This is a genomic window from Micromonospora sp. NPDC004704, assembly GCF_053601675.1.
Genome location: NZ_JBSGCD010000051.1, coordinates 1 through 40,929, shown reverse-complemented (window position 1 = coordinate 40,929; position 40,929 = coordinate 1). Strand labels below are relative to the sequence as shown.

The following is a 40,929-nucleotide window of genomic DNA, read 5'->3' as shown; positions in this document are numbered from 1 at the left end:
AGCCGCGTCATCACCTGCTCCGGATACATGCGCGACCAGGTCAACAACCTCTTCAACCTCCCCACCACCCAGATCGACGTCGTACCCAACGGGGTCGACGACCGGGCCTGGCACGCCAAGCCGAGGGCGGTCGCCTCGGCCAGGGCCAAGTTCGCCGGGGACGGTCCGCTGATCGCCTTCGCCGGCCGCCTGGTCTACGAGAAGGGCGTCCAGCACCTGGTCCACGCCATCCCCCGGCTGCGCGACCGGCACCCCGGACTGCGCCTGGTCATCGCCGGCGACGGCCCGTACCGCAACGAGTTGCAGCACGAGGCGGACCGGCTCCGGCTGGACCAGACCGTCAACTTCCTCGGCTTCATGAACGAGAGCCAGTTGCCGGCGGTCCTCGGCGCCACCGACGCGACCGTGGTGCCCAGCCTCTACGAGCCGTTCGGCATGGTCGCGCTGGAGGCCGCCGCGGCCGGCGCCCCGCTCGCCGTCGCCGCCACCGGCGGGCTCGCCGAGATCGTCGAACAGGGCGTGACCGGGGTGACCTTCCCGCACAGCGACCCGGAGGCGCTCGCCGGTGCCGTAGACACCCTGCTCGCCGACGGGGTCTTCGCCCGCCGGGTGGCCCGCCGGGCCAGGACCATGGTCACCGAACGGTACGGCTGGTCCGCGATCGCGGCCCGCACCGCGGCCACCTACACCAGCGCCGTACGCGAGGCCGGTGCCATCGGCAACCGGCTGACGGCCGGGCGCCCGCAGCGGATGGTGGTGCCGGAGGGGAACCTGCTCGCCCTCGACTCCGCCGCCTGCTGACCCCCGACCGCACCCCGTTCCACCAGCGACAATCCCCCGACGGACGACCGGTTCACTGATCCGGAGGATGTCCAACCACCCCGAGGCTGGCTATCGTTTACGGCGGGTGGCGGATGGGGGATCAGACGTGCAGCAGGTGCTTCTCGCTGGGCGCTACCGCCTGCTGCACACCGTCGGCCGGGGCGGGATGGGCCGGGTCTGGCTCGCCCGCGACGAGATGCTGCACCGGGACGTGGCGGTCAAGGAGGTCGTGCCTCCCGAGTGGATGACCGAATCCGAACGCGACGACCTGCGGAGACGCACGCTGCGGGAGGCGCGCACGGCCGCCCGGCTGAACCACCCCAACGTCGTACGCGTCTACGACGTGATCCACACCGGCGACACCCCCTGGATCGTGATGGAGTACGTCCCGTCCCGGTCGGTACAGGAGGTGCTGCAGACCGACGGCCCGTTCTCTCCGCTGCGTACCGCCCAGATCGGCCGGGACGTGCTGGCCGCGTTGCGCGCCGCACACCAGGCCGGGGTCCTGCATCGCGACGTCAAGCCGCACAACGTGCTCATCTCCGACGAGGGCCGGGTGGTGCTCACCGACTTCGGACTGGCCACCGTCGACGGTGGTGACGGCGCGATGACCCGGGCCGGCATCGTGCTCGGCTCCCCCCAGTACGTCGCACCGGAGCGCGCCGCCGAGGGCACCTCCAGCGTCGAGGCCGACCTCTGGTCCCTGGGCGCCACCCTCTACGCCGCGGTGGAGGGACGCTCGCCCTACGCCCGGTCGACCGCGATGGCGACCCTGACCGCGCTGGCGGTGGCGCCACCGGACCGGACCCGGCTGGCCGGTCCACTGCGCCCGGTGCTCAACGGACTGCTCCGCCGCGACCCCCGGCAGCGGCTCAGCGCACCGGAGGTCGACCGGCTGCTGCGACGGATCACCGAGGCCGGCCCGAAGTCGCCGCGGCACACCTTCACCCGCCCCCGCCGACCCGAACCCGCGCCCGCGCCCGTGCCGGCACCCGTACCGCCGGTGGACGCACCCGCCGGGACCGCCACCAGCATCGCCTTCACCACCCCGTCCGACGCCCGCCGCCGGATCGGCTGGCGGGCGGGTACCTCGGTCGCGGTCGGCCTGGTCCTGCTCGCCGCGCTGGGTACCGCGCTGACCGTGCACGCCCAGCGGGACACGGACCGGGCCGGTGCCGCCGCGCCGGGTACGGACCCGACGCCCCGACCGTCGGCACCGCCACCGTCACCGGCGTTCCCCTGTTCCGCCCGCTCCGACACCACCACCCGGGTCGTCGAGGCCCCGCCACCGGCCGGTGAACGGTACGCACTGGTGCCGGGCTGGACCTGGTACAGCGACCCGACCGGGTTCCGGATCGCCGCCCCGATCGGCTGGCGGGTGTTCACCGACGGGGCGGTGGTCTGCTTCCAGGATCCGGACAGCCCACGGGTGCTCAGTGTGGATCCGTCCACGGCTCCGACGCCGGACGCGCAGGCGTACTGGCGGGCGGAGGAGGCGCGGCTCACCGACCGGGGCGCACTGCCCGGTTACAGCCTGGTCACCATCGGGCCGCTCGACCTGCACCAGGGCGGTGCCGAGTGGGAGTGCCGCTGGACCAACGCGGCCGGCAGGCAGGTGCACACCAACCGGATGCTGTTCCACACCTCCGCGACACGGGCGTACACCGTCGCCTGGCTGACGTCCGAGTTCGACTGGCAGGTCAACCGGGTCTACCTGCCGATGCTGCGGTTCAGTTTCCGCCCGGCCCGATAGCCGGTTGCGGCCCCGCCGGTCAAGTCGGACCCGGTCCGGGTCCGCATCCCGACGCATCTCCGGAATGGAGGGTCCCGGTGATTGCCTGGAGGCGTCGCGTTTGGCAAAGTGATCGCGCTACGTGGGGTGATCCTGGGGAGGACGCACAACATGATGGGACCGTCCCATGCACTGTCCGGCGCTGCCGTCTGGCTCGCCGGTTCCTGGGGGTTGTACCAGTTCGCCGGCTACGAGCAGTCGCCGCTGGCGATCGCGGTCGGTACCGCTGTCTGTGCCGGCGGGGCGCTCTTCCCGGACCTCGACATGTCCGGCAAGGTCACCCGCAACCAGGGTGGCGCGACCGTGGCCCGTACCTTCGGGGTGGTCTCGCTCTTCTTCGCCGAGGTGATGGAGAAGATCTCACTCGGCGTCTACCACGCGACGAAGCTGAGCAAGGACCCCGATCGCAAGAACGGGCACCGCACGCTGACCCACACCCTGCCCTTCACCTTCCTCATCGGCTGGGGCACCACCGCGCTGTGCACCGCGTACGGCAAGTGGGCGGTCATCGGGATCCTGTTCTTCATGATCGGGCTGGCGCTGCGCGGACTGTTCGACGAGTGGGCCAAGAAGGCCGGCTGGGTGATCGTGACCCTGGTGTCGGCGGGGGCGGCGTACTTCACCTTCCTGCACCTGCCCGGTGACCGTGGTTATCCCATGCTCGGGCTGGCGGTCGGGGTCGGCTGTTTCGTCCACATCATGGGCGACTTCATCACCAGCGCGGGCGTGCCGATTCTCTGGCCGATCCCGATCAAGCGTCGGATGTGGTGGATGATCGGCCTCCCGAACAAGATCGCGGTCGAGGTCGGCGGCAAGGTCGAGACGAAGGTGCTGCGGATCGCGTTCACCGTGGTCTCGCTGCTGGCCGCGGCGGGTCTGGTGGCACCGGGGGTGCTGTCCCGGTTCAACATCGAGATCTGACCCGACCGGCTCGGGAACGGCTACACCAACGGGCGGTCCTGATCGGACCGCCCGTTGACGTTCACGCTCAGACCGCGACCCGCTGGGCCGGCACCGGTACGGTCAGCCCCCAGTGCGCCATCAGCTCGGGTGAGTCCACCCTGCTCCCGTCGGCGATCGCGTCGCAGGCGATGTCGACGATCTGGTGCTTGTGCGCGAGCAGGTACGGCCGGGCGCCGACGTCGGCGTTGGCCAGCGTCGCGATCCCGGCCCAGTGTCGCCGGCCGAACAGCATCGGATAGCCGCGCAGCCCGCTGTAGGTGGCGCAGACCAGCACGTCCGGGTACGGCAACGCGGTCACCCGGCGGATCGCCGCGCTGGTCAGGCCGGGCATGTCCACCGGCACCACCACCACGGCCTCGATGTCCGGGTCGCTGAGGGCGTCCAGCCCCATCCGCATGGAGGAGCCGATTCCGGTCCCCCACGACCGGTTCACCACGACCGTCGCCTCGGACAGGTCGGCGGTTGCCCGTACCTGCTCGGCTGCGGCCCCGAGTACGACCACGACCGGGTCGCAACCGGCGTCCCGCACGCTGTCGAACACCTGATTCACCAGTGGCCGCTCACCCTGGTGCAGCAACGCCTCCGGGCCACCGATCCGGCGTCCCCCGCCCGCGGCAATGATCATTCCTGCGATCCGACTCAGCTGCGTCACCTTCCACGCCGGCATACGACGGCGTCGTACGCACACCGGGCCCAACGACCCGGTCAGGCTGAGGTATCGGCACCAAAAGGGCAAATTCGGAACTACGCCGCGTCAGCGTAGCAATCAACCACGGATACGTCGACCGGGAACCGGACCGGGGTGGCTCCGAAGAGCAACTGTCCGGCCCGGTCCGACGCTGTCCGGACCAACTCGGCCACCTCGCGCGCCTGCTCCTCGGGACAGTGCACCAGCACCTCGTCGTGCTGAAAGAACACCAGTTGGGCGGCGGTCCCGGCGAGCGTCCCACGCAGAACGGCGAGCAGGGTCAGCGCCCACTCGGCGGCGGTCGCCTGGATGACGAAGTTGCGGGTGAACCGGCCCCTGGAACGGGCGAGGGCACGGGCCCGGGGGCCGAACGGGTCGACCTCGGCCCGCACCTCGAAGTCCGCGCCCTCACCGTCCTCGCGTACCCCGATCGACGATGGCGGGCAGGTCCGGCCGAGCCACGACCGCACCAGTCCACCCGCCTCCCCGGTACGGGCCGCGCTCTCCACGTATTCGAAGGCGGTCGGGTAGCTTCGCCGCAGTACGGCCAGCGCCGGGATCGCGGAGCCGCCGGTCTGGCCGTACATGGCGCCGAGCAGGGCCAGCTTCGCCCTGGCCCGGTCACCGTCGAACGAGTCCCGGGCCAGGGCGGCGTAGAGGTCCCCCGCGCCACCGGCGGCGGCCAGCCGGGCGTCACCGGAGACCGCGGCCAGCACCCGGGGCTCCAACTGGCCGGCGTCGGCGACCACGAACCGCCAGCCCGGATCGGACCGTACCGCCCGCCGGACCACCTTGGGGATCTGCAACGCTCCCCCACCACGGGTGGCCCACCGGCCGGAGACCACGCCGCCCGGCACGTACTCCGGGCGGAACCGCCCGTCGTGCACCCAGGTGTCCCGCCAGGCCCAGCCGTGCGCGGTCCAGATCCGGTACAGCTCCTTGTACTCCAGCAGCAGCGGCACCGCAGGGTGGTCGACCCCGCGGAGCACCCAGGCCCGGGTGCTGGGCAGTTCTATCCCGGCGCGGGCGAAGGCGCGCAGCACCTCGGCCGGCGACTCGGGGTGCAGTTGCCGGACCCCGAACGCCGCCGCGATCCCGGCGGACAGCTCAACCAGCCGGCGCGGGGGCCCGACCGGGGACGGCTCGCCGAGCAGGTCGTGCAGCAGGTCGTCGTGTACGTCGCCGCGCCACGGCAGCCCGTCGGCGGCCATCTCGACCGCGATCAGCGCCCCGGCGGACTCGGCCGCGACCAGCAGGCGGAACCGCCCCGGTTCACCGGTCGCCTCGATCCGGGCGTGCTGGTCGGCGTAGACCGCGACCAGTGCGGCCAGACCCATCGCCGGGGACTCGGAGACCGGCTCGAAGAGGGCGGCCTGCGTGTTGCCCGGCGGGATGGCGGCACGCGGGGCCGGGTCGGCAGGCACCGGTGTCCCGGACAACCGGGCCCAGGCGGCGGCGAGTGAGCGGGGCTCGCCCCACCGGCCGGTGTGGCCGAGCAGCAGCGCCTCGGTCAGCTCCACGTCGTGGCAGCGGTCGACGCGTACGCCGGCCCGGCGCAGGGCCGGATAGGTCGACGCGGTGGCCGGCCAGATCCAGCGCGGCCGGTCCCGCGACTCACGCTCGGCGATCGCGGCGACCAGGTCGGTCACCGGTTCGGCCGGCCCGGCCGGGCGCCCGTCCGGATGCAGGGGCTGCCACTCGCCCCCGCCGCCCTCGTCGGGCATCACCGCCACCAGCACGGTGGCGATTCTGCCCGGCCCCTCCGACATGTTCGCCTCGGGTGGGCCGGGCAGTGCGACGCGGATTACCGGTGCGGTGGGTGGTCCGGTGGGACTACTTGCCCGCGCCGGCGGTCAGGCCGGACTGGATCTGACGCTGGAAGATCGCGTACACGATGATCATCGGGAGGATCGCGATGGTGAGCGCGGCGAACAGCCCGGACCAGTCCGCCTCGTACCCGGCGTTCACCGAGATGTCGGCGATGCCCTGGGTGAGCACCCACTTGTCCTTGGCGTTGGAGAGCAGCACCAGCGGCAGCAGGTACTGCGCCCACTGACCGATGATGTTGAAGATGGTCACGCTGATCATGCCGGGTTTCGCCATCGGCAGCATGACCTGGAAAAACAGCCGGGTGTGCGACGCCCCGTCGATCATCGCCGCCTCGGCCACCGAGTTCGGCAGCGTACGGAAGAAGGCGACCAGGAAGAAGACGGTGAACGGCAGCGAGTACGCGGTGTAGACCAGCACCACACCGGTGTACGTGTTCAGCAGTCCCAGGTTGCGCACCACGAAGAAGAGCGGCACCAGGGCCAGGAAGACCGGGAAGGCCAGCCCGGAGACGAACAGGTAGTAGATGAACCGGTTGCCCCAGAACTTGTACCTGGCCAGCACGTACGCGGCCATCGAACCGAGCAGCATGGTCAGGAAGGTGCCGCAGCCGACCACGATGACGCTGTTGAGGAAGTAGCGGCCGACCCGCGCCGTGGTCCAGGCCCGGCTCCAGTTCTCCCAGCGCAGTTCCGCCGGCAGGGTCCACGGGCTGCTGAAGATCTCGGTGGTGTTCTTGAACGAGGCGAGGAAGACCCAGAGGATCGGCACCACGATGATCACTGCCCAGAAGAACAGCACCAGGTGGCCCGCGCCGTTGAGCAGACTCACTTCGCGACGGCCGGCACGCTTGCCGCGTCGGGGCTGCTCCGCGGGCGGGAGGGGTCGGGGGCCGGGACCGTCCGGCTGGTCGATCCTGGTCGTGGTCAGCTGTGTACCCATCAGTACTCGACGCTTTCCCGCTTGGTTACCCGCAGCGTGAACACTGCGAAGGTGATGGTCAGGAAGAACAGCGCCACACCCATCGCCGAGGCGTACCCGAACTTCTGGTAGGTGAAGGCGTTGCGGTAGATCTCCAGCGCCAGGACCGTGGTCGCCCCGTCCGGGCCGCCGTTGTCGACCGAGAGCACCGCCACCACCGCGAACGCGTCGAACGCGGCGATGCCCAGGTAGACCCAGGCCACCTGGAGGGTGTCCCAGAGCAACGGCAGGGTCACCCGGAAGAAGAGCGTGACCCGGTTGGCCCCGTCCATCTCGGCGGCCTCGTAGATCTCTCCGGGGATCGAGGCGATGCCGGCCGAGAACAGCACCACGTAGAAGCCGACCGACTGCCAGACCAGCACCCCGAGGATCGACCAGAGCGCGATGTTCGGATTGACCAGGAACAGGATCGGATCCAGGCCGATCTTCATCAGCAGGCCGTTGATCAGCCCGGACTCGTTGGGCCGGTAGACCGTCTGGAACAGCACCGCGATGATCGCCACGGCGAGGACCTGGGGTAGGAAGAACACCACGCGGTAGAACTTCGAACCCCAGACCCCCGTCCGCTGGCCCCCGCTGCTCTTGCCCGCCACGTTGAGCATGAACGAGAAGAACAGGGCGATGGCGATGGTGATCAGCGGCAGGGCGATCAGCAGTACCAGGTGATGCTGGATCGCCTGCCAGAAGCGGTGGTCGTCAACCAACTGTCGATAGTTGTCGAAGCCCACCCACTTCGGGGCAGAGAATCCCCTCCAGCTGGTCATCGAGATCTGGAACGCCTGGGCGTACGGGGCGATCACGAAGACCGAGTACAACAACACCGGAGCGGCCAGGAAGCCGATCACGAATGGATACTTGCCGTGCCGCATGACCTACGCTCCGATCAGCGCTTGAACTTGGTGACGGATGCGTCCTTCTTGATCGCGTCCGCCTTCTTCTGGATCCGCTCGCAGTACGCGTCGGCCTTGATCCGACCGAACATCAGCTCGTTGGTCGCGGTCCGGGCCTCGGTGTCGAGCTCCTTGTACCAGCCGTCGAAGAACAGGTTCACCACGTTCTGACCGGCGGCGGCGAGCGCGGCCTGCGAGCTGGCCACACCGGGCGGGAACGCGTAGCCGGTCGAACCGGAGGTCACGACCGTAGCGGACTTGACGACCTCGGTGAAGCCCTTGGCACCGGCGGTGGAGAGCATCTGGCGCATGTACTCCATCGCGCCGCGCGGGTTCGCGCTCTTGGCCGAGACGAAGTAGCCCTCGGCCGCGGTGGCCCGTACGGTGCCGGCCGGCAGCTTGTCCGACGCGGTCAGGCTCGGCAGCGTCATCATCTGGTACTCGAAGCCGGGCGGGGTGTCCTTGGCCTGCTCGTTCTCCAGCCAGTCACCGCTGGGGTAGAAGCCGACCTTGTACTGGTTCTGCAGGAGCTGCACGTCGGTGTGCTTGAGCCCCTCGAAGCTCTTGTCCAGGTACTTCGCGCCGATCTCGGCCCACGCGGCGGCGGCCTGCTTGACCGGCTCGGCGGTCCAGGCCCCGTCCTCGAGGTTGTCGATGTTCTTCAGTACGTCCGGTCCGCCGATCTTCGCGGCGTGGGTGAGGATCACGTTCCAGACGTAGTACGGCGCGTTCGCACCGGCGTAACCGAACGGGGTGATGCCCTTGGCCTTGATCTTGTCGAGCAGGGCGGTGAACTCCTCCCAGGTCTTGGCGGGAGCCCAACCGTTTTCCTTGAACAGCTTGCCGGAGTACCAGAGGCCGAACACGGTGGAGACGTAGTTGAGCACGTACGGCTTGCCGTTGAACGTACCGACGTCGACGGTGCCGGGGACGACGGTGTCCCGGACCTTCTTCGACGGGTCGTCCACCGAGGGGGCGTCCCACAGCTCGGTCAGGTCCTGGAGCTGACCGTCGGCGACCAGGGCGCCGAAGTCCAGCGACTTCTCACCGGAGTTGTTGACGAACTCCGGCGGGTTGCCGGCGGCGAACCGGGGCTGGAGCACGGTGGAGATGGCCTGGCTGGCCTCGTGCTTGATGGTCGCCTTCGGGAACTTCGCCTTGTACAGCGGCTCGTGCACGTCGGTGGCGTACTTGTCGCCGTAGCCACCGTTGAAGATGACCACCTCGAGCTGGGCGTCCTCCTTGACACCGAACGGGTTCTCGGCGCTCTTGGTGCCCTCGCTCTGCTCCTGCGTCTCGTCGTCACCGCCGGTGGCGCAGGCGCTGAGCAGACCGGCCGCCGGAACGGCGAGCAGGCCGGCAGCGGCGGCCCGCTGCAGAACGATGCGGCGGCTGAGATCCGACGGCTTGTCGGGGGTTACGGACATCTTCGTCTCCTCGGTTAGGTTTCGTCGTCGCCACAAAATGTCAGGGTCAGGCGGTACGCCGGATACGCCCGGCATACCGCGACTCCAGGGCGGTGTTGTGCTCGTCCCCGCCGGGGACGTTCGCGGATCGGTAAATTGGGGGTACCTCTCCCACGACGTGGAACCGTCGTACGACCTCCGCGGTCAGCAACTGCGCCAGCAGCGCGGTGGTGACCGAGGAGACCGCACAGACCGCGCCGCCGCCGTCCAGCGGCAGCAGTGCGTCACCGTACGGCGCGCCATTGTCCAGCACGACGTCGGCAATGTCGGCGAGCCGTTGACCGGACGGGTGCCGAGGGGCGACCCGTGCCGTGTGCTCGACCGAGGTGACCGCGATCAGGTCGTGACCGCGTTCTTTCACCAGCCTCGCCAGCTCGACAACCGAGCCGTTGATGCCGGACTGGGACGCCACCACGAACACGTCGCGCGGCTGGGGAGCCGCGAGCGCGTAGATCCGGTGGGCGATGGTGGGGTCGCGTTCGAGTTTGGGATCGCCGAGTACGTCCGGCGACGCGTCGCCGTACAGCACCAGGTCCCAGAGGGAGAGCTGGTTGGTCGGTACCAGTCCGCCGGCACGGGCGACCAGCTCGGCCGCGAACGCCTCGGAGTGGCCCGCACCGAACGCCTGGAGCACGCCGTCGCCGCGCAGGCTGTCGGCGATCAGGTCGGCCGCCCGGCCCACCCCGTCGACCTGGGTGTCCAGCAGCCGGTCGAGCACCGGGCGGACCGCGTCGGCGTACCCCTGCATGCTGATCATTTGTTCGCCCCGATCCGTACGGTGGGGTGGCCCTGGTCGCTCATCCCCGTACCTCCTTCGCCGCCTTGTGCCCGCCGACGGCCCGCGCGGTCCGCTGGAACGCCGAGTGGGCACGGTCGTGGGTCCGCTGGGCGACCGCGATGTAGAGCAGGTCGAGGACGACCAGTTGCGGGTGCCGGGCGGAGAGCGCGTCCGGGCGGAAGGTGGTGGCCTGGCTGGCGGTGAGCAGCACGATGTCGGCCAGTTCCGCCAGGGGCGAGCGGGGAAAGCTGGTCAGGGCGACGGTGGTGGCGCCGTGGCTGCCCGCCTCGGCCAGCATCTCGATCGTCTCGCGGGTCTCGCCGGTGTGCGAGATGCCGAGCGCCACGTCTCCGTCGCGCAGCAGGGCGGCGCTGGCCAGCCCCTCGTGGACGTCGTGCCAGGACCAGGCGGGTACGCCGATCCGGTGCAGGCTGAACTGCATCTCGGCGCCGACCAGGGCACTGCCGCTGGCACCGAAGATGTTGACCCGGCTGGCGGCGGCGATCGCCTCCGCGGCCCGTTCGACCTCCCGCAGGTCGAGCAGGGTCGCGGTGTCGTGCATCGCCTGGGTGTCCGCGGCCATGATCTGGCCGAGCACCCGCTCCAGCGGATCGCCGGGCTGGATCTCCCGGCCGATGTCGACCGTCCAGCCGGCCGAGCGCGCCCGTCCGGTCTCGGCGGCGATGCCCAGCCGCAGGTCGGCGTAGCCCTCGAAGCCCATCGCCCGGCAGAACCGGGTGACCGTGGCCGGTGAGGTGCCGCTGCGTTCGGCCAGTTCGACGATGGTGGCGCGGGCGGCGGCCTCCGGGTCGGCGAGCACCTGTTCGGCGACGCGTTGCAGGGCGCCGGTGAACTCCGGGAGCCGGGAACGTACCCGGACCAGGACGCTGTCGCTCGGGGAGAGTCCGGCGGCTAGTCGCCGGTCGAACGCCTCGGCGTCGACCACCGCGGTTCGCGCGGCGGTGTCCACCTCGTGATCGACCATGTGAACGCCTTCCGGAAAGAGTGTTAACTGTTAGTGGTAAAAGTTCTTACTAACACCCCCTCCGTGTCAAGACTGTGGGCGAAGTTTTCAAACCGTTACCTGCCCCGACGGGTCGACGGGCGACCCGCCCACCATCCCCGTCAAGCACCCTGAGCAGCCGGAACACGATCGCACCCGGCCTCGTCGACGAGCAACGGGGCGACGGCGGCGCCGTCCGGGCCGGGGACCCGGCGTCGCGGGTTTGCCGGTTTCCCCCGGACGATCAGCCCTAGCCTGTTCACATGCGGCGTCGGCTGGGGCAGCTCGCCCGGGAGACGCCCGCCGAGCGGGAGCGTTACCTCGACCTGCTCCGCGCCCTGGCGATCGCGGCCGTGGTGATCGGCCACTGGCTGATCATCGTGATCGACTACGACCGGTCCGGGCGGCTCACCGGGCGCTCCGCCCTGGTCGAACTCTCCGCCGCCCGACCCGGCACCTGGCTGTTCCAGGTCATGCCGATCTTCTTCCTGGTGGGCGGGTACGCCAACGCCGCCTCGCTGAGCAGTCACCGGCGCCGGGGCGGTCGGGCCGGCGACTGGCTGCTGGACCGGTGCGCCCGGCTGCTGCGGCCGACCACGGCACTGATCGTCGTCCTGGCCGGCGCGGCGCTGGGCGCCCAACTCGTCGGGGCCGACGCCGAACAGGTACGCCCGGTGGTCTGGTTCGCCACCATCCCGCTCTGGTTCCTGGCCGCGTACCTGGCGGTGGTGGCCCTGACCCCGGTGACGTACGCGCTGCACCGGCGCTTCGGGCTCGCCGTACCGGTGGCGCTGCTGGCGCTGGTGGTGGGGGGCGACCTGGCCCGGCTGGTCGGGCCCGAGTCGTACGCCAGCGGGAACTTCCTGTTCGGGTGGCTCGCCGTGCACCAGTTCGGTTATGCCTGGCGGGACAGCCGGACCGGCACCGGCCGCAGCGGCGGCGGGCTGTTGCGCACCCAGTTGCCGATGGGGCCGACGGTCGGCGTCGGGCTGCTGTTCGGCGGGTTCGCCGCGCTGCTGGCGCTGACGCTGGCCGGACCGTACCCGGTCAGCATGGTCAACATCCCGGGCGAGCGGCTGCACAACATGTCACCGCCGAGCCTCGCCCTGCTCGCCAACGCGACGTGGCAGCTCGGGGTGATCCTGCTCCTGCGCGGCCCGGCGGAACGTTGGCTGCACCGGCCCCGCCCCTGGCTGGTGGTGATCGCGGCGAACGCGGTCGTGCTGACGATCTTCCTCTGGCACATCACCGCCGCGGTGCTGCTGGTCGGCGCGCTGGACGCGCTGGACGCGCTGCCCACCCCGGCCGTGGGCAGCGGCGCCTGGTGGTTGTGGCGGCTGCCCTGGCTGGTCACCCTGACGGTGGTGCTGGCGGTGCTGGTGGCCGTGTTCAGCCCGATCGAGACCGGGGCCGGACGCCGGTCACGTTTCCTGCCCCTCGGGCCGATCCGGTCGCTGCGGCCCACCGGGCGCCCGCTTCACCGCCTCCGCCGGGGCCGATCCGGGGCGGGGCCGCCGGCCCGCCTCGTGGGAAGGCCGGAGCGGACGGTGCCGAGGGCGGTGCTGACCGGGGTCGGGATCGCGGCCGTGGTGGCCGCGCTGCTCGACAACAGCCTGACCTCGAAAGACTCGCCGGAACCGGTCGGACTGCCCACGGCGGCCCTGGTCAGCTACCTGACCGGGGCCGCCGTACTCCGCTGGCTCAGATCACCCTCGGACCGGCGTGAAGCACCACCAGCGCCGACGGACACCTGATCGATATCGGTCAGCGCGCGGCGACCGTGGCGATCGCGGTACGGATGATGTCCAGCCCCTCCCGGGCCTCCGCCTCGGTGAGGGTCAGCGGTGGACCCATCCGCAGTACGTTGCCGTACAGGCCGCCCTTGCCGACCAGCAACCCGCCCCGGCGGCACTCCTCGAAGACCCGTACGGCGTTCGCCGGGTCCGGCTCCCGGCTGCCCGGACGGACGAACTCGACCGCCAGCATCAGCCCCTTGCCGCGTACCTCGCCGACGATGTCGTGCTCCCGGACCGCCTCGTCCAGGCCCTGGCGCAGGATCGCGCCGACCCGGTGGGCGTTGCCCTGCAGGTCGTGGTCGAGCAGGTAGTCCAGTACGGCGTTACCGGCGGCGGTGGAGATCGGGTTGCCGCCGAAGGTGGAGAAGCTGATCGCCTTGACCTCCTCCAGCACCGGCGCCCGCCCGACCACCCCGGCCAGGGCGAAACCGTTGCCGATCCCCTTGGCGAAGGTGAGCAGGTCGGGCACCACGTCGTGCGCCTGGTAACCCCAGAAGTGCTCCCCGGTCCGCCCCCAGCCGGTCTGGACCTCGTCGGAGATGAGCAGGATCCCCGACTCGTCGAGCACCTTCTTGTACGCCCCCAGCAGCCCGTCCGGCGGGTGGACGAAACCCCCCACGCCCTGGATCGGCTCGGCGATCAGGCAGGCCACGTCCCCGCTGGTCTGGGTCGCCAGCACCTCGCGCAGGTCGTCCACGGCCGCGTCGACCTGCACCTGCGGGTCGAGCCGGGAGAGCAGTCCCCGCATCCGGTCGCTCGAGTGCAGCCAGCTCACCTGCAACGGGTTCAGCGAACTCGCCGACCAGCTCCGGTGTCCGGTGATGCCCATCGTCGCGTACGACCGGCCGTGGTAGCTGTTGCGTACGGCGAGGATCTGGTGCGACCGGCGGTAGTTGGTGGCGACCAGCAGCGCCGCCTCGTTCGCCTCGGTGCCGGAGTTGGTGAAGAAAACCCGCGCGTCCGGGATGCCGGAGAGCCGGGCGACCTTCTCGGCCAGCTCGACCTGCTGCCGGATCAGGTAGAGGGTGGAGCTGTGCACCACGCCGGTGGCGAGCTGGCGGGCGACCGCGTCACGAATCTCGGCGATGTCGTAACCGATCATGTTGGTCAGGACGCCGCCGAAGAAGTCCAGGTAGCTGCGTCCGGTCGAGTCGGTGACCCGGCGTCCCGAGCCGGAGACCAGCTCGATCGGCTCCTCGTAGTAGAGCGGCATCCAGGACGGCAGCACGGCTCGGTGCCGCGCCAGCAGGTCGTCGGTGGCCATCGTCATCACACCCTTCACCCCGGGTACGCGGATGACTGCACGCTTTCATCGATCCGCCGTCCCCGGCAACTGCCACCCTGTAGCCGGTGCGGGCCCCGGCACTGACACTCCGTCAGCCCCGCCTGGTTCCCGTTCGGATCCGTCGGCTCCGCCGCGTCCTCGTCCGGTGTGGAACCGGCGCGGCAGCCGGAGCATTCGCGGCAGCCGGAGCAGGAGCGCGGTGACCACCCACCCGGCCCATCCCCCGGCCAGGGCCACCGGCTGCGGGCCCGCCTCCAGCCAGTGGTATCCGGCCAGGAACCCGACCAGGGCGAGGCTGTTGCCGACGAAGTGGCGGCTGAACTCGGCCAGGTCGCGCCGGCTCTCGATGGCCACCAGCACCCCGGAGTACGGGAACGTCACCACCATTGCGCGCAGTTGCTGACCGAGCAGCACGGCCACGGTCGACCCGGCGAGGATGACCGGTAACCGGAGCAGCGCCGGCAGGGGGTGCCGCTGCGGGGCCGGTGGCAGCGGCCCGGCCCACCGGGGCAGGAGCAGCATCACCACCGACCACAGCCCGAGTACGCCGACCAGGACCGGCACGAACGGCAGCGGCGCGACCCGCAGGAGTGCCGCGCTCAGCCCCAGGTAGACCGCCAGCCCGAGCAGGTCGGCGAGGAGGATCGGCACCCCGAACCGGTGGTACGCCACGGTGACGGTGAGGAAGAAGAGGTTCAGCGCGACCACGCCGAGCACCTGGGTGCCGTCCACCGGGAACCCGGTGCCGGCGAGCGCGACGGTCATCGGCAGCGGCAGGCTGTAGACGAACGCGCGCCACCGTACCGACCTGATCAGGCTGACCGACCACACCACGGCGGCGACGAGCAGCACCGTGGTCCAGCTCATGACCGGGCCACCGGCGAGGGCAGGTCGGGCATCAGTCGGTGAAGGTCGCGACCCGTGCACAGGTCTGGTAGGCGGTACGCAGCCGGTCCAGGTCGTCGGGGTTGACCGAGAAGACGTTCTCGCCGATCTCCCCGTGCGGGGTCATCCGCCCCTCCCAGGCACTCGTACCGTCCCAGACGGCCAGGTTCAGATCGAGGCTCCGGTCCACCGAGCGCCAGGGCAACAGACCGACCCGTACGCCGGCCCGGCGCTGGTCGTCGACCAGCTCGCGCAGTTGGTCGGTGAGCTGGTGGTAGCCGAAGATCCGGTTGATCGTGACCCCCCGGGCGAGCGCCTCCAGGTTGAGGGTCCAGTAGTACCGGCCGATGTCGCTGCCCCACCAGTTCGGCTCGCCGCCGGTCCACGGCAGGACGTTCGTTATCGCGTCGAGCCGGCCGACGCAGTCCCTGGTCGCCTCGATCAGGTCCCGGTGGTCCGTACCCGGACGGATGATCCGGCCGGCGCGCAGGTGCCCGGTCTCGACCCGGAGCCGGTCGAAGCGCCGCCGTGCCTCGGCCGCGACCCGGGTGTCCGGATAGTGCTCGACCGCCTCCCTGGTCCCGGTCATGATCGGTACGAGGGCCTCGGTCAGCCAGGGTTCCCCGGCCATCAGCGTCCGCAGCTCGAACCGGCGCTCGGCGCGGGCGATCGAGTCGACCAGCAGCGAGATCGTGGTGCCGAGCAGGCCGGCGAACAACGACTCGACGCCGGAGGCCGCACTGGTCAGGTCGAGGGCGACGGACAGGGCCACCGACAGCCCGATCCCGGCCAGGGCGACCGGGTCGGTGTGCGCGACCAGCCGGGTCAGCCGCCGCCGCGCCCGTCCCGGCCGCCCCGGAGAACGTGCCCGGACACTTCGCTCCGCCCGGTCCGGTATCCGGTATCCCGTCATCGGCCACCACCCTCCGGGTCGCCGGCCCCGATGCTGCCCCGCCGCACGTCGTGGCCGTTGGCGGGGAGGACCGGTCCGTGGCAGAAAGCGCCCTTCGTCACATCACGGCCGAGGGTAGGAGGCGTCGACAACACCCGCCGGTCCGGCCGGGGGACGGATCGCCCGGCTACGATCCGCGGCCGTACCGGGCGGGACTACTATGGCCTGTGCGCAACGGACAACTCAGGCAGATGACCGACTTCTCGTTCCCGTCGTACTCGGTCGACCTCGCCACCGGTACCGCATCGTTCGACTACCTCCTGTCCGGCCCGGACGGCGAGCAGCGGTTCACCGAGGTGATCACCTTCCCGGTGCCGGCGATCCCGCCCACCGCGTCGACCGAGGCGACCTTCCGCCGGGTGCTGGACCTGCTGCACCTGGTCGCCGGGGTGAGCTACTACAAGGCCGCCGCGCCGCCCCGGCTGCTGGTGCCGGCGCCGCTGGGCGAGGCCGCCGTCGCGCTGGTCACCGCCATCTACACCAAGGGCCTGGCGGAGTACGCGTACCGCAACGACCTCCCGTACGTGCTGGACCTGGAGCCGACGGTCCCGGCCGGGCAGGTGCCGGAGCCGGCTCTGCTGGACAACTCCGACGGCCGTCCGCTCTGCGCGGTCGGTGGGGGCAAGGACTCGATCGTGAGCCTGGAGGCGCTGCGCCGGGCCGGCCTCGATCCGGTGCCGTTCTCGGTCAACCCCAACCCGGTGATCGTCTCGGTGAACCAGGCGTCCGGGCTCACCGCCCTGGCCGCCCGCCGCCGGATCGACCCGGTCCTGTTCGAGCTCAACGCCGAGGGTGCCCGCAACGGGCACATCCCGGTGACCGCGATCAACTCGCTGATCGCGGTGGCGACCGCGGTCCTGCACGGGCTCGGTCCGGTGGTGATGTCCAACGAGCGTTCCGCGTCCGACCCGAACCTGATCTGGAACGGTCACGAGATCAACCACCAGTGGTCCAAGGGCGTCGAGGCCGAGGGGCTGCTCCGGGGTGCCCTGGCCGGTCACGCCGGCCTGACCGAGCCGTACTTCTCGCTGCTGCGCCCGCTGTCGGAGCTGCACATCGCCAGGCTGTTCGCCCAGTTCGACCGGTACGACGACGTCGTGACGAGCTGCAACAAGGCGTTCAAGCTGCACGACCCGACCGTACGGTGGTGCGGCGACTGCCCCAAGTGCCGGTTCGTGTTCCTGGCGATGTCCCCGTTCATGCCCCGCGAACGGCTGGTCCACATCTTCGGGGTGGACCTGCTCGCCGACACGTTGCAGGTGCCGGGTTACCTGGAACTGCTCGGGATCGACGCGCACAAGCCGTTCGAGTGCGTCGGCGAGGTCGAGGAGTCGGTGGTGGCGCTCGGGTTGATCGCCGAGCAGGAGCAGTGGCGGGACGCGGAGGTCGTACGGTCGCTGGTCCAGATCGTGCCGTCGGCCGCGTGGGCGACGGCGGCGAACTCGGAGGTGTTCACCCCCGGCGGCCCGCACTTCGTCCCCCCGTCGTACGCGAAGGCCCGCGCCGACCTGGAATAACCCGCCCGGCTGCTCAGCGGTAGCGGGTCAGACGTCCCGGACCGCGTCGAGGGCGAGCAGGGCGACGTGCAGGGACAGGCAGTCGTCGACCGCGTCGAGATCGGCGTCGAGGATCCGGGCGATCCTGGCCAGCCGCTCGTAGAACGCCGGCCGGGACAGGTGCGCCGCAGTGGCCGCCGCCGACTTGTTCCGCCCGTGGTCCAGGTACGCCCGCAGCGTGCCGAGCAGCCGTTCCTTCGGGTGCTCGGCATCGTGGGCGAGCAGCGGACCGAGTTCCCGCTCGACGAAGGTCTGTAGTCGGGGCTCGTCCCGCAGCAGGTGCAGCAGGCCGGCGAGCCCGACGTGCGGCAACCGGAACACGGCCAGGTCGTGCCGCCCGCGACGGGCAGCGTCGGCGATCTGGCGGGCCTCCACCAGCGAGCGACGCGCCTCGCGGAGCGAGTCGACGCCGGAACCCGCCGCCACGATCACCGCGTCCGGGGCGGTCCCACCCGGTCCGGGCGGGGCGGCGTCCCGGCGTACCCGGTGCAACGCGGCGGCGAACGCGGCCAGTGACCGGTCCTCGGCCGCCGGGTCCCGCAGCGCGAGCAGCGCGCCCACGGCCTGGTCGTCCAGGGCGCTGGCCAGCCCGGTCAGCTCGGCCTCGCGCAGTGCCTGCCCGACCGCGTCGGCCAGATCCCGCAGCCGGGCCTGGGCCATCGGTGTGCCGGCCTCGTCGGCCCGGTGCCGGACCACCACCCCGACCAGGTGCCGACGCTCCAGCGTCACCCCGAGGGCCCGCGCCCGCAGCGCGACCTCGTCCACCGGTCGGGCATGGTCGAGCAGGGCGGTGAGCAGGTTGCGGTGGATTTGGCGTTCCAGGCCCTCGGCGTCGCGCCTGATCAGCCGGCCCAGCGCCAGCGTCGACGCGGCCCGCTCGATCAGGATGGTCAGCCGGGTCGGCGGGGCTGCCGGGGTCGCGGCACCGGGTGCCAGGTCGGCACCGGGCCAACGCAGCAGCAGCCGCCCCCAGTCCTGGCCACGGGCGCCCACGGTGGTCACCAACCACCCGGCGTCCGGGTCGTACGCGGTCCGCCCGGCCGGCTGGATCCGCCGCGACTGCTGCTCCCAGCTCCCGAGCAGCAGCTCCGCCCGCTCCCCCGCCGTGTCGTACGCGAGCACCTGCCGGGACAGGTTCTCCAGCACCACCGGGCATCCGGCGAGCCTGGCCGCCTGGTGGACCACCTCGGCCGGTTCGGCACCCTCGACCGACAGGTCGGTGAACCGCTGGTGGATCTCCTCGGTGGCGCGCAGCTCGGTGAGCTGGGCGTCGACGATCAGGGCGTGCACCGCCTCGGTGATCCGGACAAACGGCGTCACCCTGCGTAGTTCCACCAGTGGCAGCCCGCGCCGTTCCGCCGCCGCGATCATGACCCTGGGCACGCTGGTCGGGTACCGCCGGCCCAGCTCGACCAGCAGCCCGGAGACCCCGACGTCGGCCAGCTCACCGATGAAGGCCCGCAGCCCGGCGTCGTCCGAGGGCAGGCCGATCCCGGTGGTGAGCACCAGCTCACCCCCGTTGAGCAGGGCTGCGATGTCGGGCACCTCGGCCGCGTGCACCCAGCGGACGAGCCGGTCCAGACCGTCCTGCCCGGCCACCAGCCGGGGTCCGCCGTGTCGCACCGGGTCGAGCGCGAGGACCTCACGGACGGTAGGGAACACGCTGGTCACCGTACCGTCCGGGGGCTCGGAGCGACCACACCCGGCGCGGCCGTGACCCGGCTCCAAGATCAGGTCTCGGCCGTGTTGTGTGCCGGCCTCAGAGCGGTCGCGGGGATTCGTGATCAAAAATTGGGTACCGGTCGGCCGTTGAATCGCCGTTCCCGTCCGGCAGCTCGGATCCCTGGAAGACGGCGGCGTCCAGGCTGAGCCACTCGCCGTCGTCCCGGTCCTCCACCCACCGGGGCGCCCACTCGATCCGGAACGCGTGCCCGAGTTGTACGGCCACGGCGCGGGCGACCTCGGGGATGTCCTCAAGCTCGATCGTCTCGCCGCGCATGGCGAGTTGCGCGTGCAGCTCGCACGCGATGGCGTTCCGCAGGCGGGCGACGTCCGGTGAATCGTTGTCGCTCGCGTCGGGGATCGGCTGAATATTCACAGGCAACACGGTCGGCCCACCGTCGGCGGGTCGTCAATCCCGCGTTGCATATCCCACAGGTACGGCAATCACCTTTCCGATCTTGAGCCGGTCACCCACCTCCGGTCGTCATCCCGGAACAGTCGCGTGCTTTAACGAATCACCACCATTCCACTAGTGACAGTCCACTCCCCATTCACCTATGCTCACCCAGTCAAACCGCCGCCCACCAGCACCTTCTCACCGCGCAATCCGTATTTTTCCGATGCCTGTCCGATGCCTGTCCGTCAATTGTCCGGAGGTTGTCCGTGAGCCACTCGCCCGTTCTCGAACTGTTCGCCGAGGAACTGAAGATCTTCCGCACCGCCGCCGGCATGACACAGACGGAACTCGCCGAGGAAATCTCCTATTCGGGTGCCCTCGTCGGCAAGATCGAAAGTTGCGACCGGCGGCCCAGCGCCGACTTCGCCCGCCGCTGCGACAAGGTGTTCAACACCGGCGGCATCCTGACCCGCATCCAACGCAAGCTCGGCCGGGACTCCCTCGTGGCCTGGTTCCGCGAGTGGGCCGAACTCGAACAGGAGGCCGAGGCGCTGCGCGGCTACGAGCCACTGTTCGTCCCGGGCCTGCTCCAGACCGAGGCGTACGCCCGCACCGTCCTGTCCGGCAGCGGCTTGCTCCGAGCCGAGGCGCTGGAACAACAGGTAACCGCGCGGCTGGAACGGCAGGAACTACTCACCCGCGACCACTCCCCACTACTCACGCTGGTGATGGACGCATCGGTCCTGCGCCGCCCAGTGGGCAGCCCGGAGGTGATGCGCGAACAACTGCGGCACCTGACCAAACTCGGCAGTTCACTCCCCCGCCTGCGGATCCACGTCGTCCCCGAGACGGCCGGGGCCTACGCCGGCCTGAACGGCCCGTTCGTGATGGCCACACCGCCCACCGGGGAGGACATCGTCTACATTGAAGGACAGCTCAACGGGCAGACGTACGACCGGGCCGAGGACGTGAAACGCACCGTCCAGGTGTGGGAGTCGATCCGGGGCGAGGCACTGCCGCACCAGCAGTCGCTGGAGTTGATATCGGAGGTGGCGGAGACATGGACCTGACCGGCGCCAAGTGGCGCAAGAGCACCCGCAGCAACGGCAACGGCGGAAACTGCGTCGAGATCGCCGACAACCTGCCCGCCACCATCTGCGTACGCGACAGCAAGGACCGGCAGGGCCCAGCCCTCACCTTCACCCCCACCGCCTGGCGCTCCTTCCTCCACACCATCACCCACGACTGATTACGTAGTGACAACGGCGCTCATATCGGAGGTGGCCGAGACATGGACCTGACCGGCGCCAAGTGGCGCAAGAGCACCCGCAGCAACGGCAACGGCGGTGACTGCGTCGAGATCGCCGACAACCTGCCCGCCACCATCTGCGTACGCGACAGCAAGGACCGGCAGGGCCCAGCCCTCACCTTCACCCCCACCGCCTGGCGCGCGTTCCTCCACACCATCACCCACGACTGACCCGGCTCTACGGGCCGGCGGTTGTCACCCGATGACCGCCGCCAGGCCGGACAGATCCGCGACCTCGTAGAGCACCGGCACGTCCGGCGGCCGGGCCTGCCCACGACGGTTGATCCAGGCCGCCCGGATCCCGGCCGCATGAGCCCCGCGTACGTCGGCACGCAGCGAGTCCCCGACGTGCACCACCTCGTCCGCGCCCAGCCCCAGCGCGTCGAGCGCCCGGCTGAACATGGCCCCGTCCGGCTTGTACGCCCCCACGTCCTCGCTGGTGACAACGGCGGTGAAGGACAGCCCGTGGAACGCCGTCGCCGCCCGCAGGTCCGCGCTGTCGACGTCGGACACCACGCACACCGGCACCGTGACGCGGGACAGAAACTCACGAGTGCCCGGCCGCAACGGCGGCGTCCGCCAGTACGCGAACTGCGGCGCGCACAACTCGGCCGGGTCACCCGGGTAGCCGACCTCGGTCAGCACCGTTCCGAGGCTCCGCAGCACGCATTCCCGCAGCGGCCGGAACGGCGTACGGTCGGCGACCCGCTCGTACTCCTGGTTCCAGGCCGCCCCCACCTCGCCTGCGGTGACCGGGGTGGCGGCGCCGGCCGCCACCCGGTCCGCGATCTCCGCCACGATGAGGTCGTCGTCCTCCACGACCGTGCCGTAGAAGTCGAGCAGCAGTCCCCTGATCACGACGGGATCCTCTCACCCGCGATCCGGTCAGTGTGCGATGCCGACGAGTTCCTTGGGGTCCTCGGCCTCGGACGGAGCTTCGTCGAAGCTGCCCCCGATTCGGGCGTGGAGCCGACGCAGGGGCCCCGGCGCCCACCAGTTGTAACGGCCCAGCATCGTCATCGTCGCCGGGACCAGGAGCATCCGTACGATCGTCGCGTCGAGCAGCACCGCCAGCACCAGACCGAGCCCGATCGCCCGGATCGGGGTGAACCCGCCGACCAGGAAGCCCGCGAAGACGACGGCGAGGAGCAGCGCCGCTGCCGTCACGATGCGACCGGTCAACTGGATGCCCTCGGCGACCGCCTCGTCCGGTGCCGCACCCGCACGCCACCGCTCCCGGATCCGGGAGAGCAGGAACACCTCGTAGTCGACGGACAGGCCGAACGCGATCGCCGCGACCAGCACCGGGACCGACAGGTTGGTGCCGCCGAGGTCGGGCTGGCCGAGATTGCCGTTCTGGAACACCCACACCACCGCGCCGAGTGCCGCGCCGATGCTCAGCAGGTTGGTGAGTACCGCCTTGATCGGCAGGAGCACCGAACCGGTGAAGAGGAACAGCAGGACCAGGGTGCCGAGCGCGACGAGCCCGGCGGCCCACGGCAGCCGTTCGCCGAGCATCTGCCGGTAGTCCATCAGGGATGCCGCGTCCCCGGCGACGAGAACCTCGACCGGGGAGGCCAGGTCCCGTGCCGCGCGGGCCACCGCTTCCTGGTTCTCCTCGTCGACGTCGGCGTTCAACAGGGTCATGTCGCCGACCGGTACGACCTCCACCTCACGTACGCCGTCCATCCCGGCGATCGACTCTCGCAGCCTGCCGACCTCGACACTGTCCGGAGCCGCGTCGACCATCGCCGACACCGGGTCGGGACGTACCTGGTCGGGATAGTGGCGGGCCGTCTCCTCGTACAGGGCCCGGGTCTGGGTGCTCGCCGGCAACAGCCGGGGATCGCCCAGCGACAGCCGCAGGTCGAGCACGGGAAGCGCGATGACCACCATCACGGCGAGCACGGAGAGCGCGACCGCCGCCGGGCGGCGTTGGACGAAGCGGGCCACCAGCGCGAAGAAGCCCTTGCCTGCCGGCTGCGCCGCACGCGGGGTGATCCGTCTGCCCAGCAGCGCCAGCAGGGCCGGCAGCAGGGTCAGCGCGGCGAGCATGTCGATCACGACGACGGCCACGCCGGCCAGGCCCATCGAACGCAGGAACGGATCCGGGAACACGGTCAGCCCGGCCAGCGCGACCGCGACCGTCAGCCCGGAGAACAACACGGTACGACCGGCGGTGCCTGCCGTACGCAGCACGGCACCGCCGACCTCGGCGTCGACGGCGCGCTCCTCGCGGAACCGGTTGACGATCAGCAGCGCGTAGTCGACGGCGAGGCCGACCGCCAACATCGTCACCACCTGGATCGCGTACACCGAAACGTCGCTGACCTCGCTGAACGCGAACAACACGCCGAACGTGCCGCCGACTCCGGCGACCGCGACGAGCAGCGGCAGACCGGCCGCGAGCAAACCCCCGAAAACCAACAGAAGCAGCAGGAGTACGACCGGCGTGCTGAGAATCTCGGCTCGTGCGACGTCACGGGCCGCCTGGCTGCTGAACTCGTTCGCGGTGAGCGAGCCACCGGCGACAGTGACGGTGCTGCCCGGAAGGTCACCGTCGAGTGCGTGGATGCGGTGGGCGGCCTGTTCGGCAACCGCGTCGGCGGGGTCGTCGGCGTCCGGCGTGCCGGGCTGTGTCGTACCGGGAGCGAGCGTGATGCTGAAGATCAGCGCCTGCCCCGTTTCCGGTGACGGCACCGCCGGGGCCACCGAGTCGACACCGGGCATCGCACGTACGTCGTCGGCGGCCCGGTCGATCGCGGCCCGCACGTCGGGGCTGTTCGCGTCGACACCGGCCACGATCGCGGTCAGGCGCTGCGGTTCCGGGGCCACGGTCTCGCGCAGTTCCAGGACCCGGTCGGATTCGCTGCCCGGTACGACACCGACGGTGCCGACCAGACGTTCGAAGACGCCGATGCCGACGGTGAAACCGGCGACGACGACGGCCACCCAGATCACCAACACGATGACCGGGCGGCGTACGGAGAAGCGGGCGAGTGAGCTCGTCATGCCGTCGATCCTTCGCGGACGGCGCAGAAAGCGGATCGCCGTACGGAGTGGATCCGTCCTCACTCCCCGGAGCGAGGAACGACCAGACCCGACTCGTACGCGAGGACGACCGCCTGCACCCGGTCGCGCAGGTTGAGCTTGCTCAGGACATTGCTGACGTGGGTCTTGACGGTGTGTTCGGTGACGTGGAACTCGGAGGCGATCTCCGCGTTGGACAGCCCCCGGGCGACGGCCCGCAGCATCTCCGACTCGCGTACGGTCAGCGTCGCCAGCCGTCCGGCGCCCGGTGGCGGGCCGGACGGGGCGGAGCGCGCGACCACGTCGGCGATGAGTCGCCGGGTGACCGACGGGGCGAGCAGCGCCTCACCCGTTGCCACGACCCGCACCGCGTTGACGAGTTCGTCGCGGCGCATGTCCTTGAGCAGGAAGCCGCTCGCGCCCGCGCGCAGCGCGTCGTAGACGTACTCGTCCAGGTCGAAGGTGGTCAGCACGAGGACCTTGGCGTCCGAGGCCGCACAGATCCTGGCCGTGGCGGCGATGCCGTCCAGGCGGGGCATCCGGACGTCCATCAGCACCACGTCCGGGGCCAACGCGGCGGTGGCCTCGACCGCCTCGACCCCGTCGGCCGCCTCCCCGACGACGGTGATGTCCGGCTGGGCGTCGAGGATGAGGGCGAATCCGCCCCGTACGAGTTCCTGGTCGTCGACGACCAGGACCCGGATCTGGTCAGCCATCGACGTTCGCGGCGGTCACTGCCTGCTCCATGACGGGCAGCCTGGCGGCGACCCGAAAGCCGTTGCCGTCTCCGGCAGGCCCGGCCGAGAGGGTCCCGCCACAGGCCGCGACCCGTTCCCGCATGCCGATCAGGCCGTGGCCGCCGGAGGGCATCCGACCGGGGCCACCACGCCCGCCGCGGCCCCGCCCGTCGTCGCGGATCTCCAGGTCGAGGCCGTCCTCCTCCCACCGCAGTCGCACGTCGATCCGGCTCGCGTGGGCATGCTTGACCGCGTTCGTCAGCGACTCCTGCACCACCCGGTAGACGGCCACGGCAACGTCCGGGGCGATCGGCCGGCGGTGTCCCCGCTCGGTCAACGTCGTCGGCATTCCCGTGCCACGCGCCTGCGCCACCAGTGACTCCAGCCCGTCGAGCCCCGGCTGTGGTGTGCGGGAGGCGGGTTCGGAGCGCAGCACCCCCAACGTGCGCCGGAGTTGGGTGAGTGCGTCACGGCCCGCGTCGGCGATCGCGTCGAAGATCGTCACCGCCCGCGCCGGGTTGCTGCGCACCACCACCGGCCCGGCCTCGGCCTGGACCACCATGAGGTTGACCGAGTGGGCGAGGATGTCGTGCATGTCCCGGGCGATCCGTTCCCGCTCCCGCGACGCGGCCTCGGCATAGTCGGCGGCGAGCGTCCGGGCCCGCGCCTCCAGGGTCTCGATCAACCCCCGGCGCGACCGGGCGATCGCGCCGAGCGCGTAAGCCCCGCCGAAGATGAGAATGGTGCTCCCGATCGGCAGGACGTTCGTCTTCTCGGCGAGCGCGAACGCGATCCCGGCGATCGTCCCGGCGATGGCCACGGCACGCACGACCGGCCCGCTCAGTGAGGCGACCGTGTAGGTCGCCACCAACTGTCCGTAGGGTACCTCGTGGACCATTCCCAGCCGGGTGATCGCGATGGTGGCGAGCCCGGTGACGATCAGAACGAGGAGCGGCGAGCGCCGACGCCACACCAGTGGCAGTGACGCGAGCGAGGCAAGGCTGTAGGAGGTGATGTCGCCGTCGTGCGAATTCGGCCCGGCGATCGCCGCCAGATAGCAGCCCAGTGCGATGAACGTGTCGATCGCCAGGGTGGGTAGGGCTTGCACGGCAGCGACACCCCGGTTGGCCAGATCCCTCCACACGCCGCCAGTATCCGCCGCCGGCCGCTCCCGGCGCCTCCCTCTCAGGAGCGATCCCTACCTGGTCGAGGCGATCATGCCGTCCCTTTGACCAGCTCTGCGCGGCGCTGTCCTTCCGGTAGGGCGGGCGCGGGTCGGATGAGTCGTTCGCCGAACGCCAGCACCAGGGCGACGACGCCGAGGAGGGCGCCGAGCAGCACCGTACTGCGGACGCCGTGGCCCGGCAGAGCGAGGCCGCCGACGAAGGCGCCAGCGGTGATGCCGACGTTGACCGCGGCGGAGACCGTGGCGGCGGCGAGGTCGGAGCGCCCGGGCGCCACCTGCAGCACGAGACCGCCGAGGGCCGCGGTGAAGGCGGCGAACGCCAGTCCGGCCAGCGCGATCAGGCCGACGGAGACCGATGGCCGGTGGCCGAAGGCGTACAGGCCGAGCAGTGCCGCCGATTGCAGCGCGACGGTCGCGACCAGGGCGAGCCACGGGTTGCGGTCCAGTACCGCGCCGATGGCGAGGATGCCCAGCACGCTGGCGACGCCACGCGCCAACAAAATGGCCCCGACCGACGAGGCAGGGAATCCGCTGACCTCGGTGACGAAGAGGGCGACATAGGTGTACGCGGCGATGGCGCCGGCGGTCGCCAGGACGGCCACCGCCACCAGCAGCCAGAATCGGCGGACGTCGGGCGTCGCACCCCGGGCGGCATGTCCCTCCTCCGGCCTCGTCGAGGGCAGCAGTGTGGCGACCGCGACGAGCACGACCGCGCCGAGCCCGGCCACCGCCAGGAACGAGGCCCGCCACCCGGTGCGCTCGCCCAGCCAGGTGCCCGCGGGCACCCCCAGAGCCAACGCGACAGTGCCGCCGGCGAATACGACCGCGACCACCCGCCCGCGCAGTGCGGGTCGGAACAGCTCGGCCGCGGCCGGCACCACCACCGCCCAGAACAGCGCGTGGGTCACCGCAGTGACCATCCTGGCCGCCAGTAGCAACGTGAAGGTGCTCGCGAGCACCGTGATGGCGTTGCTGACGACGAAACCGACCAGGAGCGCCGACAGCAACCGTCGGCGCGGGACCCGGCGGACCAGCGCCGTCAACGGGACCGAGGCGACCATCACCACCGCGCCGTACGCGGTGACGAGCATGCCCACCTGCGACGGTGGGACGGCCAGGTCCACCGCCATCGGAAGCAGCAGCCCGATCGGCATCGCCTCGGCGGTGGTGTAGAGGAACGTCCCCCCGGACAAGCCGATCAGCGCTCCCACTGCCCGCCCGCGTCCCATGAGGCCCTCCCGTCGTTACCAGCTAAATTACTTATGGTGGAAACATGCTAGCGACACGCTTCGATGCAGGTCAACTGGTAAAGTCGGTTTCGATGGAAACACTTGCGGGCGTTACGCGGATGCGCCTGGTCGGCGGCAACCTCGCCCTGGACTTCGTCAACACCCGTGCCGGTCCGCCCGTCGGGCCCCCGGACGACGACGTATTGACCGGCTACCCCGAACTGGTCGCCTGGGGCGCGTACGCGGGCGCGCTCACCGAGCCGGAGACGGAGACGCTGCGCCGGCTGTCCAACGACGACCCCGGTGGCGCTCACGCCGCCCTCACGCGATCACTGCGCAGCCGCGACGATCTCGACGAGGTGTTCCGGGCGGTGGCCGCCGGCCGAAGCCCGAGCACGGCCGTACTCGCCCGGCTGCGAGACGACGAGGCGGACGCGCTCGGTCACGCACGGCTCGATCGAGGAAGCACGTACGGATGGACCTGGCGGGACGACCGGACGCTTGCCCGGCCGCTGCGGCCGGTGGTGCACGCGGCGGTCCAGCTGCTCACCACGGGCGCACTGGACCGGATCAAGGGATGCGGAGGCTGTCGCTTCCTCTTCAACGACGAGAGCAAGAACCGCAGTCGCCGCTGGTGCAGCATGGACGACTGTGGAACCTCCGAGAAGATCCGCCGGTACGTCGCCGCGCGACGCACCCGCTCGACGGGCTGAGCAGAGCCCTTCCTCCCCGGCTCCGCGGTCTCGCAAGCTGGAGTGCTAGCCGGCGAGCAGACGGTCCAGTGGCCGGGGGATGTCATCCGGTTCGAGGGCGTTGACGAGCGCCCTGCCATAGCGGGCCTTGCGACCACTGGTCGTGCCCATGAAGCGGCGCAGTTGCCGTTCGATCGTCCGCTCGCGCTGCGCGGGCTGGTTCTGGAAGAGCCGGAATCTGGCCAGATCGTGTTCGGCCTCGAAGACACGTTCGACGCCTTCGGTGCCGAGCGCCCGGATCAGCTCCTCCTCCAGGTCGGCGACGCAGACGTAGAAGCCGAGTGATTCCATAGTGGATCGGTCCAGGACGGTGCCGTAGCCGGCCTGCTCCAGCCCGCGCCGGTAGTAGCCCTCCTCGGCCTCGTCGCAGAGCCCGCGTACGTCGATGTCGAGCCCCAGCGCGGCGAAGATCCGCAGGAACCGGCCGACGCTCATCGCGCCACCCATCGACAGCACGCAGATGCCCTCGGCGGCCAGGTCGCGGTTGCGTCGGGCGGCCAGCGCCTCCACCGCGCTCCGGTCGCTGACCCCTTCGACGAGTACGACCGTCGCGAGGCCGTCGCCGGCCAGCTCACGGGCGGTCGTGGCGGCGGCTGCGGAGTCCGTACCGCCGGCCGCCCAGGTGGTGACGGCGGCTCGAAAACGCTCCGACTCCCGCACGGATCAGAGTGTCGCAACGGCCGCTCCGGACCGGCAACCGGATTGTGGACGGGGTGGCCCTGTGCCGTCGTTGTCACGCCCAGATGGCGAAGGCCGCGACCAGGAACCTCCGCGCCGCCCGTCACGCTCACCTCCCACGTCGGCGGGGTCGTCGCGGTTCACCACTCGACCCTCCCACCCGATGTCAAGGTAGGTTGACAGAGCGGGGCCCGTCAACCTACCTTGACAACGTGGACGACAACCAGGGACTCACCAAGGCGGCCGGCGCCGCCGACCCCGCCACCGGCCTGCGGGCCGTCGCCGCGCTCCGGAAGCTGGTCGAGCAGTTGGAGACGCTCCAGGTGCGCAACGCCCGGACGCACGGTTGGGCCTGGCAGGCGATCGCCGACGCGCTCGGCGTCACCCGGCAGGCCGTCCACCAGAAGCACGCACATCGGACGCGGGACGAGGAGCGTTAGCCATGTTCGAACGGTTCAGCAGGAACGCGCGCCGGGTCATCACCGGCGGTGTCGAGATCGCCGCCGAAGACGGCGCGGCCAAGGCCGGACCGGAGCACCTGCTGCTCGGGCTCGCCACCGACGAGCAGAGCCTCGGAGCCCGCGTCCTGGCCGAATACGGCGTCACCGCGGCCGTACTGCGGGCCGCCGCCACGGTGCCACCGGGCCGGGCCGGACTGACCGACGCCGAGATCACCGCCCTGCGTGCCGTCGGGGTCGACGCGGAGGAGGTGTTCCGCCTGGTCGAGGAGGCGTTCGGCCCGGACGCGTGGGACGGGGCGGACCAGCCCCAGCCGCCCCGCCGCCGAGGCCATTTCGGCGTACCCGTCGACCAGCAGGCCAAGAAGGTGATCGAACTGGGCCTCCGGGAGGCGGTCGTCCTGCGACACCGGGAGATCAACTCCGGTCACCTGCTCCTGGCACTGTTGAAGCACGGTGTGACCGGGCCGATGTCCACGGTGCTCACCGAGCACGGCGTGACGTACGACGACGCCAGGCGACGCGTACTCCTCGCGCAGTACGAGGCGGCGTAACGAAGGGACGGGGTGCTACGGACGCGGCGGGAGGCGGTACACCGAGACGTGGGAACGCGACTCGTCGGTGAACTCGCCGCCGGCCCAGTCCCCGTGCCTGGTCTCCAGCTCGAACCCGGCCAGCTCGGCCATCAGGTCGAGTTCCGACGGCCAGATGTAGCGGTGCGGCGAGCGGGTCAGCCGCGCCTGTCGGGTGTCGTCGAACGTGAAGTGGTGCGACACCACCTGCTGACGCAGAACGTCGTACGTGTCCAGGCCGATGTAGCCGGGCTCCGAATGCCAGACCATCGCCGGTGCACCCGGTGGGAGTTTGCGCAGCTCGGGCACCCAGAGCTCGATCACGAACCGGCCGCCGGGGCTGAGGTGCCGGGCGGCGTTGCGGAAACAGGCGACCTGTTCGGCCTGGGTGAGCAGGTTGGAGATGGTGTTGTAGACCAGGTAGACGAGGGTGTACCTCCCCGGGGCGACGGTGGTCGCCATGTCGCCGACGATCACCGGGATCGCCGCCTCGTCCGCCTTCGTCCGCAGTTGTTCGATCATCGGGGATGACAGTTCGATCCCGGTGACGGACACTCCCCGCTCCGCGAGCGGTACGGCCACCCGCCCGGTTCCGATGGCGAACTCTAGCGCCTTTCCGTCGCCGGCCAGCTCGGCCAGGCGGTCCACGGTCGGCCCCAGGACGTCGGGTGCGAACATGCCGGTGCCCGGTGTGTCATAACGACCGGCGGCTTCGACGTCCCAGATCTCGTCCTGGCGCATGTCACCAACAATCGCGACGGATCTACCGGGTGTCCAACCATTTTGCCACCCAACGGGGCTACAGCGGGTCTTCCCGGCCCAACTCCCAGAAGGCGACGGCGGCGGCAGCGGCCACGTTCAACGAGTCCACGCCACGGCGCATCGGGATGGAGACCTTCACGTCGCTGGCGGCCTGGGCCGCCGCCGTGAGGCCGGGACCCTCCGCGCCCAGCAGCAGCGCCGCCCGCTCCCGCTGTGCCGGGGTGAGGCGTTGCATCGGTACGGCGTCCGCGGCCGGCGTCATCGCGAGCACGGTGAAGCCCGCCTCCCGTACCTGGTTCAGCCCCTCCGGCCAGCGCTCGAACTTGGCGTACGGCACCGCGAAGACCTCGCCCATACTGACCCGTACGCTCCGCCGGTACAGCGGGTCGGCACAGGTCGGTGACAGGAGCACGGCGTCGATCCCGAGGGCCGCCGCTCCCCGGTAGATGGCACCCAGGTTGGTGTGGTTGTTGACGTCTTCCAGGACCACCACCCGGCGGGCCGCGGCGAGGACCTCGGCCGGGGTCGGCAGCACCCGCCGGTGGAACGAGGCGAGTACGCCCCGGTGCACGTGGAACCCGGTCGCCCGTTCCAGCACGTCCGGGGTGGCGGCGTAGACCGGCGCGTCCCCGGTGTCCAGATCCCCGAGCTGGTCCACCCGCTTCGCGTCCACCAGGAACGAGCGCGGCGGGTAGCCGGCCCGCAGCGCCCGGCGCAGGACCAGTTCACCTTCGGCGATGAAAAGCCCGTGCGGCGGTTCCCACCGGGTGCGCAACTCGACATCGGTCAGCGCCCGGTAGTCGGCGATTCGCTCGTCGTCGGGGTTGGTGATCTCGTGGACAGGCACGCGCCGATTCTCGCCGTACCCATGGGTCGGTCTCCTGGCGGGGTGCGGGCGGGCCGACCGCGACGGTGACCGACCGCGGCCGGGCCGGGCGACCGGCGACCCGCCGGTCAGGGGGCGATCCTCAACCGGTCTATCAGGTCGTCGCGCAGGCCGAACCTATCTACGATCAGTCCGGCAACACCATGGTCGTGGCGTTCCCGACCAAGGACAGCCTGCTCGATCGAAACGAGGCGATGGGCTACAGCTACGACGAGGCCGCCGCCCTGGTCCAGTCCGCCGACGAGCTGAGCATCGATGATGCACCTAACCTTCCAGTCGATGTACCAGACGAAGTGGGCCAACAGCGCCGTCTCGTTCACCGTCAACGTCCGGCCCGGCCTGGACCAGGAGGAGGTAGCCGAGACGATCAAACGCTGGCTACCGCAGCTCAAGGGGACGACGACCATGGTGGACGGCTCGCGCGAGCAGGCGCCGATGGAGCGGATCAACCGGGACCGCTACCTGGCGGAGAGCGCGGTGCTCGTTGCCGATGGCGTGGACGAGGACTGCGCGAACGGGGCCTGCCCGGTGCGATAGACCCCAAGTGGAAGGGCTCCCGGCTTTCGCGCCAGGAGCCCTTCTTCCGTCTTCCGGTCCATCGCGAAGTGGCCAGAGAGGGTACGTTTTCGGTGTGCTCGCACTCACGCTCGAAGAGATCGCCGCCATCGTCGGCGGGACGATCCACGACGCCCCTGATGCCCTTGTTGCTGTTGTGGCACCCGTGATGCACGACTCCCGACAGGTGGAGCCTGGCGGCATGTTCGTGGCGCTCCCCGGTGCACGCGTGGACGGCCACCACTTCGTGAACGGCGCGATAGAGGCGGGCGCTGTCGCTGTCCTTGCCGGGCGCCCCGTGGGCGTGCCGGCCGTCGTGGTTTCGAACGTGGTTGAGGCATACGGCCGGCTCGCCCGAGGGGTGATCGACCGGTTGAACGCCGTGGTCGTCGGGGTGACCGGCAGCGTGGGTAAGACGAGCACCAAGGACATCCTGGGCCAGGTGCTCGGGACGTTCGGGGACACCGTCACCAACCGGGCCTCGAACAACAACGAGCTGGGGTTGCCGTACACGGTCACCAGGGCGACGGCCGAGACCCGGCATCTCGTGTTGGAGATGGGCGCCCGAGGGATCGGGCACGTCCGGTACCTGACCGAGATCGCGCCTCCTCGGGTGGGCGTGGTGACCAAGATCGGGTCCGCGCACCTGGGCGAGTTCGGTTCGGTCGACAACATCGTGACTGCCAAGGGCGAGCTGATCGAAGCACTGCCCGAGGACGGGCTTGCGGTTCTGAACGCGGACGATCCCCGAGTGCTGGGCATGGCCGACCGGACCAAGGCCCGAGTCTTGACCTTCGGCTTGGATGCAGGGGCGGACGTGCGAGCCGAAGACGTGGCCTCAGATGAGGACGGACGCCCCACGTTCCAGCTCGTCTTCGGCGGCGACCGGGCCGAGGTTCGGCTACGGCTGTACGGGGCGCACCAGCTAGCTAACGCCCTCGCTGCGGCAACGGTGGCGGTCGGGCTGGGCCATCGGGTCGGCGCGGTAGCGGAGGCGCTGTCACGGGCCGAGGCGCTGTCGCCGGGGCGGATGCAGGTGACCGTACGGCCCGATGGGATCACGGTCATCAACGACGCCTACAACGCCAGCCCGGACGCCATGCGAGCGGCACTGCGGGCACTGGCCGACATGACCGCCCGCGATGGCCGGCGCGCGGTCGCGGTGCTCGGCGAAATGGCCGAGCTGGGCGACGAGGCCCCGCAGACCCACCGGGAGATCGGGGAACGGGTCGCGGGCATCGGGGCCGGCTGGCTGGTGGCGATCGGCGGGGATGGCGCGGACCAGTACGCGGCTGGCGCGTCGACCGGGAACACGGTCGTGGATCGGGTGCCGGATGCGTCGGCCGCGCTCGGGAAGCTGCGCGCGGGACTCCGGTCAGGAGATGTCGTGCTGGTGAAAGCGGCAAACGCCGCCGGGCTCCAGGCGCTCGCGCACCAGTTGACGGAGCCCGGCGGCGTGCCGGCGGCCTAGTGGGGGCTAGGCCGACTGCGCAGCCGCCTTTCGGGCGGCGAGCTGATCGATGATGACCTCACCGTAGGTGGTGACGTCTCCGGTGCCCATGGTCAGCACCACGTCACCGACCTTGGCGGCCTGATTGATGATGTATGCGACGTGCCCGGCGCCCAGCGGCAGGGCGTAGCGGTCGTCGTCCAGGTGGGCGGCGATCTGCGCGGTGTCGGCGGTCGGGCCTGCGGTCGGCAGGGTGCCGTGCACGTCGAGCAGCATGACGAGGTCGGCATTCTGATTCAGGATCTCGGCCATCTGAGTGCCGAAGGCGGCCACGCGGGCGTGGCCGGACGGCTGGAAGACGCCGAAGAGCTGACCGGCGGTGAGGGTCGCTGGTGCCTGCGGGGACGTTGTCCATGGTCCATTGGTGGACGTGGCTGAAGCTGGCGAAGCCGGCTCCCCCGCCCACGACGAGCAGGATCAGGATCAGCACCGCGCTCTCGGCGCGCTCACTGCGGCTCATCGGGCACCCACCAGGGCCTCGCTGCGGCACGGGATGCACCGGCTGACGAGCTGGCCAACGTGACCCGGCCTCTGGCACCGGTCACCACCGGCAGGCGGCGGGAGCGCAGCTCCTCGGCGCTCGGTGTTCTTGCTCGAGCGCGGCGGGTAGCCGGCCCGCAGCGCCCGACGCAGGACCAGTTCACCTTCGGCGATGAAAAGCCCGTGCGGCGGCTTCCACCGGGTGCGCAACTCGACATCGGTGAGCGCCCGGTAGTCGGCGATCCGCTCGTCGTCGGGGTTGGTGATCTCGTGGACAGGCACACGCCGATTCTCGCCGTACCCATGGGTCGGTTTCCTGGCGGGGTGCGGGCGGGCCGACCGCGACGGTGCCCGACCGCGGCCGGGCCGGGTGACCGGCGAACCGCCGGTCAGGGGGCGATCCTCAACCGGTCGATCAGGTCGTCGCGCAGGCCGAACCGGAACCCGAGGTCGACCACGTTGCCCGGGAAGTTGCCTTCGAGTCGGGCGGTGACCAGGTACTCGTCCACCCCGGCCGGCTCGGCGCCGAGGATCTCGACGGTGTACTCGTACGCGGTGGCGACCTCATCGCGCCACTGGCGGATCTCGGCCAGACCCCGCCAGGTCCTGCCCTCGTCGACCACGACGGCGTCCTCGGTGAAACAGGCCACGAGCGCGTCCGGGTCGTCGCCGTCGGTGGCCTCGAAGTACCCGGTGACGACGTGGGGAACCGGTACGGACATGTGCTCTCTCCTCATCATCGGCTGCGCTGGCGCACACACGCTATACCCAACACTATAGCGGCGATTCAGGGGAGGGCGGGCCGACCCGACGGGCACCCTCGCGCACACGTTTTAGCAGCTCATCATGCCTGACACGGCCGCAAAACGGACATGGAACGTCGCGATCTGTACAGACGGCTTCCGATCCACCGCACACCGGGCGTTGGCTGTGGCCGGGGTCAATCGACCGAAGCCCCCGCCGTCGAAGGGAATCACCATGGCAGCTCCGACCATCACCAGTGCCACCCTGAACAAGAGTTCCTACTCCCGGGGCGAAACCATGATCCTTACCGTGGTGGGTACCGACGCCGACGAGGAGCTGATCGAGATCACCCTGTCCGTACGGAGCGGGGCTTCCGGCGCCAGTTCCGTACCGGTCGTGGTGCCCGTCGTCCTGGACGAGTTGCAGGCGGTCGCCACCGACTCGGAGGCGCGCACCTGGACCCAGGTCGCCCGTACGGGCGCCACCTTCGTCCTCACCAGCGTCGCCTGATGGCCAGCGTCACCGTACGGCTACGGAACAGGGCATCGGGTGTACTTTCCGCACCGGTCACCGTGCCATACCAGATCGGGATCACCCACGGCCAACAGATCACCCGGACCAACATCGGCCCGACCGGCCAACTGGTCGCCACGGGCCCCGTCGTCACCACCCGTGACGGCCAGGTGTTCGAGAACCTCGACATCGCCGGCTTCCTCGACGTACGCCACGACGTGACGCTGCACAACTGCCAGATCGTCGGTGACCTCGACCTGGGCAACGCCGGCTACACCATCAAGCACCAGCGGGACCTGGCCCGGAAGCTGACCCTGCGCAACTGCCGGATCATCACCCGGTCCCCCAACACGAAGGGACTGGTGTCCTGGGGCAACGGCCAGACCGACGCGGCCGACACGCTCTTCCTCGGCGGGACGGACAACGTCTACCTCAAGCCCGGCACCGCACCCGCGAACGGTTTCGCACACACCTTCACCCGCTGCTGGTTCGGTGACGTGCAGCGGCATCCGGGCAGCCACTCCGACTGCTTCCAGGTCGACGGCGGCGCAGGCGGGGTGCTGATCGACCGCTGCTCGATCAACAGCTTCAGCCTGCAGAGCGGCGAGGACCCGACGACCGCCCAGGCCTCGGTCGACTCACGGGCGTCCGGCGGGCTCATCCTGACGTACCAGTCGAGCAGCCCGGACCAGATCCGGCGGGTACACCTGATCGACTCCTATCTCGACGGCGGCAACTACACGCTCGACACGGCCCCGCCGGACGGGCCGGACCCGACCGACGTACTGCTCACCGGCAACACCTTCGGGCTGCACCACACGTACGGGCCGATTCACACCGCACCGGGACAGACCAGGCGCGACAACACGTGGGCGGTGTCGGGAGTGACAACCACCGGCCGGGCGGTGATGGCCGGCCAGCCGGTGGAGTAGTCGATGGCTCCCGGCCGGGCCGCCGGTCAACGGGACGAACCGGCGCCCACCGGTACCCCGGCCTCCGATTCGCGGGGAGCGCCGAGGGTGCGGTCGAACAGGGCGAGCAGGGCGGCGACGCCGGTCGCGGTGATGATCAGCCAACCGATGGCGTGGATGCCGCCGTCGGACGGCCGCTCGCCGAAGGTGAGACCGATGACCCCGGAGGAGACGATCGCCCCGAGATAGATCGCGGTACGCGACAGCCCGGACGCGACCCCGAACTGGTCCGACGGCGCCTGCCGGTAGAGCGCGGCCTGGTTCGCCACCGAGGCCAGCCCCTGGGGTACGCCGAACAGCGCGGCGACGAAAAGCAGCAGCCAGACCGGTGAGTTCGAGGTGAGGGTGACGAGGAGCAGCCCGCCCAGACACGGCAGCAGGCCGGCGAGGACGAGCGGGCGGCGCAGTGCGGTGGACCGGGCGATCGAGAGCGAGGCGAGACCGGCGAGGATCGCGGTGGGCAGTTGCAGGAACCCGGCGACGTCGCTGCCGAACCCGGCGGAGCCCTGGAGCCACTGGCTGAATCCGTACGTCATCGAGTAGGCGGAGAAATAGACCAGGAACAGCCGGGCGTAGGTCCGGCTCAACGGCCCGTTGCGGGCGAGCATCCGCAGGTCGAGGAACGGCTTCGGCCGGCGCAGTTCCCAGTACGCGAGCAGCCCGGCGAACACGACCGCGACGGCGAACAGCCACCAGTGCCCCGAGGCGAGGTCGAGCAGGAAGACGAGCAGGGCGGCGATGGTGGTGGCGAAGAGCAGGATGCCGACCGGGTCGATCGCGGTCAGCGGTGATCCGGTCCGGGGCACTGTGGGACGGGTCCGGTCCGACGGCAGCCAGAACACGGTCATGGCCATGGCCAGGAGCGTCAGCGGCACGTTGACCAGGAAGATCGCCCGCCAGTCGAGTACCTCGATCAGCACCCCGCCGAGTACCGGACCGATCGCGCCGGTGGTCAGGCTCGCGATGGAGATCGCCGAGAGCAGTGCCGGCGGGGTTTCCACCCCGAGCCGGTCGGACCGGTCCCGGATGAGCGACATGGCCGACGGGTACGCCGCGGAGGTCCCGATGCCGATCAGCACCCGGGCGGTCACGACCCCGGCGAAGTGCGCGTCGAGGATCGGCAGCACCCCGCCGGCCAGGACGAACACCAGACCGATGAGGTAGATCTTCCTGGGGCCGAACAGGTCGGCGAGCTTGCCCATGGTGGGCTGGGCGATGGCGCTGGCCAGGTAGAGGCCGGCGACGAGCCAGATCACCACCGACGAGGTGACGCCGAGGTCACGGGCGATCGGCACCAACGCCACCGAGATCATGGTGGTGTTGATCGGGTTGAGTACCGGCCCGATCAGGACCGGGGCGATGAACCGGGGGCTGAAGCCCGCCTGGCGCAGGTTCACCCGGACTGCCCCGCGACCCGTTCCAGCAGGACGAGTGATTCGAGGACGACCAGCCGCTCCGGCTCGGTGAGCTGGGACTCGATCAACGCGGCGAGGTCCCGGTCGCGTTGCTCGGCGATGCTGGCGAGGGTCCGTACCCCGGCGTCGGTGAGGGAGACGAGTTCCCGCCGGCCGTCGGTGGGATCGGGGCTCTTCGTCACCAGGCCGCCGACGAGCAGCTCCGCGACCGTGGTGCCCATGGACTGGGGCCGGATCTGCTCCCACCGGGCCAGCTCGGCGGTGCTGAGCGGCCCCTTGCGCCGCAGCCAGCTCAGTACGGACTCGTGCCGGCGCGGCATCCCGTCGAGGGTACGACGATTGCGCACCGTACGCCGCAGCCGGTCGATGTTGAGCCGCAACTCCTGGGCGAGCCACAGGGGGTCGGGTGCCTCGGTGGTGGTCACCTGACCAAGGTAGTAAGTTTTCCTTGCAAGTTAACCTTCTGAGATCTTTCCCTCACCAGGAACCGGACACCCGAGTACGCAGCGCAGGTATGAAACAGGTCCGGGCGGGTAGGCCGCGCCTACCGCATCGGCCCAGTTGAGGTGACCATGAACCTGTCCCATCTCCCGCTGCGCGTCGCTCTCGGCGCGTACATCCTGAACTCCGGAATCTCCAAGTGGACCTTGGAAGGACAGGCGGCCGAGGGCCTGCACGGCATGGCGGTCGGTGCCGTGCCCCCGCTCAAACGGTTCGATCCCGGCGCCTTCGCCCGACTGCTCGCCGGCACCGAGATCGCCCTCGGCACCGCCCTCCTGCTGCCGGTCATCCCCTCCGCGCTGGTGGGTGCGGGGCTGGTCGGGCTCGGCGGCGGCCTGATGCGGCTCTACTGGGTGACCCCCGGTCTGCGCCGACCGAACGACGTCCGGCCGACCGAACAGGGCACCGGGATCGCCAAGGACTCCTGGCTGCTCGGGGCCGGCCTGACCATGATCCTCGACGACGTGGTCCACCGTGGGCACCGGATGCGCCGCCGGCGACGGTGAACCGGCCGGACAGCCGTGCCCCCGGTCGGGAGACCGGGGGCACGGCTTGCGCTTTCCGCTGTCGGTGCGGTCGCCGCAGCCGAGGACGATTCCGCCGACATCGAGCTACGGGACGATGTCCGCCCCGCTCACCCCGGCGCCCGCCGACGGTGGGCTGGAGGACGCGGATCCGGCCGAGTAGCTGTACGGCGGCGGCGCGACACTGCCGTCGGCGCGCAGCCAGTCCTCGATCGTCTTGCCGCTGTCGTTGGCCCGCGTGATCGTGGCCGGGTCGTAGAAGTTGCTGCTGGTCCAGGTGAGCCGGGCGTTGCCGAAGTCCTGGGTGATGGTCTTCGCACCGACGACGTAGTTGCTCTCGGCGTAGATCCGGCCCTCGACGCCGAGCCCGATGAAGTAGTCGTCGACGCTGACGTAGTTGGCGTACACATGGGCGTAGCCGAAGCGCACCCTCGGATGGCGGGTGTTGGATCCGTCGAACCAGTTGTGGTGGTAGGTGACACGCAGGTAGCCGGTGTCCTGGGCGCCGTTGCTGTCGCTGTGCCCGAGCAGCATCGACTTGTCCGTGCCGACGTACCGGTTGTAGGAGACGGTGGTGAGGTCCGACCCGCGCTTGACGTCCACCGAGCCGTCGTTGGCCGGGTAGAAGGTATTGTGGTCGATCCACACGTGGTGCGAGTAGCACTGCACGTTCACCGAGTCGTCGGCGGAGTTCCGGAAGGACAGATTCCGGATGATCACGTTCTGTACGCGGGTGAAGCTGTCCTTCTCCGCCGGGTCGCAGAGGTCACCGCCCCACGCCACCTCCTCCGGTCCCCAGCCGTTGACGTCGAGCCCGAAACCGCTGATCGTGGCGGTCGACCCGATCCCGATGATGGTCTTGTTCGAGCCGACATCGAGCATCGCGTCACCGCTACCGGTGATCGTGCCGGAGACCCGTACGATCCTCGGCACGTCGTCGGCCACGGCAGCCGCCAACTGGGCGTAGTTGCCGACCGTCACCGTGGCACCGCCGGTCCCGCCGTTCGTCCCGGTACGCCCGTACCCGCTCAGGGTGGCGAAGCCGACCAGGCCGTTCGCGTTGCCCGGCGGGCCGGTGGGCGGCGCTGTCGGGGTCGTGGTGGGTGTGGGAGTCGGCGTGGTGGGTGTGATTGTGGGCGTGCCCGGACCGGTCGGTGTGGCGGTCGGCCGGGTGGGCGTGGGGGTCGGGGTGGTCGGTGGAGTGGTGCCACCGGTGGTGACCAGGACGTCGTCGAAGGACGCGGACGCGTACGAGGTCTGCAGGCCGATCCGACCGGCCGCCGACACGGAACTTACGCCCGAGGCGAACTGTGCCCCGTCGATCGACCCGGTGACGGTCGAGCCGGTGGTGGTGATCGACAGCGTGTACCAGGTCCCGTTCGAGACGGCACGCGACGAACTGCCGAGCACACCGACCGAGCTTCCCTGGACCGCCTGCAACTCGACCCGGCCGGGCAGCAGGGCCAGCCGGTAGAAGACGGTGGCACCGGCGGCCCGCGACAGCAGGCCGACGTAGCCGTTCGAGCCGAGGCTGACCGGCTTGACCCTGGCCTGGACCGTGTAGTCGGTCAGCGTGGTGGAGGCGTTGAACAGTCGGGCGTTCTCCGTGTCGGTCTTGGACTGGCGGGCGACCCGCGAGCCGTCGTCGACCACCGCCCAGGTACCGCCGGACTTGGACCAGCCGCCGATGCTGCCGTCCTCGAATCCCGCGCTGAAGACGGTCGCGGCGCTGGCCACCGGCGCGAAGAGCACCGCACCGGCGGTGATCACCGCGACCGCGCCGGCTATGAGCGGCCAGGTGGAACGTAACTTCGGGCGCGTGGGGACGCGTACGCCCATGATGGACCTCCCTGAGGGGTACCGGGCTCCGTACGCAGGTGTGTGGGGGCGGAGTGCCGGTAGGCGGAGAAGGGAGGAAAGCGCTTTCCTGATCAGGATAGTAACGATGCCGCTCAAGCACGTCAATGTCTCGGCGCCCGCGTCGGCCGTGCGCCGACCGGCCGCCCATGATCAGTGTTGGGATCGAGATCCGGTTCCGGAAAAAGGTGATAAAAGTAGCGGATGGGTATCGTCTCGCCGGGCTTTCAGGGTCGGCCTCGGTCGTCGGAGCCGGCGTTGCCGCCGGGGCAGTATCTGACCGAGGATTTTCCGGTGTTGTCGGCGGGTCCGACGCCGAGGGTGTCGTTGGATACGTGGGAGTTCGCGGTGACGACGGAGGCGGGTGCGGAGCGTCGGTGGTCGTGGGCGGAGTTGTTGGCGTTGCCGCAGGAGTCGCCGATGGTGGATATCCACTGTGTGACGCGGTGGTCGAAGT

General features: G+C 70.4%; 42 protein-coding genes and 1 pseudogene. 17 read left to right on the top strand and 26 right to left on the bottom strand.

The annotated features are described in order from the left end of the window. The 3 genes from ACWEFB_RS35930 to ACWEFB_RS35920 all read left to right on the top strand — a co-directional run. Positions 1–801: glycosyltransferase family 4 protein (locus tag ACWEFB_RS35930; protein ID WP_452292720.1), on the top strand; the 801-nt coding region annotated here is incomplete at its 5' end. A gap of 127 nt (positions 802–928) precedes the next feature. Then, on the top strand, positions 929–2,575 hold the full coding sequence (locus ACWEFB_RS35925; protein WP_452292719.1) for a serine/threonine-protein kinase: 1,647 nt from the start codon (positions 929–931) through the stop codon (positions 2,573–2,575). A 150-nt stretch (positions 2,576–2,725) separates the two neighbouring features. Then, positions 2,726–3,535 carry a metal-dependent hydrolase gene (locus ACWEFB_RS35920; RefSeq protein ID WP_326557082.1) on the top strand — a complete coding sequence of 270 codons (810 nt, stop codon included), beginning with the start codon at positions 2,726–2,728 and terminating at the stop codon, positions 3,533–3,535. 67 nt (positions 3,536–3,602) lie between these two features. Here the strand turns inward: ACWEFB_RS35920 and ACWEFB_RS35915 are convergent, their stop codons facing one another. The 7 genes from ACWEFB_RS35915 to ACWEFB_RS35885 form a co-directional block, all read right to left on the bottom strand. After that, the gene (locus ACWEFB_RS35915) at positions 3,603–4,202 is read right to left on the bottom strand and encodes a nucleotidyltransferase family protein (protein WP_326557081.1); all 600 of its coding nucleotides are present in this window, start codon (positions 4,200–4,202) and stop codon (positions 3,603–3,605) included. A gap of 119 nt (positions 4,203–4,321) precedes the next feature. Beyond that, positions 4,322–6,034, bottom strand: coding sequence for a bifunctional 3'-5' exonuclease/DNA polymerase (locus ACWEFB_RS35910; protein WP_452292718.1), 1,713 nt, complete (start codon positions 6,032–6,034; stop codon positions 4,322–4,324). Between the two features lie 64 nt (positions 6,035–6,098). Then, entirely contained in the window at positions 6,099–7,034 is a 936-nt protein-coding gene (locus tag ACWEFB_RS35905) for a carbohydrate ABC transporter permease (RefSeq protein ID WP_452292717.1), read from the bottom strand. Further along, complete coding sequence (locus ACWEFB_RS35900) at positions 7,034–7,942, bottom strand: carbohydrate ABC transporter permease (protein ID WP_452292716.1); 909 nt, start codon at positions 7,940–7,942, stop codon at positions 7,034–7,036. Before ACWEFB_RS35900 ends, ACWEFB_RS35905 begins: the two co-directional genes overlap by 1 nt. 14 nt (positions 7,943–7,956) lie before the next feature. Next, positions 7,957–9,390 carry an N-acetylglucosamine/diacetylchitobiose ABC transporter substrate-binding protein gene (gene ngcE / locus ACWEFB_RS35895; protein WP_452292715.1) on the bottom strand — a complete coding sequence of 478 codons (1,434 nt, stop codon included), beginning with the start codon at positions 9,388–9,390 and terminating at the stop codon, positions 7,957–7,959. Positions 9,391–9,436: 46 nt separating this feature from the next. Then, complete coding sequence (locus ACWEFB_RS35890) at positions 9,437–10,186, bottom strand: sugar isomerase domain-containing protein (RefSeq protein WP_452292714.1); 750 nt, start codon at positions 10,184–10,186, stop codon at positions 9,437–9,439. A gap of 40 nt (positions 10,187–10,226) precedes the next feature. After that, positions 10,227–11,192, bottom strand: coding sequence for a MurR/RpiR family transcriptional regulator (locus ACWEFB_RS35885; RefSeq protein WP_452292713.1), 966 nt, complete (start codon positions 11,190–11,192; stop codon positions 10,227–10,229). Between the two features lie 281 nt (positions 11,193–11,473). On the opposite strand from ACWEFB_RS35885, the gene ACWEFB_RS35880 reads away from it, so the two are divergent. Further along, the gene (locus tag ACWEFB_RS35880) at positions 11,474–12,964 is read left to right on the top strand and encodes an acyltransferase family protein (RefSeq protein ID WP_452292712.1); all 1,491 of its coding nucleotides are present in this window, start codon (positions 11,474–11,476) and stop codon (positions 12,962–12,964) included. Positions 12,965–12,974: 10 nt separating this feature from the next. Here the strand turns inward: ACWEFB_RS35880 and ACWEFB_RS35875 are convergent, their stop codons facing one another. From ACWEFB_RS35875 to ACWEFB_RS35865, 3 genes are read right to left on the bottom strand one after another with little or no spacing between them, the layout of a single operon-like run. Then, complete coding sequence (locus ACWEFB_RS35875; protein ID WP_452292711.1) at positions 12,975–14,270, bottom strand: aspartate aminotransferase family protein; 1,296 nt, start codon at positions 14,268–14,270, stop codon at positions 12,975–12,977. 45 nt (positions 14,271–14,315) lie between these two features. Next, on the bottom strand, positions 14,316–15,158 hold the full coding sequence (locus tag ACWEFB_RS35870) for a hypothetical protein (protein WP_452292710.1): 843 nt from the start codon (positions 15,156–15,158) through the stop codon (positions 14,316–14,318). Between the two features lie 31 nt (positions 15,159–15,189). Further along, positions 15,190–16,089, bottom strand: coding sequence for a hypothetical protein (locus ACWEFB_RS35865; protein WP_452292709.1), 900 nt, complete (start codon positions 16,087–16,089; stop codon positions 15,190–15,192). A 206-nt stretch (positions 16,090–16,295) separates the two neighbouring features. Here ACWEFB_RS35865 and ACWEFB_RS35860 point away from each other — a divergent pair, with 206 nt between their 5' ends. Beyond that, on the top strand, positions 16,296–17,645 hold the full coding sequence (locus ACWEFB_RS35860; RefSeq protein WP_452292708.1) for a hypothetical protein: 1,350 nt from the start codon (positions 16,296–16,298) through the stop codon (positions 17,643–17,645). A gap of 27 nt (positions 17,646–17,672) precedes the next feature. On the opposite strand, the gene ACWEFB_RS35855 is transcribed toward ACWEFB_RS35860, so the two are convergent. Both ACWEFB_RS35855 and ACWEFB_RS35850 read right to left on the bottom strand, forming a co-directional pair. Next, positions 17,673–19,346, bottom strand: coding sequence for a PucR family transcriptional regulator (locus tag ACWEFB_RS35855; protein WP_452292707.1), 1,674 nt, complete (start codon positions 19,344–19,346; stop codon positions 17,673–17,675). Positions 19,347–19,443: 97 nt separating this feature from the next. Beyond that, complete coding sequence (locus tag ACWEFB_RS35850; protein ID WP_452292706.1) at positions 19,444–19,782, bottom strand: hypothetical protein; 339 nt, start codon at positions 19,780–19,782, stop codon at positions 19,444–19,446. Between the two features lie 287 nt (positions 19,783–20,069). Here ACWEFB_RS35850 and ACWEFB_RS35845 point away from each other — a divergent pair, with 287 nt between their 5' ends. From ACWEFB_RS35845 to ACWEFB_RS35835, 3 genes are read left to right on the top strand one after another with little or no spacing between them, the layout of a single operon-like run. Next, positions 20,070–20,873: a helix-turn-helix domain-containing protein gene (locus ACWEFB_RS35845; RefSeq protein WP_452292705.1), complete on the top strand. Its 804-nt coding sequence runs from the start codon at positions 20,070–20,072 to the stop codon at positions 20,871–20,873. Continuing rightward, positions 20,864–21,052 (top strand): DUF397 domain-containing protein, encoded by a 189-nt coding sequence (locus tag ACWEFB_RS35840; RefSeq protein ID WP_452292704.1) that lies wholly within the window; start codon positions 20,864–20,866, stop codon positions 21,050–21,052. Before ACWEFB_RS35845 ends, ACWEFB_RS35840 begins: the two co-directional genes overlap by 10 nt. Positions 21,053–21,094: 42 nt before the next feature. After that, a complete protein-coding gene (locus ACWEFB_RS35835) occupies positions 21,095–21,283 on the top strand; it encodes a DUF397 domain-containing protein (protein WP_452292702.1) in 189 nt (62 codons plus the stop codon). Between the two features lie 24 nt (positions 21,284–21,307). Here ACWEFB_RS35835 and ACWEFB_RS35830 read toward each other — a convergent pair whose 3' ends face one another. The 5 genes from ACWEFB_RS35830 to ACWEFB_RS35810 all read right to left on the bottom strand — a co-directional run bounded on the left by ACWEFB_RS35830 (position 21,308) and on the right by ACWEFB_RS35810 (position 27,294). Beyond that, a complete protein-coding gene (locus ACWEFB_RS35830; RefSeq protein ID WP_452292700.1) occupies positions 21,308–21,970 on the bottom strand; it encodes an HAD family hydrolase in 663 nt (220 codons plus the stop codon). A 27-nt stretch (positions 21,971–21,997) separates the two neighbouring features. After that, positions 21,998–24,124, bottom strand: coding sequence for an MMPL family transporter (locus ACWEFB_RS35825; protein ID WP_452292698.1), 2,127 nt, complete (start codon positions 24,122–24,124; stop codon positions 21,998–22,000). A 59-nt stretch (positions 24,125–24,183) separates the two neighbouring features. Continuing rightward, positions 24,184–24,858 (bottom strand): response regulator, encoded by a 675-nt coding sequence (locus ACWEFB_RS35820; protein WP_452292696.1) that lies wholly within the window; start codon positions 24,856–24,858, stop codon positions 24,184–24,186. Beyond that, positions 24,851–26,023, bottom strand: coding sequence for a sensor histidine kinase (locus ACWEFB_RS35815; protein WP_452292694.1), 1,173 nt, complete (start codon positions 26,021–26,023; stop codon positions 24,851–24,853). The genes ACWEFB_RS35820 and ACWEFB_RS35815 overlap by 8 nt, the downstream gene beginning before the upstream one ends. 71 nt (positions 26,024–26,094) lie before the next feature. After that, a complete protein-coding gene (locus tag ACWEFB_RS35810) occupies positions 26,095–27,294 on the bottom strand; it encodes an MFS transporter (protein WP_452292692.1) in 1,200 nt (399 codons plus the stop codon). Positions 27,295–27,386: 92 nt separating this feature from the next. On the opposite strand from ACWEFB_RS35810, the gene ACWEFB_RS35805 reads away from it, so the two are divergent. Continuing rightward, on the top strand, positions 27,387–28,007 hold the full coding sequence (locus ACWEFB_RS35805) for a CGNR zinc finger domain-containing protein (RefSeq protein WP_452292690.1): 621 nt from the start codon (positions 27,387–27,389) through the stop codon (positions 28,005–28,007). Positions 28,008–28,052: 45 nt separating this feature from the next. On the opposite strand, the gene ACWEFB_RS35800 is transcribed toward ACWEFB_RS35805, so the two are convergent. Further along, a complete protein-coding gene (locus ACWEFB_RS35800) occupies positions 28,053–28,706 on the bottom strand; it encodes a TOPRIM nucleotidyl transferase/hydrolase domain-containing protein (protein ID WP_452292688.1) in 654 nt (217 codons plus the stop codon). A 230-nt stretch (positions 28,707–28,936) separates the two neighbouring features. On the opposite strand from ACWEFB_RS35800, the gene ACWEFB_RS35795 reads away from it, so the two are divergent. Together ACWEFB_RS35795 and ACWEFB_RS35790 are read left to right on the top strand one after the other, a co-directional pair. Then, positions 28,937–29,164: a hypothetical protein gene (locus ACWEFB_RS35795; protein WP_326557055.1), complete on the top strand. Its 228-nt coding sequence runs from the start codon at positions 28,937–28,939 to the stop codon at positions 29,162–29,164. Between the two features lie 2 nt (positions 29,165–29,166). Then, entirely contained in the window at positions 29,167–29,736 is a 570-nt protein-coding gene (locus ACWEFB_RS35790) for a Clp protease N-terminal domain-containing protein (RefSeq protein WP_452292686.1), read from the top strand. A gap of 15 nt (positions 29,737–29,751) precedes the next feature. On the opposite strand, the gene ACWEFB_RS35785 is transcribed toward ACWEFB_RS35790, so the two are convergent. Together ACWEFB_RS35785 and ACWEFB_RS35780 are read right to left on the bottom strand one after the other, a co-directional pair. After that, complete coding sequence (locus ACWEFB_RS35785) at positions 29,752–30,495, bottom strand: class I SAM-dependent methyltransferase (RefSeq protein ID WP_452292684.1); 744 nt, start codon at positions 30,493–30,495, stop codon at positions 29,752–29,754. Positions 30,496–30,553: 58 nt separating this feature from the next. Next, positions 30,554–31,363 (bottom strand): TrmH family RNA methyltransferase, encoded by an 810-nt coding sequence (locus ACWEFB_RS35780; RefSeq protein ID WP_452292682.1) that lies wholly within the window; start codon positions 31,361–31,363, stop codon positions 30,554–30,556. Between the two features lie 318 nt (positions 31,364–31,681). Here ACWEFB_RS35780 and ACWEFB_RS35775 point away from each other — a divergent pair, with 318 nt between their 5' ends. Continuing rightward, a complete protein-coding gene (locus tag ACWEFB_RS35775; protein WP_452292680.1) occupies positions 31,682–31,939 on the top strand; it encodes a hypothetical protein in 258 nt (85 codons plus the stop codon). A 94-nt stretch (positions 31,940–32,033) separates the two neighbouring features. Continuing rightward, positions 32,034–33,428 carry a UDP-N-acetylmuramoyl-tripeptide--D-alanyl-D-alanine ligase gene (locus ACWEFB_RS35770; RefSeq protein WP_452292678.1) on the top strand — a complete coding sequence of 465 codons (1,395 nt, stop codon included), beginning with the start codon at positions 32,034–32,036 and terminating at the stop codon, positions 33,426–33,428. Between the two features lie 6 nt (positions 33,429–33,434). Here the strand turns inward: ACWEFB_RS35770 and ACWEFB_RS35765 are convergent, their stop codons facing one another. The 3 genes and pseudogenes from ACWEFB_RS35765 to ACWEFB_RS35755 form a co-directional block, all read right to left on the bottom strand. Continuing rightward, the gene (locus tag ACWEFB_RS35765; RefSeq protein WP_452292676.1) at positions 33,435–33,719 is read right to left on the bottom strand and encodes a hypothetical protein; all 285 of its coding nucleotides are present in this window, start codon (positions 33,717–33,719) and stop codon (positions 33,435–33,437) included. Between the two features lie 342 nt (positions 33,720–34,061). Beyond that, positions 34,062–34,340: pseudogene (locus ACWEFB_RS35760) on the bottom strand (TrmH family RNA methyltransferase); the annotation flags it as partial. After that, a complete protein-coding gene (locus ACWEFB_RS35755) occupies positions 34,337–34,669 on the bottom strand; it encodes a nuclear transport factor 2 family protein (RefSeq protein ID WP_452292674.1) in 333 nt (110 codons plus the stop codon). The pseudogene ACWEFB_RS35760 and the gene ACWEFB_RS35755, both read right to left, overlap by 4 nt. Before the next feature lie 256 nt (positions 34,670–34,925). On the opposite strand from ACWEFB_RS35755, the gene ACWEFB_RS35750 reads away from it, so the two are divergent. Both ACWEFB_RS35750 and ACWEFB_RS35745 read left to right on the top strand, forming a co-directional pair. Next, positions 34,926–35,201 carry a hypothetical protein gene (locus ACWEFB_RS35750; protein WP_452292672.1) on the top strand — a complete coding sequence of 92 codons (276 nt, stop codon included), beginning with the start codon at positions 34,926–34,928 and terminating at the stop codon, positions 35,199–35,201. Further along, positions 35,201–36,136 carry a hypothetical protein gene (locus ACWEFB_RS35745; RefSeq protein ID WP_452292670.1) on the top strand — a complete coding sequence of 312 codons (936 nt, stop codon included), beginning with the start codon at positions 35,201–35,203 and terminating at the stop codon, positions 36,134–36,136. Before ACWEFB_RS35750 ends, ACWEFB_RS35745 begins: the two co-directional genes overlap by 1 nt. Before the next feature lie 26 nt (positions 36,137–36,162). Here the strand turns inward: ACWEFB_RS35745 and ACWEFB_RS35740 are convergent, their stop codons facing one another. Both ACWEFB_RS35740 and ACWEFB_RS35735 read right to left on the bottom strand, forming a co-directional pair. Continuing rightward, entirely contained in the window at positions 36,163–37,572 is a 1,410-nt protein-coding gene (locus ACWEFB_RS35740; RefSeq protein WP_452292668.1) for an MFS transporter, read from the bottom strand. Then, the gene (locus tag ACWEFB_RS35735; RefSeq protein ID WP_326557048.1) at positions 37,569–38,015 is read right to left on the bottom strand and encodes a MarR family winged helix-turn-helix transcriptional regulator; all 447 of its coding nucleotides are present in this window, start codon (positions 38,013–38,015) and stop codon (positions 37,569–37,571) included. Before ACWEFB_RS35735 ends, ACWEFB_RS35740 begins: the two co-directional genes overlap by 4 nt. A 147-nt stretch (positions 38,016–38,162) precedes the next feature. Here ACWEFB_RS35735 and ACWEFB_RS35730 point away from each other — a divergent pair, with 147 nt between their 5' ends. Then, positions 38,163–38,597, top strand: a complete 435-nt coding sequence (locus ACWEFB_RS35730) for a hypothetical protein (RefSeq protein WP_452292666.1) — start codon at positions 38,163–38,165, stop codon at positions 38,595–38,597. A gap of 105 nt (positions 38,598–38,702) precedes the next feature. Here the strand turns inward: ACWEFB_RS35730 and ACWEFB_RS35725 are convergent, their stop codons facing one another. Next, entirely contained in the window at positions 38,703–40,454 is a 1,752-nt protein-coding gene (locus ACWEFB_RS35725) for a pectate lyase family protein (RefSeq protein WP_452292664.1), read from the bottom strand. A gap of 222 nt (positions 40,455–40,676) precedes the next feature. On the opposite strand from ACWEFB_RS35725, the gene ACWEFB_RS35720 reads away from it, so the two are divergent. Beyond that, positions 40,677–40,929, top strand: a 253-nt coding sequence (locus ACWEFB_RS35720; RefSeq protein WP_452292662.1) for a molybdopterin-dependent oxidoreductase, incomplete at its 3' end; no start/stop codon positions are given.

Coding starts and splice junctions, on each gene's coding strand:
- ACWEFB_RS35905 (WP_452292717.1), bottom strand. CDS start 7,034: ATGGGTACACAGCTGACCACGACCAGGATCGACCAGCCGGACGGTCCC.
- ACWEFB_RS35810 (WP_452292692.1), bottom strand. CDS start 27,294: ATGGGACGCGGGCGGGCAGTGGGAGCGCTGATCGGCTTGTCCGGGGGG.
- ACWEFB_RS35870 (WP_452292710.1), bottom strand. CDS start 15,158: ATGAGCTGGACCACGGTGCTGCTCGTCGCCGCCGTGGTGTGGTCGGTC.
- ACWEFB_RS35920 (WP_326557082.1), top strand. CDS start 2,726: ATGATGGGACCGTCCCATGCACTGTCCGGCGCTGCCGTCTGGCTCGCC.
- ngcE (WP_452292715.1), bottom strand. CDS start 9,390: ATGTCCGTAACCCCCGACAAGCCGTCGGATCTCAGCCGCCGCATCGTT.
- ACWEFB_RS35900 (WP_452292716.1), bottom strand. CDS start 7,942: ATGCGGCACGGCAAGTATCCATTCGTGATCGGCTTCCTGGCCGCTCCG.
- ACWEFB_RS35825 (WP_452292698.1), bottom strand. CDS start 24,124: ATGACGAGCTCACTCGCCCGCTTCTCCGTACGCCGCCCGGTCATCGTG.
- ACWEFB_RS35775 (WP_452292680.1), top strand. CDS start 31,682: ATGTACCAGACGAAGTGGGCCAACAGCGCCGTCTCGTTCACCGTCAAC.
- ACWEFB_RS35880 (WP_452292712.1), top strand. CDS start 11,474: ATGCGGCGTCGGCTGGGGCAGCTCGCCCGGGAGACGCCCGCCGAGCGG.
- ACWEFB_RS35750 (WP_452292672.1), top strand. CDS start 34,926: ATGGCAGCTCCGACCATCACCAGTGCCACCCTGAACAAGAGTTCCTAC.
- ACWEFB_RS35910 (WP_452292718.1), bottom strand. CDS start 6,034: ATGTCGGAGGGGCCGGGCAGAATCGCCACCGTGCTGGTGGCGGTGATG.
- ACWEFB_RS35730 (WP_452292666.1), top strand. CDS start 38,163: ATGAACCTGTCCCATCTCCCGCTGCGCGTCGCTCTCGGCGCGTACATC.
- ACWEFB_RS35835 (WP_452292702.1), top strand. CDS start 21,095: ATGGACCTGACCGGCGCCAAGTGGCGCAAGAGCACCCGCAGCAACGGC.
- ACWEFB_RS35875 (WP_452292711.1), bottom strand. CDS start 14,270: ATGGCCACCGACGACCTGCTGGCGCGGCACCGAGCCGTGCTGCCGTCC.
- ACWEFB_RS35915 (WP_326557081.1), bottom strand. CDS start 4,202: ATGATCATTGCCGCGGGCGGGGGACGCCGGATCGGTGGCCCGGAGGCG.
- ACWEFB_RS35890 (WP_452292714.1), bottom strand. CDS start 10,186: ATGATCAGCATGCAGGGGTACGCCGACGCGGTCCGCCCGGTGCTCGAC.
- ACWEFB_RS35840 (WP_452292704.1), top strand. CDS start 20,864: ATGGACCTGACCGGCGCCAAGTGGCGCAAGAGCACCCGCAGCAACGGC.
- ACWEFB_RS35885 (WP_452292713.1), bottom strand. CDS start 11,192: ATGGTCGATCACGAGGTGGACACCGCCGCGCGAACCGCGGTGGTCGAC.
- ACWEFB_RS35865 (WP_452292709.1), bottom strand. CDS start 16,089: ATGACGGGATACCGGATACCGGACCGGGCGGAGCGAAGTGTCCGGGCA.
- ACWEFB_RS35765 (WP_452292676.1), bottom strand. CDS start 33,719: ATGGCCGAGATCCTGAATCAGAATGCCGACCTCGTCATGCTGCTCGAC.
- ACWEFB_RS35805 (WP_452292690.1), top strand. CDS start 27,387: ATGGAAACACTTGCGGGCGTTACGCGGATGCGCCTGGTCGGCGGCAAC.
- ACWEFB_RS35745 (WP_452292670.1), top strand. CDS start 35,201: ATGGCCAGCGTCACCGTACGGCTACGGAACAGGGCATCGGGTGTACTT.
- ACWEFB_RS35755 (WP_452292674.1), bottom strand. CDS start 34,669: ATGTCCGTACCGGTTCCCCACGTCGTCACCGGGTACTTCGAGGCCACC.
- ACWEFB_RS35785 (WP_452292684.1), bottom strand. CDS start 30,495: ATGCGCCAGGACGAGATCTGGGACGTCGAAGCCGCCGGTCGTTATGAC.
- ACWEFB_RS35790 (WP_452292686.1), top strand. CDS start 29,167: ATGTTCGAACGGTTCAGCAGGAACGCGCGCCGGGTCATCACCGGCGGT.
- ACWEFB_RS35725 (WP_452292664.1), bottom strand. CDS start 40,454: ATGGGCGTACGCGTCCCCACGCGCCCGAAGTTACGTTCCACCTGGCCG.
- ACWEFB_RS35820 (WP_452292696.1), bottom strand. CDS start 24,858: ATGGCTGACCAGATCCGGGTCCTGGTCGTCGACGACCAGGAACTCGTA.